The sequence below is a fragment of the Aeromonas sp. FDAARGOS 1402 genome, from assembly GCF_019046925.1.
In the GTDB taxonomy this organism is placed as follows: Bacteria; Pseudomonadota; Gammaproteobacteria; order Enterobacterales; family Aeromonadaceae; genus Aeromonas; species Aeromonas caviae.
The window spans coordinates 1162501-1220171 of record NZ_CP077201.1 but is presented as its reverse complement, the minus strand read 5'-3'; the positions used below and the strand labels follow the sequence as shown (position 1 = coordinate 1220171).

Here is a 57671-nt window from a genome sequence, read left to right as displayed (position 1 = left end):
AATGGTGGACAGCATGAAGCCGGGCTCCGTCATCGTGGACATGGCGGCCCAGGCCGGCGGCAACTGCGAATACACGGTACCGGGTGAACTGCATGTCACCGACAACGGCGTCAAGGTGATCGGTTACACCGATCTGCCGGGCCGCCTGCCTGCCCAATCCTCCCAGCTCTACGGCACCAATCTGGTGAACCTGATGAAGCTGATGTGCAAGGAGAAGGACGGCAACGTCGCCATCGACTTCGAAGACGTGGTGCAGCGCAACATGACGGTGGTCCAGGCCGGTGAAGTGACCTTCCCGCCCCCCGCCATCTCCGTCTCTGCCGCCCCGCAGAAACCCGCTGCCGCCAAACCGGCCGCCAAGAAGGAAGAGGCCAAGCCCTCCAACAAGAAGTTCGTGTTCGGTGCCCTCGGCATCGCCGCCTTCGGTTGGGTGGCCGCCGTGGCGCCTGCCGCCTTCCTCTCCCACTTCACCGTCTTCATCCTGGCCTGCGTGGTCGGTTACTACGTGGTGTGGAACGTCTCTCACGCCCTGCACACGCCGCTGATGTCGGTCACCAATGCCATCTCCGGCATCATCGTGGTCGGTGCGCTGTTGCAGATTGGACAAGGGTCGACCCTGGTCACCGTGCTGGCCTTTGTCGCCGTGCTGATTGCCAGTATCAACATCTTCGGTGGCTTCACCGTCACTCAGCGCATGCTGAAGATGTTCCGTAAGGATTAAGGGGGTTTAACGTGTCTCAAGGACTGGTAACAGCATCCTATATCGTTGCCGCCGTGCTCTTCATCCTCAGTCTCGCGGGACTGTCGAAGCAAGAAACGGCCAAGCATGGCAACCTGTTCGGTATCGCGGGGATGGCCATCGCCCTGCTCGCCACCGTCTTCAACCCGGAAACCAGTGGCGTCCACTGGATCATCCTGGCCATGGCCATCGGTGGCGCCATCGGCGTGCGTCTGGCCCTCAAGGTCGAGATGACCGAGATGCCCGAGCTGGTGGCCGTGCTGCACAGCTTCGTGGGCATGGCAGCGGTGCTGGTGGGCTTCAACAGCTTCATCGATCTGCACCCCTCCGCCCCCGCTGAAGTGGTGGTCTCCGTCGGTTCCAACCTGGATGCGACCCTGGCAGCCGCCCGGGCGGCGTTCGAGCAGGCGGCAAGCGTCGCCCAGGTCGAGCACCTCTCCGGCGCCATGCTGAACATCCACCTGGTGGAAGTGTTCCTGGGCGTCTTCATCGGTGCCGTGACCTTCACCGGTTCCGTGGTGGCGTTCGGCAAGCTGCGTGGCCTCATCTCTTCCAAGCCGCTGATGCTGCCGCACCGCCACAAGCTGAACCTGCTGGCCGTGGTGGTCTCCATCGCGCTGATGATCCACTTCGTCAACGCCGGTGGCTCCACCTTCGCCCTGCTGGTAATGACCCTGATCGCCTTCGCCTTCGGCTGGCACCTGGTCGCCTCCATCGGCGGTGCGGACATGCCGGTGGTGGTCTCCATGCTGAACTCCTACTCCGGTTGGGCGGCAGCGGCGGCGGGCTTCATGCTCTCCAATGACCTGCTGATCGTCACCGGTGCCCTGGTGGGTTCCTCCGGTGCCATCCTCTCCTACATCATGTGCAAGGCGATGAACCGCTCCTTCATCTCCGTGATCGCCGGTGGCTTCGGCTCCGACGGCGTGGCCTCCACCGCCGAGCAGGAGCTGGGCGAATACCGCGAGACCAACGCCGAAGACGTGGCCGACATGCTGAAGAACGCCAGCTCCGTCATCATCACCCCGGGCTACGGCATGGCGGTGGCGCAGGCCCAGTACCCGGTGGCCGAGATCACCCAGAAGCTGCGTGATCGCGGCGTCAAGGTGCGCTTCGGCATCCACCCGGTGGCCGGTCGTCTGCCTGGTCACATGAACGTGCTGCTGGCGGAAGCGAAAGTCCCCTATGACATCGTGCTGGAAATGGACGAGATCAATGATGACTTCGCCGACACCGACGTGGTGCTGGTGATCGGTGCCAACGACACCGTCAACCCGGCCGCCATGGAAGATCCGGGCAGCCCCATCGCCGGCATGCCGGTGCTGGAAGTGTGGAAGGCGCAGAACGTCATCGGCTTCAAGCGCTCCATGAACACTGGCTACGCCGGTGTCCAGAACCCGCTGTTCTTCAAGGAGAACACCCAGATGCTGTTTGGCGATGCCAAGGCCAGCGTCGAGGCCATCCTGAAGGCGCTGTAAGCGTTGACCGGATGAGACAAAAAGGGGGCTTCGGCCCCCTTTTTTTATGACCAGAGTGGATGACCGTGGCAGGGAACAGACAGGCTGTGGTGCCTGCCTGCCTGCCTGCCTGCCTGTCCGGACTGACTGACGAGCCCTGGCTCAATTAAAGTTGAGTAAAAAAACCAAAAAACCACCTTAAAGGCCTCTCATGGGGCCTTTTTGTCATTTCAGTCGTGATTTTGCTCACATTTTGTGGTGTTGTCTCACCAGTCGGGCATAATGCCCGCGCAAATAGCGGATTTGCTCAATTTTATTTGAGTCCGCTTTGAATATTCTTACCCAACGTTGACCGGATGACCCCATGACCGAGGTAGCTCCCTTGCGCGACGCCAGCACACTGACCGATGAAGAGCGCCATCTGATCGCCAGCTTCGAGCCTGCGGTGGCGGCGCTGTCCGCCCTGTTTGGCCCGGGCTGCGAGGTGGTGCTGCACGCCTTTGACAGTCTGCACGCCTCCGTCATCAAGATTGCCAACGGCCACATCACCGGCCGCCAGGAGGGTGCGCCGGTCACCGATTTTGCGCTCGACAAGTTGCACAGTGCCGCCGGCAGCCAGTGGAGCAGCTATTTCTCCCGCTCCCGGGAGGGCACCCTGCTGAAGTCTTCGTCCATCACCATCAGCAACCGCGAGGGCAAACCCATCGGCATGCTGTGCGTGAATTTCAGCCTGGACACGCCCCTTGGCAGCCTGCTCGACACCTTTGCCCCGCCCGCAGTACCCCCTGCCCACGGCACCGAGACCTTCGCCAGCTCGGTGGATGATCTGGTGGCGCAGGTGATCGCCAAGGTGGACAGGGATCCCGGGCTGGGCAGCAGCGTGCGCAACAAGGCGATCGTGCACCGGCTCTACGACATGGGCATCTTCGAGATCAAGGATGCCGCCCAACTGGTGGCCGAGCTGCTCGGCATCTCCCGCCATACCGTTTACCTGCATATCCGCAATCACAAGGCGGAACTGGCCGAACAACAATGACGAGCCCGCACGCGGGCGTCATGAACATGAGACACATCGCAATGAACGCACAATGGACCGACTTTATTACCCTGCTCAAGCGTGAAGTGGTGCCGGCCCTCGGCTGCACCGAGCCCATGTCGGTCGCCCTGGCGGCGGCCAACTGCCGCAAGCTGCTGGGGCAGGTACCGACTCGCACCCGCGTCTGGGTCAGCGGCAATCTGTTCAAGAACGGCATGGGGGTCGGCGTGCCCGGCACCGGCATGATCGGCCTGCCGGTGGCCGCCGCCGTCGGCATCACCGGTGGCAACCCGGATGCCGGGCTGGAGGTGCTCAAGAGCCTCACGCCGGATCAGGTCGAGGCGGCCAAGGGGCTGCTGCCCACCATAGAGGTGGATGTGAAGGATGTGCCCGACGTGCTCTACGCCGAGGTGCTGGCCGAAGTGGAGGGGCACAGCGCCCGGGTGGTGATCTGTACCGACCATACCCGCATCGTGCTGATGGAGAAGGATGGCGAGGTGCTGATGGTGCAGGACAGCGCCCCCGGGGTGCAGATCCAGCCAGCCAAGGCCGGCAAGCCCGCCATGACCCTGAAGGAGATCGTGGCCTTCGCCCTGGAGGTGCCGCTGGTCGAGATCGACTTCATCCGCGAGGCGGCCACCATGAACCAGGCGCTGGCGGACGAAGGGCTGCAGGGCTATGGCCTGCGCATCGGCAAGATCCTCACCGATCAGGTGGAGCGCAAGCTGCTTTCCGACGATCTGATGACCCTGGCCATGCGCCTGTCGTCTGCCGCCTCCGATGCGCGGATGGATGGCGCCATGCTGCCCGCCATGTCCAACTCCGGTTCCGGCAACCAGGGCATTGCCGCCACCATGCCGGTGGTCGCCGCGGCCCGCTTCCTCAAGGCCGATGACGAGCAGCTGGCCCGTGCCCTGGTGATGAGCCATCTGGTGGCCATCTACATCAAGGCCTACCAGAACAAGCTCTCTGCCCTGTGTGCCGCCAGTACCGCCGCCATGGGATCGGGGGCCGCCATCACCTGGCTGCTGGGGGGCCAGTTCGAGCAGATCAGCCACTGCATCAACAACATGATTGGGGATGTTTCCGGCATCATCTGCGACGGCGCCGGCAGCGCCTGCTCCATGAAGGTCTCCACCTCCACCTCGGCGGCGGTGAAATCCTCGCTGATGGCCATCAACAACCTGCGCGTGCCCCAGAGCGAGGGGATCGTCTCGGACGATGTGGACCAGACCATCGCCAACCTGGGTCGCCTCTCCAGGGAGGGGATGCTGGATACCGACATCGAGATCATCAACATCATGCGGGCCAAGCAGCAGGGTAAGCACCAGTGACCCCGGAGTGCCGCCGTCGGCCATAAAAAAACCGGAGCCAGTGGCTCCGGTTTTTCATTGTCCGTTCGCTACTCAGCCGCGACCGAGACGGTTGTCCGGGTAGTTCTTGGCCAACACTTCGCGGGCATGCTGGGCCAGGGTCGGCATCTTCAGGGTGTCATAGGCGTTGACCATGATTTCCAGTGCCTTCTCGGTTTCCACCGTGTCGGGATAGGTCTCGACGATCAGCTTGGCGCGGTTGGCGGCGGCGATCAGGGCGTCACGCTTGACGTAGTACTCGGCTACCCCCAGGTCATAGCGGGCAAGACGGTTCTTCAGGCCGATCATGCGGGCACGGGCATCGGCTGCATAGCTGCTGTTGGGGTAGTTCTGCAGCAGGGTCTTGAAGTCCTGGAAGGCCTGACGGGCGTAGGAGGGGTCCTTGTCATCCCGATTGATGCCGAGGAAATCCTGGAAGAAGTTGTAATCCGCCGCCATGTTGGTCAGGCCGCGCATATAGAAGACGTAATCGATGTTCTTGTGCGCCGGGTTCAGGCGGATAAAACGGTCGATGTTGGCGATCGCCTGGGCGGTATCATCCTGCTTGTAGTAGGCATAGATGAGATCGAGCTGAACCTGGTTGGAGTAGGCACCGAACGGGTAACGAGAGTCCAGCGCTTCCAGCAGTTCGATGGCATTGAGGTAATTGCCGGTATCCAGTTTGATGCGGGCTTTCTGGTACAGAACTTCCGGCGGTTCGTCGGGAACCTTGGGTTTGGTGCTGGAACAGCCAGTGATCAGAGTAGCGACCAAGGCGAGCGACATCAGCAGGTGAGACTTCTTTCCCATCAACAACATCCGGTCCATTTCCACGAAATTGGCAAAGTATCCGTTATGCTTGGCTAAAAGAAAAGCTAGAATACCCGGATTATTTCGAATTGATACCCCCGCTCAAGAGACCATACATGAGCCAGCATATTGAACTGACAGGCGAATTTCAGGATCACCAATTCGGGCAACGACTCGACCAGGCCCTGGCCGAATTGTTTCCCGACTACTCCCGGACCCGCATCAAGGAGTGGATTTTACAGGACAGAGTGACCCTGGACGGTCAGGTTGCCAATACCCCGCGCGAGAAAGTGGTGGCCGGGCAGCAGGTACATGTAAACGTGGAACTGGCAGACGACACCCGCTGGGATGCCCAGAACATCGAGCTGAACATCGTTTATGAAGATGAACACATCCTGGTGATCGACAAGCCGGCCGGCCTGGTGGTTCACCCGGGCGCCGGTACGCCGGACGGCACCGTGCTCAACGCCCTGCTGCACCGCTACCCCGGTATCGCCGAGGTCCCCCGCGCCGGTATCGTGCACCGTCTGGACAAAGACACCACGGGGTTGATGGTGGTGGCCAAGACCATTCCCGCCCAGACCCACCTGGTGGAAGCCCTGCAGGCACGCCAGATCACTCGTGAGTACGAGGCGATTGCCATCGGCCACATGACCGCCGGCGGCACCGTCGATGCCCCCATCGGTCGTCATCCGACCCAGCGTACCCACATGGCCGTGGTGCCCAACGGGCGCGAGTCCGTCACCCACTACCGGGTGCACGAGAAGTTCCGTGGTCACACCCGTCTGCGGTTGCGGCTGGAGACCGGCCGTACGCACCAGATCCGTGTCCACATGGCCCACATCAAGCATCCGCTGGTGGGGGATCCCGCCTACGGCGGTCGTCTGCGTCTGCTGCGCAACGCCACCCCCGAACTGACCGAGGCCCTGCGCGGTTTTCACCGTCAGGCACTGCACGCCACCATGCTGAAGCTGGCGCACCCCATCACGGGTGAAGTGATGGAGTGGCACTCCCCCACGCCGCAGGATATGGTGGCGCTGATGGAAGTGCTGCGGGCGGATACCCTGACCAATCCTGACGATCTGGTCTGGAACTGATCCCGGGGGCGGCCTTGCGACGATTCCTGCCGTAATCTGCCCTCCATGATCTGACGCGGGGCCCCTTGACTGGTTGCAGCCAAGGGGCCCCGTTTTCATATGAACGAAAGGAGCCACAGATGAACTGGATCACACCCGACTGGCCCGCACCGGGCAATGTCAGGGCTCTCTCGACCACCCGGGACGGCGGCATCAGCGAAGGGGTCTTTGCTGGTCTGAACCTCGGGGCCCATGTGGGCGATGCACCGGCCAGGGTCGAGGCCAACCGCGCCCGACTGCAGCAGGTGGCGGGGATCCCCGGCACTCTCAACTGGCTCAACCAGGTACATGGCATCGCCGTCCATCCGGTGAGCGACCGTTATGAGCGCGTACCGGATGCCGATGCCGCCTGTGCCCGTGAGGCGGGGCAGGCCTGCATCGTGATGACTGCCGACTGCCTGCCAGTGCTGTTCTGCGATCGGGCAGGCACCGTAGTGGCGGCGGCCCATGCCGGTTGGCGCGGACTGCAGGGGGGCGTATTGGAGGCAAGCATCGCCGCCATGGGCTGCGAGTCTGGCGAGATCCTGGCCTGGTTGGGCCCGGCCATCGGTCCCGCCGCGTTCGAAGTGGGTGGCGAGGTGCGCGATGCCTTCATGGCGGAGCAGGCCGAGGCGGCGGCTGCGTTCGTGCCATCCCTCAACGAAGGGAAATGGCTGGCGGATATCTACCAGCTGGCCCGACTGCGCTTCGCCCGCGCCGGCGTCACCGCCATCTATGGCGGAGAATACTGCACCTTCAGCGACAGCGAGCGCTTCTACTCCTATCGCCGCGACGGGCAGACGGGTCGCATTGCCTCCCTTGTATGGCTGGAAAAATAGCCGAAGAGGCGCTCGCGAGTGGCCGCAAGCGCCTCTTCACTCCCTGGTGATGGCCCTTTGGCGGCCATGTCTTGCTGCCGAGCAGGCTCAGGGTGCAGGCTGCCATTGCGAGGTCGTTTTCCCTCGGTCACCGCTATTGAGGAAAAAACAAACAGTCACCCCTTGAAATTGCCCTTCAAGACCACATCTTCCTTGTCAGAAAGCGATGTTGTTGCCGCGCATGCGGCGTCTGTCTTGAAGGGGGAGTGCAATGCGCCTCGATCGCCTGACCAGCAAATTCCAGATTGCCATTTCCGATGCCCAGTCTCTTGCACTGGGTCGTGACCACCAATTCATCGAACCCGTCCATCTGATGAGCGCCTTGCTCAATCAGGACGGCGGATCCATTCGTCCGCTGCTCACCCTGACCGGTCTCGACATCAATACCCTGCGCTCGCGCCTCGGCGAGGAGCTGGACCGCCTGCCCCGCGTCAGCGGCGTGGAAGGGGACGTACAGCTCTCCAACGGCCTAGGCCGGCTGCTCAACGTCTGCGACAAGCTGGCCCAGCAGCGCAAGGATCAGTTCATCTCGTCCGAGCTGTTCGTGCTGGCGGCCCTGGACGAGAAGGGGACGCTGGGCGAGCTGCTGCGTGCCCAGGGGCTGACCAAGGAAAAACTCGAGGCAGCCATCGACAAGGTCCGTGGCGGCAAGAAGGTGGAGGATGCCAACGCCGAGGAGAATCGCCAGGCGCTGGAGAAGTACACCATCGATCTCACCGAGCGGGCAGAACTCGGCAAGCTCGACCCGGTGATCGGCCGGGATGACGAAATTCGCCGCACCATCCAGGTGCTGCAACGACGCACCAAGAACAACCCGGTGCTGATCGGCGCACCCGGCGTCGGCAAGACCGCCATCGTCGAGGGGCTGGCCCAGCGCATCATCAATGGCGAAGTGCCGGAAGGGCTCAAGAACAAGCGGGTTCTGTCGCTCGACATGGGGGCCCTGGTGGCCGGAGCCAAGTATCGCGGCGAGTTCGAGGAGCGGCTCAAGGCGGTTCTGAACGATCTGGCCAAGGAGGAGGGCAACGTCATCCTCTTCGTGGACGAGCTGCACACCATGGTCGGCGCCGGCAAGGGCGAGGGTGCCATGGATGCGGGCAACATGCTCAAGCCCGCCCTGGCCCGCGGCGAGCTGCACTGCGTCGGGGCCACCACCCTCGATGAGTACAGGCAGTACGTGGAGAAGGATGCCGCCCTGGAGCGCCGTTTCCAGAAGGTGCTGGTGGAGGAGCCCTCGGTGGAGGACACCATCGCCATCCTGCGTGGCCTGAAGGAGCGCTACGAGCTGCACCACCATGTGCAGATCACCGACCCCGCCATCGTCGCGGCGGCCCAGCTATCCCACCGCTACATCGCGGATCGCCAGCTGCCTGACAAGGCTATCGACCTCATCGACGAGGCGGCGGCCAGCATCCGGCTCCAGATCGACTCCAAGCCGGAATCCCTGGACCGGCTCGAGCGGCGCATCATCCAGCTCAAGCTGGAGCAGCAGGCGCTGATGAAGGAGGACGATGACGCCAGCCGCAAGCGCCTCGATCTGCTCAATCAGGAGCTGACGGAAAAAGAGCGGGAATACAACGAGCTGGAAGAGGTGTGGAAGGCCGAGAAGGCTGCCCTCGCCGGGACCCAGCACATCAAGGCGGCACTGGAGCAGGCCCGTCAGGATCTCGAGGTGGCGCGTCGCGCAGGGGACTTGGGCCGCATGTCCGAGTTGCAGTACGGCCGCATCCCGGAGCTGGAGAAACAGCTGGATCTCGCCACCCAGGCCGAGATGCAGGAGACCAGCCTGCTGCGCAACCGGGTCACCGACGTGGAGATCGCCGACGTCCTGGCCCGTTGGACCGGCATTCCGGTGGCCCGCATGCTGGAAGGAGAACGGGAGAAGCTGCTGCGGATGGAGGATCAGCTGCACAGCCGGGTGATCGGCCAGGAAGAGGCGGTGGACGCCGTCTCCAACGCCATTCGCCGCTCTCGTGCCGGGCTGTCCGACCCGAACCGCCCCATCGGCTCCTTCCTCTTCCTCGGCCCCACCGGGGTGGGCAAGACCGAGCTGTGCAAGGCGCTGGCGGAGTTCCTGTTCGATACCCAGGACGCCATGGTGCGGATCGACATGTCCGAGTTCATGGAGAAACACAGCGTGGCCCGTCTGGTGGGGGCGCCTCCGGGATACGTGGGTTACGAGGAAGGGGGGTATCTCACCGAGGCGGTGCGCCGTCGCCCCTACTCGGTGATCCTGCTGGACGAGGTGGAAAAAGCCCACCCGGATGTCTTCAACATTCTGTTGCAGGTGCTGGACGATGGCCGCCTGACCGACGGTCAGGGGCGTACCGTGGACTTCCGCAACACCGTGGTGATCATGACCTCCAACCTCGGGTCTGATCTCATCCAGGAGCACCACTCCGAGAAGGATTACGACGAGATGAAGGCCATGCTGATGGAGGTGCTGACCCGCAGCTTCCGGCCGGAGTTCATCAACCGGATCGACGAGACCGTGGTGTTCCACCCGCTCGGTGAGGAGCACATCAAGTCCATCGCCCGCATCCAGCTCAAGAGCCTGATGAGCCGTCTGGAGTCCCAGGGCTTCGAGGTGGAGGTGAGCGAGGAGCTGCTGACCAAGCTGGTTCATGCCGGGTTCGATCCCGTCTACGGGGCGCGTCCCCTCAAGCGGGCGATCCAGCAGAAGGTGGAGAACCCGCTGGCCCAGGCCCTGCTCAGCGGTCGGGTCATCCCGGGCAAGACACTGCGGCTGGGGGCCGACAGCAACGGCCTCACCATGACCCAGTAATGGGATTGTCGATGAAAAACGCAGGCCTCGTGCCTGCGTTTTGTTTTCTGAGGGATTGAGATGCTGACGTTTTCCGTGCTGGTGGATGACGACGTTCATCTGCCTGGCTGTCTGCCCGAGCGAGGGTTGGCGCTGCTGCTGGAGTGTGACGGCCTCCGGGTGCTGTTCGACAGCGGCCGTGGCCGGGCGCTGCGGCACAATGCCGAGGTGATGGGGGTAGATCTTGGCTCTCTCACCCATGTGGTGCTGTCCCACGGTCATTACGACCATGTGGGAGGCATCGGCTCCCTGCCCGTCTATTCCGATCCCATTCCATTGATCGCTTGTCCGGATGTGTTCAATGAGCGGGGCTACTTCCTGCCGTTGCTGCCCCGACGCTACAACCTCTACCGCCTCTCGGGCGACCTGGATCCGCGACAACTGACGACGAGAGGGCTGCTCCCTCACTGTTCAGCTGAGCCGGTCTGGCTGTCCGAGCGGCTGGTGTTCCTGGGATCCATACTGCGACGGGAGCAGGCCAAACCCTCCTTGCTTGGTTACATGGTGCGGGGCGGGCGAGTGGAGAAAGACCTTATCAGCGATGATTCGGCGCTGGTCTACAAGAGCGAGCAGGGGCTCATCGTCTTTATCGGCTGTGGTCACGCCGGGCCGAGAACATCATCGCGCGGGCCAAGGAGGTGTGTGGCGATGAGCGGATCCACGCCGTCATCGGCGGCCTGCATCTGAAGTTTTCCGGCCCGCAGCGGGCGGTGGCGCTCGGCACTTATCTGCAGGAGGAGGCGGTAGAGAAGCTGTTTGCCTGCCATTGCACCGGCAAACGGAAGGCGGTGCTGCCGCGGCAGCGCCAGATCGGGGCCGGTTTCGAGTACCGATTTCCTGCATAAAAAAACGGCAATCCGAAGATTGCCGGGAGGAATGTATTCGATGCGATCTGACGTGGGTTGAGCGGATCGCAGGGGCAAGCCCCAGGGTCGGCAGGCACAGTCAGCGACCATGCCCGCCTTACAGTCAGTCGGGATACGCTCTCCACCCCGGCTGACCAGCTTCGCTATCGCGTCTGTCCCGCGCCGTGTTGCCGCGATAGGAGGACAGATGCAATCAAATCAATTCGTTACAGCATGCCTGGGATGGCAGCCTTCATTTCAGATGGCCAGACGCCGACCTGGACCTGACCGATGTGCTCTTTTTGCAGCAGCAGCATGGCCAGACGGGATTGGCCGATGCCGCCGCCGATGGTTTGCGGCATCCGTGCTGCCAGCAGATCCTGATGCCAGTCGTACTGCAGGCGATCCTCGTCCCCGGTGATGGCGAGCTGGCGGCGCAGGGCCTCTGCGTCCACCCGGATCCCCATGGAGGAGATCTCGAAGCTGTCTTCCAGCACCGGGTTCCACACCAGGATGTCACCGTTCAGACCCGCCAGCCCCAGCTCGCTCTCGCTGCTCCAGTCGTCGTAGTCCGGGGCACGGACGTCGTGGCGTTCGCCGTGAGAGAGGGCGCCACCGATACCGATGAGGAAGACCGCTCCCAGCTCTTTGGCGATGGCGCGCTCGCGTCCCTTGGCATCGAGGTCCGGGTAGCGGGTCAGCAGCTCTTCACTGTGCAGGAACTGAATATCCGCCGGCAGGAAGGGGGTCAGGTCGTGCTCGGCACAGACCGCGCGCTCGGTGGCCTTGATGGCGGCCCAGATGCCGCGCACCGTCTCCTGCAGATAGGCCAGATCCCGGCGCTCGCCCGGCATCACCTTCTCCCAGTCCCACTGGTCGACGTAGACGGAGTGAATGGGGCTGAGACGTTCCTCGTCCGGACGCAGTGCCTTCATGTGGGTGTAGATGCCTTCACCCGGGCCGAAACCGAAGCGACCCAGAGTCTGGCGCTTCCACTTGGCCAGGGAGTGGACCACTTCATAGCTGTGCTCCGGCAGGGTTTTCACCTTGACCTGCACTGCATGCTCGCAGCCGGAGAGGTTGTCCTGGGTGCCGTCACCGACCCGGCTCAGAATGGGGGCTTGTACCTCCATCAGGCCGAGTTGCAGTGCGAGTTGGCGGGAGAACATCTCTTTGACGAAGCTGATCTGCTGTTGGCTGCGGATGTAGTGCTGTTTCATGCTGAATTACCTGTCGTGAATCCGTTGAATGCGGTGATTCTTCAACAGAATGCCAACTAAATTCAATATTCGATAATTGAAATAGGCTTTGTGTGTTTTTTTCTTCAAAATAAGCCATCAATTAATGATGAATCATTAAAAGGAGCGCAAAAAAGTGTCAGAAAATTATCGGATCGATAATCTCGATCAGGCCATCCTCTCCGCCCTGATGGAGAATGCGCGCCTGCCTTACGCCGAGCTGGCCAAACAACTGCTGGTGAGCCCGGGCACCATCCACGTGCGGGTAGAGAAGATGAAGCAGGCGGGCATCATCGAGGGAACGCGGGTGCAGGTGAACCCCAAGAAGCTGGGCTACGACGTCTGCTGCTTCATCGGGATCAACCTCAAGAGCGCCAAGGATTACCCGTCGGCCCTGGCCAAACTGCAGGCGCTGGACGAGGTGGTGGAGGCCTACTACACCACGGGCCACTACAGCATCTTCATGAAGGTGATGACCCGTTCCATCGACGAGTTGCAGACGGTACTGATCCACAAGATCCAGACCATCGACGAGATCCAGTCCACCGAGACGCTGATTTCGCTGCAAAACCCGATCCTGCGGGATGTGAAGCCTTGAGTCGGGTGGTCTGAGGGGGGCGTAGAGACCCCTCTCCCGTGATAGACCCTGTCCGCGCTGCAGAATTCGACCCTGTGGGAGATGACACCCTGACTGGTGGGTCAGGGTTCGATATAGGGGATGCCGTATTTGTCGTAGAGGGCCTTGAGCCGGCCGTCCCGCTTCATGTGCAGCAATTCGGCATCATAGGCGGCCATCAGGGCCGGGGTGTCGGCATCGGCCCGGGAACGGGTCCAGGCATTGAAGTAGGGGCTGGTCTTGAGGGGTTTTGGCAGGTAGTCGAGCTTGCCTTCCAGTCCCTCCTCTCTTATCTGGGTGAAGGCGGTGACCAGGGACATGGGCACCACGTCGATACGACCGGCAATGAGTTTTCGCAGTTGCAGCTGGTTGATGGGGATCTCCTGGAAGTGATAGCTCGGGTCTGTCATGGCTGCCGCGAGCTCGGGGGTATAGGAGAAATCCCGGGTGACACCGATACGCCAGGGTTTGAGATCCGTCAGATGGTCATAGTGGATCAGGCCTGCGGACTCCTTGCGTATGAAGAAGTGCCAGCTATGGAGCATATGGGCCTGTTTGGGGTAGAGCAGATAGGCCTCCCGCTCCGGTTTGTAGGAGTGGGCCAGCAGCAGATCATAGAAGCCGCTTTCGGCATTGCGGGTGAGCCTGGCTCCCGAATCGATGAGCTCAATCCTGATGGGGGTATGGAGCGTGCCGAAGATGGCGGTGACGAGATCCACATCCAGCCCGCGAGGGTGTCCCTGTGCATCCAGCCACTTGAGAGGGGGCTCCTGGATGCCACCAATGACCAACTCCCTGGCTGACAGCCAGCAGGGCAGCAGAAAGCAGAATACGAGCAAGCGTCGCACGTTACATCTCCTGAGCATTGGGGACGGGGTCGCATCCGGCAGGGACTGTGACCGATACCTATCTAACTAGAGACGACCACGGATGGCAAACCCTGAAATGGGGAGGGGACAAACGAACGGTGCCGGTGGGAGGGGGGCGGGCTGCCTCGACAGGCCGCCCTGTGGCAGAGTCGGGCGGGATGGACCAGCCACTCGCCGGCTGTGGGCGGGAGGGTAGTCGGCATGAAACGTGTGCGAGGTGGCCTGCCTCAGGTTGCCTGACACTGTTTCATCTGGGTGTTGAGGGCCTGCATCACCTGACGACGGCTGATGATGCCCGTCACCTTGCCTCCCTCCATTACCGGATAGACCTTGGGTCTGGCCCCGGCCATCTGGCGGGCGAGATCCACGATGTTGTCATCAGGAGAGACGAACAGCGGGGTCCGGCTCATCAGATCTTCGACCAGAGTACGGGTGTCGCAGTGATAGCTGCCCGTGAGCAGGGCGGGAATGCAATCCTGCTCGGAGAGAAATCCGACGAGGTGCTGATGGTCATCCAGTACCGGCAGGCCCCCCAGGTTTGCCCGATGGAGTCTGTCCAGCGCCTCGGCCAGACCGAGGCCGGGGTGCAGTGAGTGGGTCAATGGCTGCATATGATCGCGAATTTGTAGCATGATGGTGGCTCCATGGGGGTCGATGGGGCCACTATGCCCGGTGGCTGTGACACGGGGCCAATGGGTTTTGCCTCGGACATCGATAGGTCATGGCCGATGAATGGGCCCTCCGTGCGATCCTGCATGGATCGGGGAGGGCGACAACCACAAGGAGAGTGTATGCGTGCATTGGTAACGGGCTGTGGCCGTCGCCTGGGATTCTATCTGTGCGAGCAGCTGGTGGCCGCTGGCTGGCAGGTGACGGGCAGCTATCGCAGCGAACGGCCCGAGCTGGATCGTCTGCGAGACGTGGGCGTCGAACTGGTACAGGCGGACTTTACCCGGGAAGAGGAGGTTGGCGCCGTGGTGACGGCGCTGGCGGCCCATGAGGATCTTGCCCTGATCATCCACAATGCCTCCGCCTTCGAGCCCCAGGCGGCGGATCCTGCGGTGCAGCTGGCCCAGTTTGATCAGTTCTACCGGGTACACATGGCGGCTCCCTTCCAGCTCAACCGGGCGCTGGCCCCCGCCCTTGCCCGCCAGCCCAACGGGGGCATCATCCACATCACCGATATCTACATCCATGCCCCGGCGCCCCAGTTTGCCGCCTACGTGGCCACCAAGGCGGGAGCCCATTCCCTGGCCATGAGCTTTGCCCGCGAACTGGCGCCTGCCGTGCGGGTCAACACCATAGAGCCTGGCCCCATCCTGTTTCTCGACGAGCACGGGGATGACTGGCGCCAGCAGGTGCTGGCGAAGACGCCGCTGGCGCGGGAAGGGGGTCTGGAGCCCATCTGGCAGGCGGTACAGATGCTGATGAAGAACGACTACATGACCGGGGCCAGCATCCGGGTGGACGGGGGGCGCGCCCTCGCCGTCATCTAGGGCAAGGCGGGCCGCCATGACATGAGGCGCCTTTGGGCGCCTCATGTGTGTGAACGGCTCAAGGGGGCCGGATGGCGGCGTGCCGGGAAGGGGGGCCGGGGTGGCCATTGCCGGGAAGCAGGGCCTCGTCTTGCTGGCAGAGATGGATGGGGGCCTGGCCGATGCGCTGCTTCGCAAACACCTTGCTGCCCGGCAGGCCGAGGGTCACCTTGCCGGAGTCCACACTGCCGCCCTGATACATCTCCGCCAGCAGATCCCCCAGGTAGGCATCCACCCCGGCCTCGGCGAAGTCATCCCGTTCGCCGCAGGCCAGTATGTCGATGTCCAGTGGCCTGTCCGCCACCTTGCACAGGGGGTTGCTGCGATCCCGGCCATGGGCCAGCTCCATGGTGACAAACTCGGCCTTGAGCTGGACGGGGGAGAGGTCGCTCTGGACGACGAACAGGCAGTTGAGGAAGTCGTGGCGCGAATGCATGCCCACGGGTTTGGTCTGGATGACGGAACTCAGGTGAAGGCGACCAAAGCGGGCCAGCAATTCGGCGACGACCTGACTGACGTGCAGGGCGGGGTCGAGATTGGATCCAATGCTACAGAGGTAAAACATGCTTTCCATTCCTTGGGTTGGGCTCGTCTGAAATATATACGCAGCTCACGGTTATGGGATTCACTATGAATTAACATGTCGTTATCTGTTGTGATCCAACGCTGATTGGCAGAAAGGAGGTTTGCATGAGCGTAGAAATGAAATGGGCACTGTTGGCCGCGTCAGGGGCCCTTGCCATGATCATTGTCATCTGTGTGGCGTCCGTCGGCCTGGCGTGAATCCGGCCTCGGTGAGCAATCAAACCGGCTTTATGGCCGGTTTTGCTTTTTGGGGCAGTGCGGATATGCTGGCTCCCCCATGACGAATCGAGACCGCAGAAGATGACCAAGGTTCGGCCCCGCTCCCTGCTCCAGGTAGTACTGATGGGCTTCGTGCTGGTGCTGATGCCCCTGGGGGGCATGATCTGGCACGACAGTCAGGCTCTCTCCCACCTGGGCCAGCTCACCAGCGACGAGATGGAACGTGCGGTGCGGGACACTCGCCGGGCGACGCTGCTCTCCACCCAGGCCATCGATCTGGAGCGCACCCTGCGCCGCTATGCGGTCCTGGGTGATGACCGCATCCTGGCCAGTTATCGGCAGCAGCTGGTGCGCTACCGGGAACTGCTCGCGACCCATCAGGACTCCATTCCTGATGCCGAGGTCTACGGAGATCTCGAGGCGACGCTGGTCTGGCTCGACGGCCTGCAGGATCTGCGCAAGGCCAGGCAGGAGGCGACCAGCCCCCGTTTCACCGACTTCAACGAACTGAACCAGCAACTGGAAGTGGTCACCCGCAGCCAGGTGGATGATCACGTGACCCGCATGCGGGGCGCCATCGTGGAGCTGAAACAGCAGATCTGGTGGGTCAGCGGCTTCGTGGTCGGGCTCAGCCTGCTGCTGGTGTTGCTCTTTACCTACCTCATCATCCACCCGGTACGTCAGATTGAGTCGCGGATCCTGAGTCTGGGCGCAGGTGTCGAGCCGGATCAGCGCCCGGTGGATGGCCCGGCCGAACTGGTGCTGCTGGGGGAGCGGATCAGCTGGCTGCACGACAAGCTCAAGGAGCTGGAACAGCAGAAATACCAGTTCCTGCGCCACGTATCCCACGAGCTGAAAACCCCCCTTGCCGTGCTGCGGGAGGGGGCTGATCTGCTCTCGGAGCAGCTGGTGGGGCCCCTCAACGGGGATCAGCAGGAGATCTGCCAGATGCTGGAGGAGAACAGCCGCCGTCTGCAGACCCTGATCGAGCGGCTGCTCGACTTCAATCGCCTCAGCCAGCAGGAGGTGTTTACCCTGTCCGAGGTGCCCCTGGCGCCCTTGTTGTCAGACTTGTCCGAAGAGTACCGGCTCGCGCTGGAATCCAAGCAAATCAGTGTACACTTGCCGCCCGAGCCCATCAGCCTGCGGGCAGAGCCCTACCGCCTGCGACTCATCCTCGACAATCTCTTTTCCAACGCAGTCAGCTATGGCGCCAGGGGCGGACAGATCTGGATCCGCGCCGGGGCGGGAGCGGGTGGCGGCTGGCTGGAGGTGGCCAACGAAGGGCCTGTCATCCCTCCAGACGAGCGGGAGCGCATCTTCGAGCCCTTTGAACAGGGCAGCATAGTGCGCCAGGGATTGCTGAAAGGCTCCGGCATGGGCCTCTCCATTGCCCGTGAGTCTGCCATGAGTCTGGGCGGCGAGCTCAGGCTGATCGAGGATGCCCAGGCGGATGTCTGTTTCCGGCTGGATTTGAACGTGTGCCCGAACTGACGGGCGTGGCGGCGACCCCGCAGGTGCGGGTGGCGCCTTGACACCGAATATTGAGAGGAGCGGGCAGGTGCCTGTTCCCCACCAGGATCTGAAGTGACATTCAAGATGAAACGATTTGTGATTCCCGTATTGATGATAGGCCTGCTCGCTGGCTGTTCCCTGCTGCCTTCTACCAGCCTCACCGAGCCTTCCCAGGAGGCGATCGCCAGGCGGATGGAGTTTGCCAACAAGGAGATGCAGGTGCGCCTGCAATACTCGGACTGGCTGCTGGCCAGCCATCCCCAGCAGCGGATGCAGGAGCGCCAGCGACTGGCCGGCGCCACCGACCTCGAGAGCCGGGTCAGCCTGGCCATGGTCAACACCCACCCGTCCGAATCGGTGGCCAGCCGCCGGGCCGGGCTGGATCAGCTGAAGGCTCTGTTGCCGGAGCTCGGTCTCGATGCCCAGGCCTTCCTGCGCAGCTGGATCGCCCTCGGGGAGGAGCTGCTGGTGCGAGACAGCCGCCGCGACGATCAGAGTCAGGAGGTGAAGCGTCTGCGCCAGCAGATAGAGCAGCTCTCCGCCATCGACGAGCAGCTCAACCAGCGTAAGCTCAATGGGGGAGGTCAGCCATGACAGCTCCGGACCGCGCCGCAATGATCGCGTTTTTCGCCAAGAGGGGGTGAGAGCATGAGCCGTATTCTGCTGGTGGACGATGATGCCAGCCTGCTCAAGCTGATGAGCATGCGCCTGCGCAGCCAGGGTTACGAGGTAGATACCGCCGACAGCGCCGAAGGAGCGCTGGACAGGCTGCGCCAGCAACGGGCCGACCTGGTGCTGAGCGATCTGCGCATGGGGGGCATGGACGGGCTGGCGCTGTTCGAGCGGATCCAGTCCCAGTGGCTCGGCATGCCGGTGATCATCATGACCGCCCACGGCACCATTCCCGACGCCATCCAGGCGACCCGCTCCGGGGTGTTCAGCTTCCTCACCAAGCCCATCGACAAGGACGAGCTGCTGGTCACCATAGAACATGCTCTCAGCCTGACCCGTCCGAAGCAGCAGCAGGAGTGGCAGTCCCTCATCCAGACCCGCAACCCGCAGATGGAGCAGTTGCTGATCCAGGCGAGCAGCATCGCCACCATGGACGTGCCCGTGCTGATCCTGGGCCCCTCCGGCGCCGGCAAGGGGGTGATGACCCAGGCGCTGCACCAAGCCAGCCACCGCCGTGACAAGCCGCTGCATACCATCAACTGTGCGGCCCTGCCCTGGCCCGCGCTGGACTTGCAGCTGTTTGGCGAGGATGGCCAGTCCGGCCTGTTTGCCGAGGCCAAAGGCGGCACCCTCTTCCTCGACGAGATAGGGGATCTGTCGGAGTCACTCCAGGCCAAGTTGCTCCAGGTGCTGGCGGAGTATGGTCAGGGTACCCCCGAGGTGCGGGTCATCAGCTCCAGCCATCAGGATCTGGTGACCGCCATGGAAGAGGGGCGTTTTCGCGAGGATCTCTTCTACCGCCTCAACGTGGCCAACATCACCCTGCCGCCTCTGAGCGCCCGCAGCGAGGACATCCCCCTGCTGGCCCGTCAGGCGCTGGACGATTACCGCAACCGTCACCCCGATTGCGCCGCCCTCGGCTTCTCGCCGGAGGCGCTGGCCCTGCTGGCCGCCGCGGCCTGGCCGGGCAACGTGCGCCAGCTCTGCGGGGTGGTGGAGCAGCTCGCGAGCCTCTGCTGCAGCCCGGTGATCGGCGCGGCCATGGTGGAGTCGGCCCTGAGTGGCGGCGGTGGCGGCATTCCCTCGTTCAACGAGGCGCGGGCCGAGTTTGAAAAGGAGTACCTGATCCGGCTGCTGCGCACCACGGAAGGCAATGTGACCCTGGCGGCCAACATGGCGGGGAGAAACCGCACCGACTTCTACAAGCTGCTGAATCGGCACGGCATCGAGGCGGCCAACTTCAAGTCGAAGGGATAAATGACAGAGGGGCGGCCCGTCGATGACGGGCCGCCCCTCTGGTTTCCGACCGAATCGGTTACCTTGTCAGCCTCAGGCCGGGTCGCTGACACCGTCGGTGGAGAGAGTCTTCTGGGAGAGCCAGAGGCCGCTCGCCTTCATCAGATAGCCAAACAGGGCGCCGATGATGAGGGAGGGCAGAATGAGCCGCCACTCGCCTGCGGCGCCGAAGGTGGCACAGCAACCGGCGAAGGTGCCGGGAATGTAGGCGAGCCACTGCTGCCTGGCCTGCACGCACATCAGGGTGGCCACCACCCCTGTCATCAGATAACCCGCCATGCCGGCCCCCCACCAGGTCTCCCCGTGGATCAGCAGGAGTGCCCACAGCATGCCGGTGGTGTTGCACAGCAGGGTCTGCAACAGCGCCTTGTAACCGCCACTCGAGGCGAAGTAGCTGGTGCAGCCGAGGAAGCCGACCCAGGAGATGAGACCGAGTGCGGCGGCCAGTCCACCCCAGACGGCGGAGAGGATCCCGGTCGTGATGGCGATGGCGAACAGTGGGCTCATGGCGTGACTCTCAGTGGTTGAATCCGGAAAAGGAGGCAGCCTACTCCGCGGTGGAGCGGCAGCAAGCGGGGGCCGGATTGTGTGTGATCCCGATCACTCTTTGCAACTCTGGAATACGCTTGCGCTCGCGAAAAAAATTCATTGGAGGCGCCGCAGACCTTGTTCCATAGTTAGAGGCCCTGTCCTGCTCATGGAGTGAGTCTGATGGTGCCAAACGTGATCGTTCCTCTGCTGGTGTTCGTAGTGCTCTTTCTGGCCGGTACCATGGCCAAGGCACTGCCCCTTTACCAACTCATGTAATTCTGTGTGAAATAAAACTCGGCCGGGGCGGGTCTTATGGTTGTCAACCTCATCGTCCCGGGAGTTTTTTCATGTTGATCAAGCGCCGTACTTCTCATCACCCCACCGAACAGGATGTCACGCCGGAAACCGTCTATCAGGATCGTCGCCGCATCCTGAAAGGGCTGGGCCTGGGCGTCGGTGCCGTCACCCTGGCGTTTCCGGTGAAGGCCAGCCTGCTAGATCTCTTCGCACCGGACAAGCCGGCCACCGTGGCCCCCACCAGACCCCTCGACATCCGTGCCGCGACCCGGCCAGAGGGATTGATCCTCACCCCGGAGGAGAAGGCCACCACCCACAACAATTTCTACGAGCTGGGGACCGACAAGGGGGACCCGGCCCGCAACGGCCATTACCTCAGGCCCGAGCCCTGGACCCTGAAGGTGGAAGGGGAGGTAGCCAAACCCTTCACCCTGGATGTGTGGGATCTCATCAACAAGAGCACGCTGGAGGAGCGCATCTATCGGCTGCGCTGCGTGGAGGCCTGGTCCATGGTGCTGCCCTGGAGCGGCATTGCGCTGGCGGATCTGATCCGCCGTGCCGAGCCCACCAGTCGCGCCAAGTTCGTGGCCTTCGAGACGCTCTATGATCCGGAACAGTTGCCGGGGCAGGCCTCCCGTGCCCTGGGGGGCGGCATCGATTATCCCTATGTGGAGGGCTTGCGCCTCGATGAGGCCATGCACCCCCTCTCCTTCCTCGCCATGGGGCTCTATGGCAAGACCCTGCCCACCCAGAACGGGGCTCCCATCCGGCTGGTGGTGCCCTGGAAGTACGGCTTCAAGAGCATCAAGAGCATCGTCTCCATCCGCCTGGTGGAGGAGATGCCCCCCACCACCTGGAACCTGCTGGCCCCCAACGAATATGGCTTCTACGCCAACGTCAACCCGAGCGTGGATCACCCGCGCTGGAGCCAGGCGAGCGAGCGTTTCATCGGCGAGGGGGGTATCTTCGGGGCCAAGCGCCAGCCGACCCTGATGTTCAATGGCTACGGCGACGAGGTGGCGTCCCTCTATCAGGGGATGGATCTGCGTAAATGGTATTGAGACTGACGCGCTGCCCGACTGATCTCTTGCCTCCTTCTCCCCTGGTGGGCGAGGGGATGAGAAGCGGGAAAAACATGACGGGAACTGCAATATGACGCCGAGACTGAAAACAGCCCATATCAACGGCTTGCGGGCGCTGGTGCACCTTGGTTCGCTTGGCTTTCTGCTCTGGCTGGGCTATGCCGTGCCAGCCGGGCTGCTGGGGGGGGATCCGGTCCAGGGGCTGACCCATTACCTTGGCAAGGGGGCCCTTCACCTGCTGTTGCTGACCCTGCTGGTGTCGCCGCTCGCCAAGCGCTGGCGCCAGGGGCAGCTCATCAAGTTGCGCCGCCCCCTCGGGCTCTGGTGCGCCGCTTGGGCGTCCCTGCACTTCATGGTCTGGCTGGGGCTGGATCTGCAGTTCGACTGGGGGCTGATTGGCGGCGAGCTGGTGAAGCGCAGCTACATAGTGGTGGGCATGGTGGCGCTGCTGCTGTTGCTGGCGCTCGGCATCACCTCGATCCCGGCCCTGTTGCGTCGCATGGGGCCGGCATGGCAGAAGCTGCACAACTGGATCTACGGGGTGGCTCTGCTGGTGCCGGTACACTACTGGTGGTCGGTCAAGAGCGGGTGGCAGGAACCCCTCATCTATCTGGTGCTGGCCTGCGCCCTGCTGTGGCCCCGTCGGGAAAAGCTGCTGCGCCCCTGGCGCAGGCGAGCACAAGTGGCCGGGAGGGGGGCGGCGCAACAGCCGTCACGCCCATAGCAAAAGAGGCCTATTCGGCCTCTTTTTTGGTGATCTCGCCGGTGTTGGCATCGACCTGCAACTGGACGCGCTGATCGTCGGCATTCAGGGTATCGACCTCGAATTTGTCCCCTTCCAGCTCCACTTCCCGAATGTCGTGATACCCTTGTGCCAGCAACAACTTGACCAGTCCGGCCATGTCGAGACGTGTCTGCGCCGCCCAGCCAAAGGTGGAAAAGAGGCACAAGATCAGCAGGATACTGCGTGGGATCATATTCATTCCGGATTCATGGCTGGCACACTATAAACGGCATTATGTTAGGTTTTGAGAGATGAATCACCCATGAATAGCGCGCTGCCCCTGCTTGGATTGCTGCTGCCGATGCTGGTTCAGGCGGCCCAGCCGAACGAGGCCTTGCTGCAACAGGCGGTCAGCGAAGGGCGGGTCCGCCCGTTTCATGAGTTGATGGAGGTGGCCTCCCGCCTGCCGGTGCGCGTGCTGCGCGTCGATCTGGGTGAGGAGGATGGCGTCTGGCTCTACGAGCTCAGGCTCATCGACGAGGAGAACAGCGTCATCAAGGTGGGCTACCGGGCTGACAATCTGGAGATGGTGTGGCTCAAGGGTCACCATCTGGAGCGCCTGTTCGCTCCGCGCCCGCCCCCGGAAGAGGAGTAACGGCGTGAGTCCGCGAACCTGCCGCCGTCCGGTTCGTCCCCCCAACCGTTGCCGGTGCCGGCACAACCCTGTTTTGGATACCCATGTATGCGCATTCTGATAGTTGAAGATGAAAAGATCCTCGCGGGCCAGCTGGCGGAACAGCTGCGTCTGTCCGGTTTCGTCACCGATCTCTGCCACGATGGCAACGAGGCGGGCTTTCTCGGCGAGACCGAACCCTATGACGCCATCATCCTGGACCTCGGTCTGCCCGGTCGCGACGGCCTGAGCGTACTGAAGGAGTGGCGCAGCAAGGGGATGGACACCCCGGTGCTGGTGCTGACCGCCCGTGGCCAGTTGCACGAGAAGATTGAAGGGCTCAACGCCGGGGCGGACGACTACCTCACCAAGCCCTTCCAGGTGGCGGAGCTGGTGGCGAGGGTGCAGGCGCTGGTGCGCCGGGCGGCGGGGAACGCCAGCTCCATCCTCGAGATCGGTGGCGTGCGTCTCGACATGGCGGCCTCCCAGGTGTGGTACGAAGGGACCCCCATCAAGCTCACCGCCCACGAGTTCCGGGTGCTGGGCTACCTGATGCAGCACAGGGGCAAGGTGGTGTCCCGCAGCGAGCTGATCGACCACATCTATGCCCAGGATTTCGATCGCGACTCCAACACCGTGGAGGTGTTCATCGGCCGCATCCGCAAGAAGACCCACGCCGATCTCATCGAGACGGTGCGCGGCCTCGGCTACCGGATCAACGAATGACACCCTCGCAACCGATGGCGGGGTGGGTTGAATGAGGCTGGTACGCACCCTGCGAGGTCGGCTGGTGGTGATCGCCATGGTCTGGTGCGGTCTCTTCCTGTTCGCCACCGGCTTCAGCCTGCAGACCATGATGCGCAACTACTGGCAGGAGGCGGAGGCCGATGGCCTGCGCCTGCAGCTCTACGATCTGCTCTCCCGCCTCGAGATCCAGCCGGACGGCATGCCGGTGGTCACCGAGCCCATGGCCGACCCCCGTTATCGCCAGCCCTATTCCGGCTACTACTGGCAACTGGAGCTGGGGGAGACGGTGGTCAGTCGCTCCCGCTCCCTGTGGGATGCCCATCTGAGCGCCCACGGCCTGAAGTCGGCCTTCGGCGATCCGGATCTCTTTGTCGGCAAGGGGCCCAACAAGGAGCCCCTGCTCATCATGACCCGTACCGTGCTGCTGCCGGGGTCTGATCGGGTCTTCACCCTGGTGATGGCCAAGGACAGCAGCGCCCTGACCCAGACCCTGAAGAAGACGCGTATCAGCCTGTTCCTTGGCCTCGGCTTCGCCGCCACCGGCCTGGTGCTCGGCTTCATGTTCCAGATCCTCTACGGCCTGCGCCCGCTGCACCTGCTACGCCGCGAGCTGAGCCGCGTCCATCAGGGTCATCAGGAGGGGTTCCGGCTGCGTTACCCCCTGGAGATTCAGCCGCTGGTGGAGGATATCAACCGCCTGCTGCACCACTATGGCGAGCTGCTGCAACGAGCCCGTTCCCACACCGGCAACCTGGCCCACGCCCTCAAGACGCCGCTCAGCATCATGCGCAACCAGGTGACCCAGTTGCCGCCGGAGGATCAGGCCGCCCTCGGCGAGCAGCTCGACCAGATCCAGCGCCACATCGACTACCACCTCGGCAAGGCGCGGGTGACCGGCGCCGCCAAGATCCTCGGGGTGTCGACCCCGGTGCGGGCCCGGGTGGAGTACATCTGCCGCGCCTTCTCCCGCCTCTATCCCGGCAAGACGGTGGACTTGCAGGTGCCGGTCAATCTGGCGGTCGGGGTGGAGGAGCAGGACTTCGACGAGATGGTGGGCAACCTGCTGGAGAACGCCTTCAAGTGGTCCGCCAGCGAGCTGCGCATCTCCAGCGCCGAGCTGGGGGGCTGGATCACCCTGCGCATCGAGGACGACGGTCCCGGCATGAGCGAGGATCAGATCGCCAAGGCGGTGCTGCGGGGGGTGCGCCTCGACGAGAAGGTGCCGGGTTCCGGGCTCGGTCTCAACATAGTGTCAGACCTGGCGGAGGCTTACCGTGGCAGCCTCATCATGGGGCGGGCCGAGCTGGGGGGGCTCGCCGCTTCCCTCTCCCTGCCCAAGGTGGCCAGGGTCGAGTGACGGGGGGCCCCGTCGGGGGGGCCCCTTTTGTGCCGCCGTGCTGGCAAGGGTGCGGCACCCGGCATAAGATACGTCTCTTGTTTCAGGTGTAGGAAGGGTAGCAATGACTGACGATCCTTGGGCTTTGTGCCATCTCGATGATTCGTTCGATGCCTCGGTGCTGGGCACCAAGGGGGCCCAGATCCAGTGGTTCGAGGACAGGGATGCCCTGATCCAGTTCCTGCTGGAGGATTTTGTCGACCTGCTGGCCGACGTGGGCGAGCTGGACGAGGATCAGACCGAGAGCGCCCGCGAGCGCTTCACCCTGCTGGTGGAGCAGAGCCTGGATGATCGCACCCTGATGGATGCCATCAACGATCTCGCCTCCGGCCTGCGCCGCATTGCCTGGCTGGGGCCCCTCTCCGAACTGGCGGAGTTGAGCGACGACTTCGCAAGCGGGCTGCGTGCCTTCTTCTGGAGCCAGTATGACGGTGACGAGGATGACCCCGAGGCCTGGGTGCCGGAAGATCTCTGGCCCCAGCTGGTGGAGTGTGCCGAAGAGTACATGGTGGAAGGAGACTTCTGAGCCACCTTGTCCGCGCTCTGGCTGCAAGGCGGGTGGAGTGTGCCGAAGAGTACATGGTGGAAGGAGACTTCTGAGCCACCTTGTCCGCGCTCTGGCTGCAAGGCGGGTGGAGTGTGCCGAAGAGTACAGGGTGGAAGGAGACTTCTGAGCCACCTTGTCCGCGCTCTGGCTGCAAGGCGGGTGGAGTGTGCCGAAGAGTACAGGGTGGAAGGAGACTTCTGAGCCACCTTGTCCGCGCTCTGGCTGCAAGGCGGGTGGAGTATGCGGAAGAGTATATGGTTGAGGGTGACTTCTGATTCTGAGCCACACCACAAACTGCGATAAGAAAACGGCGCCTTGATGGCGCCGTTTTTGTTGCTCAGTCCTCTACTCAGCCGTTGGCCGGTACCTCGTGCGCCGTGTTGGCGAGCACTGGCCCGATATACTTCTCTATCTGCAATTGGGCCATGTGGCCGCAGTTGCCCTGGGCCAGACTGGACGAGCCTTCGTCGAAGGTGAGGCAGTTGACGTTGCCGTTCTTGCAGATGCTGCCCGCTTCGCCCGGCTTGGCCGGATCGTACCAGGCCCCTTCACACACCCGCACTACCCCGGGCCGGATATCGGCGGAGATCAGGGCCCCCACCAGGATCTGGCCGCGCTCGTTGAAGGCCCGCACCAGATCCCCCTGAGCGATGCCGCGCGCTTTGGCGTCGTCCGGATGGATCAGGATCGCCTCGCGGTCGGCGATGGCGAACTTGTCCCGCAGCGGGGTGTTGTCGAGCTGGGAGTGCAGCCGCTGGGTCGGGTGGGAGGTGTTGAGCGACAGCGGATAGCGCGCTGCCACCTCGCTCTTCACCCACTCCTTGGGCTCATACCACTTGGGATGGCCGGCGCAGTCGGCATAACCCATCCCGGCTACCGTGTTGGAGAAGATCTCGATCTTGCCGGACGGGGTACCGAGCGGGTTGAGCAGCGGGTTCTCGCGAAAATCGGCGTGACGGATCCACTGGCGGTTGGCCTCGGGGATCGGGAAGCGGATGTAGTTGTTGGACTCCCAGAACATATTGAACGGCGGTAGCGCGACGCGGGCGCCGCGGGCCTGGGCCGCCATGCCGTCGTACATCTGCTTGAGCCACAGCATCTCGTCCTTCCCTTCGGTGTACTGCTCCTGCACGCCCAGCTTGGCGGCGATGGCGCTGAAGATGTCGAAGTCGTTGCGGGCTTCAAACTGGGGCGGCACGCACTGGTGCATCGGGAACACATAGCGCTGGGAGTAGTCGCCACCCATCTCCAGATCGTTGCGCTCGTAGCTGGTGGTGACCGGCAGCACGATATCGGCGTGCTTGGCAGTCGCCGTCCAGTAGGGCTCGTGGACGATCACGGTCTGCGGCTTGCGCCAGGCCTGCAGCAGGTTGTTGGTGTCCTGATGGTGGTGGAAGGGGTTGCCGCCCGCCACGTAGACCAGCTTGATGTCCGGATAGGTCACCTTGCGGCCGTTGAAGTCGATGGTCTTGCCCGGGTTGGCGAGGCAGTCGGCGATGCGGGCCACCGGGATGGGGGCCGGGCTGTTCTTTGGTGCGCTGCCAGCGGAGATGCCCGCCAGAATGCCGCCCTTGGCGGTGGGGCTGCCACCGGAGGAGTAGTGGTAACTGAAGCCGTAGCCGCCCCCCGGCAGGCCGATCTGGCCCAGCATGGCGGCCAGAGTGACCAGCATCCAGTTGGGCTGTTCACCGTGGTGCTGACGCTGCATGCCCCAGCCCGCCATGATCATGGTGCGCTTGGCGGCCATGTCGAGGGCCAGCTGGCGGATCACCTTGGCATCGACGCCGCAGATGGCGCTCGCCCACTCGGCGCTCTTGGGCTGACCGTCATCCTTGCCGAGCAGATAGTCCAGGAACTTGTCAAAGCCGACTGTGTAGCGATCGAGGAAGGCCTGATCGTGCTTCTTCTCGCTGTAGAGGGTGTGGGCCACACCCAGCATCATGGCCACGTCGGTGTAGGCGTTCGGGGCAATCCACTCGGCATTGGCCTGCTTGGCGGTCTCGTTGTAGACGGGATCGATGCTGATGACCCGGGTGCCTTTCTCTTTCAGCGCCTTGAAGCCGGCCTGCCCCTCGTGATCCGGCATGTTCCAGCTGTTCTTCAGGGTCACCTGGGCGTTGACCCCCCAGAGCACCACCAGTTCGGCGTGCTCCACCACGTTGGGCCAGGCGGTCTGCTGCTCGTACACCTCGATGGAGCCCATCACGTGGGACATGATCACCTGGGCCGCGCCGGTGGAGTAGTCACCGGCATAACCGGTGAAGCCGCCCGAGAGGTTCATCAGGCGGTGCAGCAGGGTGCGGCTGTTGTGGAACATGCCCACGCTCTTCCAGCCGTAGGATCCGGCGTGGATCGCCTGGGGGCCGAAATCAGACTGGACGCGCTGGATCTCGCCGGCCACCAGTTCGATGGCCTTCTCCCAGCTCACTCGCACCCACTCGTCGGCACCGCGCAGCTCCGGTCTGGCACCCGGGCCGTGCTCCAGCCAGCTCTTGCGCACCATGGGGTACTTGATGCGGTTCTTGGCGTGGACCTGGAACGGCGCCATGTCGATGAGATCGTTCGGCGCCGGGTCATCGGCCACCGGCTGGACCCGCACCATACGGCCCTCGGAGACGATGGCCTCGAAGGCTCCCCAGTGGGCGCCGGTCAGGATGCCCTTCTGGGCGGGCACCAGGGTGGGGAACTGCTCAAGGGCCGTGCTGACGGCCTTGGCCAGGGCGCTTTTCGGGAAGAGACCGGCCAGCAGGGGCAGGGCGGCACAGGCCCCCAGCCCCTTGAGCAGAGTACGGCGGGAGAGGTTGGTCTGTTGGTCATTGAAAAAAGTCATGGGAGAGTCCTCTGTTCCAGCCTTAATGGGCCGCGCTCATGTCGCTGGCATGTTTCTGCACGTATTGGGTGAGCATGCGCGCCTGCTCCGGGGTGAGGGAGGTGCGAGACTCCATCCCCTTGATGACGCCGATCCACTGGTTGGCGTTGAAGTGATCCAGCGCGGTGAGGCCGTGACAGCCGGTGCAGTTGTTGGACATCAGGGTGGAGGCGTATTGCCACAGCTTGCCCTGGTCGCCGATGAGCTGGCTCTGGTCGACCCAGGCGGTCAGGCTGACCTGATGCCAGGTGAGGTTGGTGGCGCTGTCGGTCTCGCTCTTGCCGGTCACGAGGGCTTTTCTGGCGGCTTCGCCGACCAGCACGCTCAGGATCCGTTTGCCGGGGGCGGCGTAGAACACCTCGTTCACCCCGTCCTGCTGCCAGCCGTCGATGCGCACCTGGGCGCGGCCGTTGTCGTTGGCCAGCACTTCCACCTGGGTGGAGGGCATCAGGGTGCCTTCATCAGTCTTGGCGCCGGCATCCAGATAGAGCGGGGTGGTGGCAATGGCATAGCGGGTGGTGACGGTGGCCGGGGTCTGGGCGGCGGCTTGCGCCAGCTCGCTGGCACCGGCGGCAGCCAGGCCGCTCATGTCCGGCATGATGTGGGCGACGCCGCGGTGGCAGTCGATGCAGGTCTGACCCTCCTTGATGGCGACCGGGTGCTCGGCGCGGGCATTGGGGCGCTGGGCCAGGATGTCCATGGCGGCGTAGCTGTGGCAGCTGCGACAGGTGGCGGAGTCATTGGCCTTGAGCTGATCCCACACGGTCTGGGCCATGCGCAGCTTGTGGGCCTCGAATTTTTCCGGGGTGTCGAGGGTGCCGATCGCCTCGTGATAGATGTCTTTCACGGCGCGGATCTTGGTCCAGAGATAGGCGGCGGGTTCACTGGGGATGTGGCAGTCGGCGCACTCGGCGCGGATCCCCTTCACGTTCTGGAAGTGGACACTGCCCTGATATTCGGCGAGGGGGGTCTGCATGGAGTGGCAGGAGACGCAGAACTCGGTGGAGCTGGTCTTGTGCAGCACGGTGACGGTGACGCCCAGTGCAGCGACCCCCAGCAGGGCCCCGAGCAGCAGAAGCCAGAACCAGGTCTTTCTCAACAGTTTTCCAAGCATGGTGACGGTGTCCTTCGAATTCGGGTATTACCAATATAGTAGTAGTCCCAAGATTCGATGGGTTGACCTCGGTCATGATTTTTATTTCGACATGTAAGTAATTTTTGGTTTTTTTTTTGTTTGGGCATGCTTTTTTGAATTTTAATCGCACTTTTACCCTTCAACGGGAGCGGGATGTCCTGTGATGGGGGCGATGCCCAAGCCGGGGCGGGGAGGCCGCGCACCACCCCGGGGCTTGGGGTTTGCGGTGAGAGGATTGTATACTGTTCACATATACAGTATTCAGGTGTATCCATCATGCGACTCTTTATCGCCGAGAAACCCAGCCTTGGCCGTGCCATCGCCGATGTCCTCCCCAAACCGCACAAGAAGGGGGAGGGTTTCATCGAGACGGCGCAGGGAGACGTGGTGACCTGGTGCATCGGCCACCTGCTGGAGCAGGCCGAGCCCGATGCCTACGATGCCGCCTACAAGCAGTGGCGCATGGAATCCCTTCCCATTGTCCCGACCCAGTGGCAGCTGGTGGCCAAACCCAAGACCAAGGCCCAGCTGGCCGTCATCAAGGGGCTCATCAAGCAGGCGGACTGCGTGGTCAACGCCGGTGACCCGGACAGGGAAGGGCAACTGCTGGTGGACGAGGTGATCGACTTTCTCGGTTATCCCAAGACCAAACCGGTTCAGCGCTGCCTCATCAGCGATCTCAACCCGCCCGCCGTGCGCCGCGCCCTCGACAAGCTCAGGGACAACAAGGAGTTCGTGCCGCTGGCGGTGTCGGCGCTGGCCCGTAGCCGTGCCGACTGGCTCTATGGCATCAACATGACCCGGGCCTATACCCTGCTTGGCCGCAAGGGGGGTTGCAGCGAACTGCTGTCGGTGGGCCGGGTACAGACCCCCTTGCTCGGTCTGGTGGTGCGCCGGGATCTCGAGATCGAGGCCTTCGTTCCCAAGCCGTTCTACGAGGTGATGGCCCATCTGCTGACCCAGGGCAACGAACGCTTCACCGCCAGGTGGCTGCCATCGGAGGCCTGCCTGCCCTGGCAGGATGAGGAGGGACGGGTGCTCAACCGGGCGCTGGCCGCCAAGGTGGTGGAGCGGATCCAGGGGCAGCCCGCCCGGGTGGAAGCGGTGGAGGAGCAGGCGCGCAAGCAGGCGGCGCCGCTCCCCTACAACCTCTCCAGCCTGCAAATCGATGCGGCCAAGCGCTTTGGCATGGATGCCAAGCGGGTGCTGGATATCTGCCAGAGTCTCTACGAGCGGCACAAGCTCATCACCTATCCCAGATCCGACAGCCGCCATCTGCCGAGCGAGCACTTCAACCGGGCCGGCCAGGTGCGGGAGGCCATCGCCAGCACGGCCCCTGCGCTGGCCAGGGCGGTAGCCGAAGCGGATGGCAGGATCCGCAGCAAGGCGTGGAACGACAGCAAGGTGGATGCCCACCACGCCATCATTCCCACCGAGAAGAGGGGGAGCGAGGGGAGCCTGGGGGCCGACGAGGCGAAGCTGTACGGCCTGATTGCCCGCCAGTATCTGCTGCAGTTCTACCCGCCGTTCGAGTACAACGACAGCAAGGTGTTGCTGCGCATCGCCGGAGGGCTGTTCCAGGCCAAGGCGCGCCGCATCCTCAAGGCGGGCTGGAAGGCGCTGCTCGGGGTGGAAGAGGATGACGAGGAGGAGGCGGGAACCCTGCCTGCCCTGAAAGAGGGAGAGGAGCTGCTGTGCGAGCGGGGGGAGCTGCTGGAGAAGATGACCCAGCCCCCCAAGCCGTTTACCGATGCCACCCTGCTGGCCGCCATGACCGGCATCGCCCGTTATGTGCAGGATCCCGAGATCCGCAAGACCCTGCGGGAGACCGACGGTCTGGGCACCGAGGCGACCCGGGCCGGGATCATCGATCTGCTGTTCAAGCGCCGCTTCCTGGTGCGCCAGGGCAAGAGCATCAAGGCCACCCCGACCGGGCGAGCCCTGGTCCAGGCGCTGCCTGCGACCGCAACGACACCGGACATGACGGCACTGTGGGAGCAGAGTCTGGGGCAGATCGCCGAACGTCACGGCAGCTACCAGCAGTTCATGGGGCCGCTCACCGAGCAGCTCAACGGCCTGATCGAGGGGGCCCGGCAGGATTCCGGCGCCAGCTTCAGCGCGCTGCCCAAGGCGGCGCCCGGTGACAGCAAGCACCGCTTTGTCCGCCGCAAGCGGACTGCGTCCACCGCCGCACGCCCCCGCACGAGCAAGAGTGCTGGCAAGAGTACGGGAAAGAGCTCTGGCAAGGGGACGACCAGGGGCAAGGCGGCCTGAGGCTGGCGCGCGCCGTGATCACATAGAAAAGAAAGAGGGGCCGGAGGCCCCTCTTTGTATGGATGGGATGGCTTACCCCGTGTAGACGCTCTCTTCCGGATAACGGATGCGGGTCTCCACCGGACGGGCCAGCATGATGGCCAGGGTGAGGGGCCCCAGACGGCCACAGATCATCACCAGCACCAGGATCAGCTTGCCCGGCTCGCTCAGTGAGGCGGTGATGCCGGTGGACAGACCCACAGTGGCAAAGGCAGAGATGGTCTCGAACATGATCTTGTCGAAGGGTTGCGACTCCGTGAGCATCAGCAGGAACATCGCCAGCATCAGCACCATGGTACTGACGATGATGATGGCCAGGGAACGGGTCACTATCTGGGGTGACAGGGTGCGGCCGAAGGCGGTGACATGGGGGCGCTTGGTCAGAAACGCCCGGGTCGCCAGCAGGACGACGGCAAAGGTGGTGACCTTGATACCGCCCCCGGTGGAGGTTGCCCCGGCACCGATGAACATCAGCATCATCATGAACAGCAAGGAGGCCGGCACCATCTGGCCGATATCCACCGTGTTGAAGCCCGCCGTGCGCGCGGTGGCCGACTGGAAGAAGGCTGCCAGCCACTGGCTCCCGAAGGAGGCGTTGCCCAGGGTGCCCGGGTTGTTGTGCTCCAGCAGCCAGAACATCAGGGTCCCCAGCAGCAGCAGGGCAGGGGTCATCAGCAGCATCAGCTTGCTGTGCAGTTTCAGCTTGCGCCAGCGGCGGTTGCGCACCAGGTCGACGATGACGGTGAAGCCTACCCCCCCCAGGATCAGCAGGGCCGGTATGGTCAGGCTGATGATGGGGTCATCCCGGTAGTCCATGAGGTTGTTGGCAAACAGCGAGAAGCCGGCGTTGTTGAAAGCTGACACCGCGTGGAAGAAGCTGACGTAGAGGCCGTGGCCCCAGCCCATGTCGGGCACCCAGCGAATGGCCATGATGGCGGTGCCGATCAGCTGGGCAATCAGGGCGAACAGGACGATGCGCTTCACCAGCTGGACGATGTTGACGGATCCCTCCTGGCCCAGTGCCTCCTTGGCCAGCACCTGCTGGCGCAGCCCGACCCGCTTGCTGAACATGGCGATGAGCAGCAGTGTCATGGTCATCTGGCCGAGACCGCCAATCTCCATCAATATCAACAGGATGATCTGCCCCTGCAGGGTGAAGGCGGTGCCGGTATCCACCACCCCGAGGCCGGTCACGCTGATGGCCGACGTGGCGGTGAACAGGGCGTTGATGACGGTGACCTCACCCTTGTGGCTGGAGGGCTGGACCAGAAACAGGGTGCCGACCAGCAGGATGATGAGGAAACTGCCCAGGATGAGTTTGGCCTCGCTCCAGCGGGAGTTGTCTTCCCGGTGCAGGGTGAAGGCGTAGTTGCTGCGCCAGTTGATCATAGGGTGTCGAGCCAGTGATCGATGGCGTGCTTGTTGCCGGCCAGGATCAGGATGTCACCGAGTTGCAGCTCCATCTTGCCGGTCAGGACGTTGTGGAGCACCTCGCCACGCTTGATGGCCAGCAGCTGGAAATCGCTTTGCTGCAGCAGGTGCAAATCTGCCAGGGTGCGGGTGTTTTGCTGCAGGCCGATCACGAACTCGGTCAGCACCATGTCGTGACCCAGCTCCAGGTAGTCGAACAGCCGGTTGTCCAGCATGCTCTGGGCTACCCGGCGGCCCATGTCCCACTCCGGGTTGATCACCTTGTCCGCGCCCACCTTCTGCAAGATCTTGGCGTGGAACTTGTCGCGGGCCTTGACCCAGACCTTCTTCACGCCCGCCTCTTTCAGCACCAGCGTGGTCAGGATGCTGGTCTCCAGGTTGTCGCCGATGGCGACAAAGACGATGTCGAAATTCGCCAGGCCCAGTTCGGCGACCGTGGCCTCGTCGGTGGCATCGGCCACGATGACGTGGTTGCAGAGGGTGGCTATCTGGCGGGTCTTGCTCTCGTCGATGTCGATGGCCAGTACCTCGGCATTCTGGCGCTGCAACTCTTCGCACAAGGCGCTGCCAAACAGGCCCAGGCCGATGACGGCGAATTGATTGTTCATACATGCTTCCTCAGCGGGATGAAGGGGTTACTCTACTCCAGAGCCCTGAGTCCGAAAAGTGTCCGGGTTTTTTGTCCCGGGGGATCTGGGGTAAACTGCGCCCTTGTCCTTGTCGGAACACACAGATGAAACTCACCCCCCACGCCTCCCTGTCAACCCTCAATACTCTGGGCCTGGACGCACACTGCCTCTGGCTGGCCGATGTGACCCGGCCGGATGATCTCGCGCAACTGCGGACCAACCCGGAGTTGGCCACCTTGCCGCGCCTGGTGCTGGGAGGAGGAAGCAACATCCTGTTCTGCGATGACTTTGCCGGTCTGGTGGTCCACAACGGCCTGAAAGGGATCACGCTGCACGAGGAGGCCGAGCACTGGCTGCTGCACGTGGCGGCAGGTGAGAACTGGCACGAGCTGGTATGCCACGCCCTGCAACAGGGCTGGCACGGGCTGGAGAACCTGGCACTCATTCCCGGGACGGTCGGGGCGGCCCCGGTACAGAACATCGGTGCCTACGGGGTCGAGCTGGCCAGCGTCTGTGCCTACGTGGAGGCGTTCAACTGGCAGAGTGGCGAGGTTGAGTGCATCGCGGCGGCCGACTGCCGGTTCGGTTACCGTGACAGCATCTTCAAGCACAACTATCAGGACTCCCACTTCATCACCGCCGTCGGTCTGCGCCTGCCCAAGGCATGGCGCCCGGTCGCCGGTTATGGCCCGCTGGCGGCGCTGGGAGATGCCCCTTCGCCACAGGCCATCTTCGACACCGTCTGTGCCACCCGCATGGCCAAGCTGCCGGATCCGGCGGTGCTGGGCAACGCGGGCAGTTTCTTCAAAAACCCTGTGGTGCCCGCCGCCCTGGCCGAGACCCTGAAACAGCAATACCCGCAGATGCCCTGCTACCCCGCGGCAGAAGGGCAGGCCAAGCTGGCGGCTGGCTGGCTCATCGATCAGTGCGGTCTCAAGGGGTTTGCCATCGGTCGTGCCGCCGTCCATCAGGAGCAGGCGCTGGTGCTGGTCAATCTGGGGGGCGCCAGCGCCATGGAACTCATCGCGCTGGCGGCCCATGTCCGCGACAGCGTAGAGCACCAGTTCGGTGTGGTGCTGGAACATGAAGTGCGCTTCATGGGGCGCAGCGGTGAAACCTGGCTCGACGAGGTACTGGCATGACCCTGACCCCCGTCAGACAGACCCTGATCACCCTGCTCAGCGATGGTCAGTTCCATTCCGGCGAGCAGCTGGGCGAGCGCCTTGGCATCAGCCGGGCGGCGGTGAGCAAGCACATGGCCGCGCTCAAGGATCTGGGGCTGGATCTCTTCAGCCTGACCGGCAAGGGCTATCGGCTGGCGGTGCCCATGGCCCTCTATGACGAGGGGCGGCTGCAGGCAGAGGCACCGATGGCGCCGGTGCACTGCTTCCCTGTCATCGACTCCACCAACCAGTACCTGCTGGAGCGGGTCAACACCCTGAGCTCCGGGGAGAGCTGTCTGGCCGAGTGCCAGACCGCCGGGCGGGGACGTCGTGGCAAACCCTGGGTTTCCCCCTTCGGTTGCCAGCTGATCCTGAGCATGTACTGGCGGCTTGAGCAGGGCATGGCGGCCGCCATGGGACTGAGTCTCGCGGTCGGCGTGGCGGTGGTCGAGGCGCTGGAGTCACTCGGTTATCCCGGGGTGGCGCTCAAGTGGCCGAACGACCTCTATTACCAGGGCCGCAAGCTGGCGGGCATCCTGGTGGAGATGAGCGGCAGTGCGGGTGCCAGCTGCCATCTGGTGATCGGGGTCGGCCTCAATCTGGCGATGCCGAGTCGGGAGGGGGAGAAGATCGATCAGGCCTGGTCCGAGCTGCGCCATATCCAGCCCGAGCTGGTGGATCGCAACGAGCTGGCCGCCTGCGTGCTGCTGCACCTGCAGCAGGCCATGCAGACCTTCGAACAGACGGGACTGGCGAGTTTCGTCGAGAGCTGGAACCGGCTCGACCACTTCGCCGGCCAGCCGGTGAAGCTGCTGATGGGAGAGCAGGTGAGCCGCGGGATTGCCCGGGGGATCGACGAACGCGGAGCCCTGCGTCTGGAGACGGAAGAGGGGCTCAAGCTCTATCTGGGAGGGGAACTCTCCCTGCGGCGGGGGGACTGAACCCATACGCTCATGACGACTGAATGAAAGAGGGGGCCTGCGGGCCCCCTCTTTCATGTATGCACTGCGACAGTGGTCACTTGCGCAGCTTGATCTGCTCGATGGCGTGCTCGTTGCCCTTGGTGAGGATGAGGTTGGCCCGCTCCCGGGTCGGCAAGATGTTCTCTTGCAGATTCAGGTAGTTGATATCCTGCCAGATGTTGTTGGCGATCTCGGTCGCCTCGCTCTCGGCCAGCTTGGCGTAGTGGTGGAAATAGGAGTCGGGATCCGAGAAGGCGCCGCTGCGGAATTTGAGAAAACGATCGATGTACCAGGTGCGCAGCAGCTCGGCATCGGCATCCACATAGATGGAAAAGTCGACGAAGTCCGACACGAACACGCGATGAGGGTCCTGGGGATAGTCCATGCCGCTTTGCAGCACATTGAGCCCTTCCAGGATCAGGATGTCCGGCTGCTCCACCACCTTCTTCTCGTCGGGCAGGATGTCATAGATGAGGTGGGAGTAAACGGGGGCCTCGACCTTCTCGTGGCCGGCGCGGATATTGGCGACAAACTCCACCAGATGGCGGATGTCATAAGACTCGGGGAACCCCTTGCGGCGCATCAGGCCACGGGCTTCCAGCTCCTTGTTGGGAAACAGGAAGCCGTCGGTGGTGACCAGCTCCACCCTGGGGTGCTCCGGCCAGCGCTCCAGCAGTGCCTGAAGGATACGGGCCGTGGTGCTCTTTCCCCCCGCCACGCTGCCGGCGATACTGATGATATAGGTGCCCTTGCCGCGGGACTGACCGAGAAACTGTTCCAACACCCGGCTGCGGCGCTGCTTGGCCTTGACGTAGAGATTGAGGAGACGGGAGAGGGGCAGATAGATCTCTTCCACTTCCCGCAATGACACCTTCTCGTTGATCCCGCGCAGGGTCTGCAGATCGTGCTCGGTCAGGGTCAGGGGGACCGCATCGCGCAATAACGCCCATTGTTCGCGGGTGAATTGCAAATAGGGGTTATGCTCTGTCGTCATGGTGTCATCACTGTTTCTTGGGCAGGGCGACCATACACCAAGGGATCGGGAGCGACAAGGGACGCGTCCGGTCGGGACGGAGAAGGAGCGTTTTTTTGCCTGGATCCCGGCATAAATGCACATTTTGCAAGGTGCAATGGTTGCATCCCCAAAATCCTTACCATAAAATGCGCGACGCTTGGATGTCTGTCGTCTATTTGCCCAGCAAAAGCGACAAAAACAACGGGTGCAAGCAGAATTACCGTTGTGGCATTTATGCAACTGGAGGGGTTCCCGAGCGGCCAAAGGGATCAGACTGTAAATCTGACGGCTCTGCCTTCGAAGGTTCGAATCCTTCTCCCTCCACCATATTTCTCTGCGGTTTGAGTTCTTTGGGTTAGAGAAATGCGGGCATCGTATAATGGCTATTACCTCAGCCTTCCAAGCTGATGATGCGGGTTCGATTCCCGCTGCCCGCTCCAAGATGCTGATATGGCTCAGGTAATTCTGAGAGCCACACCTTAGGGTGAGTTCGGCAATCGAACCAGCCTGTCAGCACCAACCTCTCTACTCCCCTTGATTCAAATCCATCATATAAACTGTTCTGTGGTTAGCTTGCCACCGCGTACTCAGCGTTAGTTTAGAGGGACGATCATGTCTAAAGAAAAATTTGAGCGTAATAAACCGCACGTTAACGTGGGTACCATCGGCCACGTTGACCACGGTAAAACCACCCTGACCGCCGCCATCACCAACGTGCTGGCCAAGCACTTCGGTGGTAAAGCTTTCGCCTTCGACCAGATCGACAAGGCACCGGAAGAGCGTGAGCGTGGTATCACCATCAACACCTCCCACGTAGAATACGACACTGCTACCCGCCACTACGCTCACGTAGATTGCCCGGGTCACGCCGACTACGTTAAAAACATGATCACCGGTGCTGCCCAGATGGACGGCGCAATCCTGGTAGTAGCAGCGACTGACGGCCCGATGCCGCAGACTCGTGAGCACATCCTGCTGGGTCGTCAGGTAGGCGTTCCGTACATCATCGTGTTCATGAACAAGTGCGACATGGTAGATGACGAAGAGCTGCTGGAACTGGTCGAGATGGAAGTTCGCGAACTGCTGTCCGAGTACGACTTCCCGGGTGATGACCTGCCGGTAGTACGTGGTTCCGCACTGAAAGCGCTGGAAGGCGAAGCTCAGTGGGAAGAGAAGATCCTGGAACTGGCTGGCCACCTGGACACCTACATTCCGGAGCCGGAGCGTGCCATTGACCAGCCGTTCCTGATGCCTATCGAAGACGTATTCTCCATCGCAGGCCGTGGTACCGTAGTTACCGGTCGTGTAGAGCGCGGTATCGTCAAGGTTGGTGAAGAAGTGGAAATCGTTGGTATCAAAGATACCACCAAGACCACCTGTACCGGCGTTGAAATGTTCCGCAAACTGCTGGACGAAGGTCGTGCAGGTGAGAACGTTGGCGCACTGCTGCGTGGCGTGAAGCGTGAAGACGTAGAGCGTGGTCAGGTACTGGCCAAGCCGGGCACCATCAAGCCGCACACCAAGTTCGAATCCGAAGTGTATGTGCTGTCCAAGGAAGAAGGTGGTCGTCACACTCCGTTCTTCAAGGGCTACCGTCCGCAGTTCTACTTCCGTACTACCGACGTGACCGGTACCATCGAACTGCCGGAAGGCGTAGAGATGGTAATGCCGGGCGACAACATCAAGATGGTTGTTACCCTGATTGCCCCGATCGCGATGGACGACGGCCTGCGTTTCGCCATCCGTGAAGGTGGCCGTACCGTAGGTGCTGGTGTTGTAGCCAAAGTTATCGCTTAATCTTGGCTTACATAAATAAAGCAAAGCCCCTATAATAGGGGCTTTCTTATGCAGGGGCGTAGTTCGAATTGGTAGAACAGCGGTCTCCAAAACCGATGGTTGCGGGTTCGAGTCCTGCCGCCCCTGCCATATACCTCGTCTCGTACGGGGCTTTTGTGTCTTTGGTTACGTCAGATACAGGTGGGTTGTATGAGTGTTAGTTCTGAGGGTCAGGGCGGAAGCAAGGATACCCTGCTTTGGGGCCTGGTTTTCATCATCCTTGCGGCCGCTGTAGTGGGCAATTACCTGCTGAGCGACGTTATTGCTGCCGTCCGCGCCCTGGGTGTGGTCGTTGTCATCGCTGCTGCCGGTGCAGTGGCCCTGCAAACCACCAAGGGCAAGGCAACACTGGCGTTTGCCCGTGAGTCTCGCCTGGAAGTCCGCAAGGTCGTATGGCCGACCCGTCAGGAAGCCATTCAGACAACCCTGATTGTGCTGGCGGTGACTGCCGTGATGGGGCTGCTGCTGTTCGTGTTGGACGGCGCCTTGGTCTGGTTGGTCAACCTGATTACCGGTGTGTAAGGATAAGCCATGACTGAACAACGTGAACAGCGTATGAGATGGTATGTTGTGCAGGCATTTTCCGGCTACGAAGGCCGTGTTGCCAAATCCCTGCGTGAACATATCAAGATGCATGGCATGGAAGAGCTGTTTGGTGAAGTGCTGGTCCCGACCGAAGAAGTGGTCGAGATGCGTGCTGGCCAGAAGCGCAAGAGTGAGCGCAAATTTTTCCCGGGATACGTCCTGGTCCAGATGGTGATGGATGAAACCACATGGCACCTGGTACGCAATGTACCACGTGTAATGGGTTTCATCGGTGGTACCTCCGATCGCCCTGCTCCTATCTCCGATAAGGAAGCGGACGCCATCCTCAATCGTCTGCAAGATGCCCACGACAAGCCGCGTCCTAAAACCCTGTTTGAACCGGGTGAGATGGTCCGGGTTGCCGATGGTCCGTTCGCCGACTTCAACGGTACCGTTGAAGAGGTGGACTACGAAAAGAGCCGCGTGAAGGTCTCCGTACTGATCTTCGGCCGCTCAACGCCGGTAGAACTGGATTTTGGTCAGGTCGAAAAAGGCTGATTAATCTCTGTACGTTTAACGGTTGTCAGGGGCAGCGATTATCTCTATAATTCGCTGCCCCTTTATTTGTTGGGGAGCCGTTTGCAGGAGCATGTCTCCGAGGCGTTAGAACCCATTTTTGAGGTATTTTTGTAATGGCTAAGAAAGTCACAGCTTATATCAAGCTGCAAGTTAAGGCTGGCAGTGCTAACCCCAGCCCTCCCGTTGGTCCTGCTCTGGGTCAGCACGGTGTGAACATCATGGAATTCTGTAAGGCATTCAACGCCCGTACAGAAAAGCTGGAAAAAGGTTCTCCGACTCCGGTCGTGATCACCGTTTACAGCGACCGTTCCTTCACCTTCGAAACCAAGACTCCGCCCGCTTCCTTCCTGCTGAAGAAAGCCGCTGGTATCCAGTCTGGTTCCGCCAAGCCGAACAAAGACAAGGTTGGTAAGGTGACTGTGGCTCAGCTGCAAGAAATCGCCAAGACCAAAGAGCCGGATATGACTGGTGCCGATCTGGATGCAAAAGTACGTTGCATCGCCGGTTCCGCTCGTTCCATGGGCCTGGTAGTGGAGGAGTAAGACAATGGCTAAACTGTCCAAGCGTATGCGCGTTATTCGCGAAAAAGTTGACGGTACCAAAGAGTACTCCATCAACGAAGCCATTGCCCTGCTGAAAGAACTGGCTACCGCCAAGTTCGTTGAAAGCGTTGACGTTGCCGTTAACCTGGGTATCGATGCTCGTAAATCCGACCAGAACGTACGTGGTGCAACTGTACTGCCGCACGGTACCGGTCGTGACATCCGTGTCGCCGTGTTCACCCAGGGTGCCAATGCCGAAGCCGCCAAGGCTGCCGGTGCTGAACTGGTTGGTATGGACGACCTGGCCGAGCTGGTCAAGAAAGGCGAGATGAACTTCGACGTCGTCATCGCATCCCCGGATGCCATGCGTGTTGTTGGTCAACTGGGTCAAATCCTGGGCCCGCGCGGTCTGATGCCGAACCCGAAAGTGGGTACCGTCACTCCGAACGTAGCCGAAGCCGTCAAGAACGCCAAAGCTGGTCAGGTTCGTTACCGTAACGATAAGAACGGTATCATTCATACCACTCTGGGCAAGGTCTCTTTCAACGAAGTTCAGCTGAAAGAAAACCTGGAAGCGCTGCTGGTTGCCTTGAAGAAGGCCAAGCCGTCCTCCGCCAAGGGTGTATTCATCAAGAAAGTCAGCATCTCCACCACCATGGGTGCCGGTGTTGCCGTAGACCAAGCTTCCCTGGAAGCTCAGGCCTAATTGATGGGTTTTACAAGGCGCAAAATTTAATCTATAATTTTGCGCCTTGATTGGTTGGGGGTTTCGACCTCCGTCCAAGACCGCAGGAGGCCGCAAAGCCTTAATTCTTCCTGCGTAGACGGTGCCGGAAACCCAGCGAGAAAGATTCTTTCTCTTCTGGAATCCTGCTACCGCATCGTTCCCCTCTGTTGTAAAGGTAGGGGGGATGTGTCAGTACTGGGTCAACAGACCCGGATTCAATCCAGGAGTTAAGCCAATGGCATTGGGACTCGAAGACAAAAAGGCAATTGTTGCTGAAGTCAACGAAGCTGCCAAAGGCGCTCTTTCTGCAGTTGTAGCCGATTCTCGCGGCGTCACTGTAGAGAAGATGACCGTCCTGCGTAAGACCGCTCGTGAAGCTGGTGTGTACATGCGCGTTGTGCGTAACACCCTGCTGCGTCGCGCGGTAGAAGGTACCGAATACGAGTGCCTGAACGACGCATTTACCGGTCCTACCTTGATTGCTTTCTCTAACGAACACCCGGGCGCTGCCGCTCGTCTGTTCAAAGAGTTTGCCAAAGCGAACCAAAAGTTCGAAATCAAGGCTGGCGCTTTTAACGGTGAGTTTATCGCCGCAGCACAAATTGATCGTCTGGCCACGCTGCCGACTTACGAAGAAGCAATTGCGAAGTTGATGGCTACCATGAAGGAAGCCTCTGCTGGCAAGCTGGTTCGTACTATCGCTGCTGTTCGCGACCAGAAACAAGCTGCTGCTTGATTCTCGCCTATCTAGGCTGTTTGAGTTTATTCAACATCAGGAATTTTTGTCATGTCTATCACTAAAGACCAAATCATCGAAGCCGTTGCTTCCATGTCCGTAATGGAAGTTGTTGAGCTGATCGAAGCTATGGAAGAGAAGTTCGGTGTTTCTGCCGCTGCTGCCGTCATGGCCGGCCCGGCTGCTGCTGAAGCAGTAGAAGAGAAGACCGAGTTCGACGTAGTTCTGACTGCTGCTGGCGCCAACAAAGTTGCCGTCATCAAGGCCGTTCGTGGCGCTACCGGTCTGGGCCTGAAAGAAGCCAAGGACCTGGTAGAAGCTGCTCCGACCAATCTGAAAGAAGCCGTGTCCAAGGACGAAGCTGAAGCTCTGAAGAAAGAGCTGGAAGCTGCCGGTGCTTCTGTTGAGATCAAATAATCTGCATTTATGTAGATTAGCCTGATAAAACAGGCTAAGGCTGGTGAATCTTTATTCACCAGCCTTTTTGCGCTGTAGACTGAGAGTATTTCACACCGTTCACGACTCTCGGTGCACCAGCAATCCGGACCGCCTCATCGTCCGGGCCAACACAAAACGGTGTTGAGACAGAGCTGTCCCGTGGGGACAGAGTGGGTCACTTATCAGCGAGCTGAGGAACCCTATGGTTTACTCTTATACCGAAAAAAAACGCATACGTAAGGACTTCGGTAAGCGAGACCAGGTACTGGACACGCCTTATCTGTTGTCCATTCAGCTGGACTCCTTCAAGCAGTTCATCGAGGCTGACCCGGAAGGTGAGTACGGCCTAGAAGCCGCCTTCCGTAGCGTTTTCCCGATCACCAGTTACTCCGGTAGTGCTGAGCTTCAGTATGTCAGCTATCGCCTGGGTGAGCCGGTATTTGACGTAAAAGAATGCCAGATCCGTGGAGTGACCTACTCCGCGCCGCTGCGTGTCAAGCTTCGTATGGTTCTGTACGACCGTGAAGCAGCTGCCGGCACCGTCAAAGACATCAAGGAACAAGAAGTTTACATGGGCGAAATTCCGCTCATGACCGAAAACGGCACCTTTGTCATCAATGGTACCGAGCGGGTCATCGTCTCCCAGCTGCACCGCAGCCCGGGCGTTTTCTTCGACCACGATAAAGGCAAAACACATTCATCCGGTAAGGTGCTTTATAACGCTCGCGTTATCCCCTACCGTGGCTCCTGGCTGGACTTCGAGTTCGATGCGAAAGACAACCTGTTTGTCCGTATCGACCGTCGTCGTAAACTGCCAGCCTCCATTATTCTGCGCGCCCTGGACTTCAGCTCCGAAGAAATCCTGGCCACCTTCTTCGAGACCATCGGTTTCGAAGTGAAAGATGGCAAGTTGATGATGGATCTGGTGCCCGAGCGCCTGCGTGGCGAGACCGCGACCTTCGACATCATTGCCAATGGCGCCGTGGTGGTCGAGACCGGTCGTCGTGTCACTGCCCGTCACATCCGTCAGCTGGAAAAAGACGGCATCACTCAGATCGAGGTGCCGGTAGAGTATGTTGTTGGCAAAGTTGCAGCCAAGAACTATGCACATCCGCAGACTGGTGAAATGGTCGTGACTGCCAACCAGGCCCTGAGCCTGGAAGCAGTTGCCAACCTGTCCCAAGCCGGCTTCAAGCACTTCGAGGTTCTGTTCACCAACGAACTGGACCACGGTGCCTACATGTCCGAGACCCTGCGTATCGACTCCAGCTCCAGCCGCCTGGAAGCTCTGGTCGAGATCTATCGCATGATGCGTCCGGGCGAGCCGCCCACTCGCGAAGCGGCCGAACAGCTGTTCGAGAACCTGTTCTTCTCGTCCGAGCGTTACGACCTGTCTACCGTAGGTCGGATGAAGTTCAACCGCCGTCTGGGTCGTGAAGACGAGACTGGCGTTGGCGTGCTGACCAAGGACGATATCGTCGAGGTCATGAAGCGCCTGATCGACATCCGTAACGGTAACGACGAAGTGGACGATATCGACCACCTGGGTAACCGTCGTATTCGTTCCGTCGGTGAAATGGCCGAGAACCAGTTCCGTGTCGGTCTGGTCCGTGTCGAGCGTGCGGTGAAGGAGCGCCTGTCTCTGGGCGATCTGGACACCCTGATGCCGCAGGATCTGATCAACGCCAAGCCGATCTCCGCAGCGGTCAAAGAGTTCTTTGGTTCCAGCCAGCTGTCCCAGTTCATGGACCAGAACAACCCGCTGTCCGAAGTGACCCACAAGCGCCGTATCTCCGCGCTGGGCCCGGGCGGTTTGACCCGTGAGCGTGCCGGTTTCGAAGTTCGAGACGTACACCCGACCCACTACGGTCGTCTGTGTCCCATCGAAACGCCGGAAGGTCCGAACATCGGTCTGATCAACTCGCTGTCCGTGTATTCCCGCACCAACGAGTACGGTTTCCTCGAGACCCCGTACCGCAAGGTGATCGACGGTGTGATCACCGACGAAGTGGATTACCTGTCTGCGATTGAAGAAGGCAAGTACGTGATCGCACAGGCCAACGCCGCGACCACCGAAGATGGCCGTCTGAAAGATGAATTGATCCCGTGCCGTCACAAAGGTGAATCCACCTTTATGAACGCCGACCAGATCCAGTACATGGACGTGAGCCCGCAGCAGATCGTCTCTGTGGCAGCGGCCCTGATCCCGTTCCTGGAACACGATGACGCGAACCGCGCATTGATGGGTTCAAACATGCAACGTCAGGCTGTACCGACCCTGCGCGCTGACAAGCCGCTGGTAGGTACCGGTATGGAACGCGCAGTGGCCGTTGACTCCGGTGTGACCGTAGTGGCCAAGCGTGGCGGCATGATCGACTACGTCGATGCCTCCCGTATCGTTATCAAGGTCAACGAAGATGAGCTGCTGCCTGGCGAAGCCGGCATCGACATCTACAGCCTGACCAAATACACCCGTTCCAACCAGAACACCTGTATCAACCAGCGTCCGTGCGTGATGTTGGGTGAGCCGGTGATGGCGGGCGACGTGCTGGCTGACGGCCCGTCCACCGATCTTGGTGAACTGGCGCTGGGTCAGAACCTGCGCGTCGCGTTCATGCCGTGGAACGGTTACAACTTCGAAGACTCGATCCTGGTGAACGAGCGTGTTGTTCAGGAAGATCGCCTGACCACCATTCACATCCAGGAACTGGCCTGTATCTCCCGTGACACCAAGCTGGGTCCGGAAGAGATCACTGCTGACATCCCGAACGTGGGTGAAGCCGCTCTGTCCAAGCTGGACGAGTCCGGTATCGTCTACGTGGGTGCCGAAGTGAAGGGTGGCGACATTCTGGTCGGTAAGGTAACGCCGAAAGGTGAAACCCAGCTGACTCCGGAAGAGAAGCTGCTGCGCGCCATCTTCGGTGAGAAGGCGTCCGACGTGAAGGACTCTTCCCTGCGTGTACCGAACGGTGTGTACGGTACCGTGGTTGACGTGCAGGTCTTTACCCGCGATGGCGTGGAAAAAGACAAGCGCGCCAAAGAAATCGAAGAGATGCAGTTGAAGGAAGCGAAGAAGGACTTGACCGAAGAGTTCAAGATCCTGGAAGACGGCATTTTCGGCCGTTCCCGCAACCTGCTGCTGGCCGCCGGTTACAGCGAAGATCGTCTGAACAAGCTCGATCGTTCCAAGTGGTTTGAGCTGGCCATCGAAGATGAAGCCAAGCAAATCGAGCTGGAGCAGATCGCTGAACAGCACGTTGAGCTGAAGGCCGAGTTCGACAAGAAATTCGAGAACAAGCGTCGCAAGATCATCCAGGGCGATGACCTGGCGCCGGGCGTACTGAAGATCGTCAAGGTCTATCTGGCCGTCAAGCGTCGCATCCAGCCGGGTGACAAGATGGCGGGCCGTCACGGTAACAAGGGTGTTATCTCCAAGATCTGTCCGGTCGAGGATATGCCCCATGACGAGTACGGCCGTCCGGTCGACATCGTACTGAACCCGCTGGGTGTACCGTCTCGTATGAACATCGGTCAGATCCTCGAAGTGCACCTGGGCCTCGCGGCCAAGGGCATCGGCGAGAAGATCGACCGCATGATCAAAGAACAGCGCGAGCTGCACGAGATGCGCGAGTTCCTGCAACAGGTCTATGACCTGGGCGAGAAGGACTCCCAGCAAGTGAACATTGCCGAACTGTCTGACGACGACGTGCGTACCCTGGTGGGTAACCTGCGTAAGGGTCTGCCGGTGGCTACACCTGTCTTTGATGGTGCCAAAGAGCGCGAAATCAAAGCCTTGCTGAAGCTGGCCGATCTGCCGGAATCCGGTCAGATCTCCCTGTTCGACGGTCGTACCGGTAACGCCTTCGAGCGCAAGGTCACCGTGGGTTACATGTACATGCTGAAGCTGAACCACCTGGTAGACGACAAGATGCACGCGCGTTCTACCGGTTCCTACAGCCTGGTTACCCAGCAGCCGCTGGGTGGTAAGGCGCAGTTCGGTGGTCAGCGGTTCGGTGAGATGGAAGTGTGGGCCCTGGAGGCTTACGGTGCGGCATATACCCTGCAGGAAATGCTGACCGTCAAGTCTGACGATGTGAACGGCCGTACCAAGATGTACAAGAACATCGTGGATGGCGACCACCGTATGGAGCCGGGCATGCCCGAATCCTTCAACGTATTGCTGAAGGAAATCCGCTCTCTGGGTATCAACATCGAGCTGGACGAAGAGTAAGAGCTCGCTCTTATTGTTCGAGAATTGACGTGGGCGCCCCGCTGTTTCGGCAGCCGGGGCGCCGAGGTTAGACTCCTGACAGGGGAAACACGTGAAAGACTTACTCAAGTTTTTGAAGGCTCAGACCAAGACCGAAGAGTTTGACAGTATCAAGATCGGTCTGGCCTCTCCTGACATGATCCGCTCCTGGTCATTCGGTGAGGTCAAAAAGCCTGAGACCATCAACTACCGGACTTTCAAGCCGGAGCGTGATGGTCTGTTCTGCGCCCGTATCTTCGGACCGGTGAAGGACTACGAGTGTCTGTGCGGCAAGTACAAGCGCCTGAAACACCGTGGTGTGATCTGCGAGAAGTGCGGTGTAGAAGTGACCCAGACCAAGGTCCGTCGTGAGCGCATGGGCCACATCGAGCTGGCCAGCCCGACTGCCCACATCTGGTTCCTGAAGTCCCTGCCGTCCCGTATCGGTCTGCTGCTGGACATGACCCTGCGTGACATCGAGCGCGTGCTGTATTTCGAATCCTATGTAGTGATCGAACCCGGCATGACCAACCTCGAGCGCAGCCAGATGCTGTCCGAAGAGAACTATCTGGACGCACTGGAAGAGTGGGGCGACGAATTCGACGCCAAGATGGGTGCCGAGGCCATTCTGGCCCTGCTGCGCGCCATCGATCTGGAAGGTGAAGTCAAAGCCATGCGTGAGGAGCTGGATCAGACCAACTCCGAGACCAAGCGCAAGAAGACCACCAAGCGTCTGAAGCTGATGGAAGCCTTCCTGCAATCCGGCAACAAGCCGGAGTGGATGATCATGACAGTGCTGCCCGTGCTGCCGCCGGACCTGCGTCCGCTGGTACCGCTGGACGGCGGCCGTTTCGCGACCTCCGATCTGAACGATCTGTACCGTCGCGTGATCAACCGTAACAACCGCTTGAAGCGTCTGCTGGATCTGGCTGCGCCGGACATCATCGTGCGCAACGAAAAGCGCATGCTGCAAGAGTCCGTGGATGCCCTGCTGGACAACGGCCGTCGTGGTCGTGCCATCACCGGTTCCAACAAGCGCCCGCTGAAATCCCTGGCCGACATGATCAAGGGTAAGCAAGGTCGTTTCCGTCAGAACCTGCTGGGTAAGCGTGTCGACTACTCCGGTCGTTCCGTTATCACCGTAGGTCCGACCCTGCGTCTGCATCAGTGCGGTCTGCCGAAGAAGATGGCACTGGAACTGTTCAAGCCCTTCATCTACGGCAAGCTGGAATCCCGCGGTCTGGCGACCACGATCAAGGCCGCCAAGAAGATGGTGGAGCGCGAAGAAGCCGTCGTTTGGGACATCCTGGACGAAGTGATCCGCGAACACCCGGTTCTGCTGAACCGTGCACCGACCCTGCACCGTCTGGGTATCCAGGCGTTTGAACCGACCCTGATCGAAGGGAAGGCCATCCAGCTGCACCCGCTGGTTTGTGCTGCGTATAACGCGGACTTCGACGGTGACCAGATGGCGGTCCACGTACCGCTGACCCTGGAAGCCCAGCTGGAAGCGCGCGCCCTGATGATGTCCACCAACAACATCCTGTCGCCTGCCTCCGGTGAGCCGATCATCGTTCCTTCCCAGGACGTGGTCTTGGGTCTGTACTACATGACCCGTGCCCGTATCAACGCCAAGGGCGAAGGTATGGTGCTGTCCGGTCCGAAAGAGGCCGAGAAGGTCTACCGTGCCGGTCTGGCCGACCTGCATGCTCGCGTCAAGTGCCGCATCACCGAGTACGTGAAGAACGAAGCCGGTGAGCTGGTTGCCAAGACCGAGATGAAGAACACCACCGTTGGTCGTGCGATCCTGAGCCTGATCCTGCCCAAAGGCATGGAGTACGCGCTGATTGACGAGCCCAAGGTACTGACTGCTGCAGAGCAGGCTGATCTGGACGCCAACCCGCAGAACTGGATCAAGTGCGTCTCCAACAAGGCGCTGGGCAAAAAGCTCATCTCCCGTCTGCTGAACACCTGCTATCGCAAGCAGGGCCTGAAGGATACCGTCATCTTCGCTGACCAGCTGATGTATACCGGTTTCCACTACGCGGCCCTGTCCGGTGCCTCTGTTGGTATCGATGACATGGTCATCCCGGATGCCAAGAAAGACATCATCGCTGCTGCAGAAGCCGAAGTCGCCGAGATCCAGGACCAGTTCCTGTCCGGTCTGGTGACCGCGGGCGAACGTTACAACAAGGTTATCGATATCTGGGCCAGCGCGAACGATCGCGTCTCCAAGGCCATGATGGACAACCTTTCCAAGGAGCGTAACGTCAACTCCCTGGGCGATGAGGAAGAGCAAGCCTCCTTCAACAGCATCTTCATGATGGCCGACTCTGGTGCGCGGGGCTCCGCCGCCCAGATTCGTCAGTTGGCCGGTATGCGTGGCCTGATGGCGAAGCCGGATGGCTCCATCATCGAAACGCCGATCGTGGCGAACTTCCGTGAAGGTCTGAACGTACTGCAGTACTTCATCTCCACTCACGGTGCTCGTAAAGGTCTGGCGGATACCGCACTGAAGACAGCGAACTCCGGTTACCTGACCCGTCGTCTGGTTGACGTGGCCCAGGACATGGTGATCACCGAGGACGATTGCGGCACTACCGACGGTCTGTGGATGACTCCGCTGATCGAGGGTGGCGACGTGGTCGAGCCGCTGCGTGAGCGCGTGCTGGGTCGTGTGGTGGCCGAAGACGTGATCAAGCCGGGTACCGAGGATGAAGTGCTGGTAGCACGCAACACCCTGCTCGACGAGCAGCTGTGTGACCTGCTGGAGCGCAACTCCGTCGACCGCGTGAAGGTGCGTTCTGCCATCACCTGTGAGACCGACTTCGGTAACTGTGCTCACTGCTACGGCCGTGATCTGGCCCGTGGTCACCTGGTTAACAAGGGTGAGGCTGTCGGTGTTATCGCCGCTCAGTCCATCGGTGAACCGGGTACCCAGCTGACGATGCGTACCTTCCACATCGGTGGCGCCGCATCCCGAGCGGCTGCCGAGAGCAGCATCCAGGTGAAGAACACCGGTAGCATCAAGTTGCAGAACGCCAAGTTCGTTCTGAACAACTCTGACAAGCTGGTTATCACCTCCCGTTCTACCGAGCTGACCATCATGGACGAGATGGGCCGTACCAAGGAAAGCCACAAGCTGCCTTACGGTTCCGTGCTGGAAGTGAAGGATGGCGAAGCGGTGAACGCCGGTGATACCGTCGCGAACTGGGACCCGCACACCCACCCGATCATCACCGAAGTGGCGGGTCGCCTGCACTTCGAACACATGATCGACGGTGTGACCATCACTCGTCAGACCGACGAGCTGACCGGTCTCTCTTCCATCGTCGTGCTGGATGTCAACGAACGTCCGAGCGCCGGTAAAGAGATGCGTCCGACCGTGAAACTGGTCGACCTGAATGGCAAGGATGTGATGATCCCGGGCACCGACGTTCCCGCCCAGTACTTCCTGCCGGGCAAGGCGATCGTGAACCTGGAAGATGGTGCCAACGTGGGCGTGGGTGACGCGGTTGCGCGTATCCCCCAAGAGTCCAGTGGTACCAAGGACATCACCGGTGGTCTGCCGCGCGTTGCGGATCTGTTCGAAGCACGTCAGCCGAAAGAGCCGGCCATCCTGGCCGAGATCTCCGGTACCATCTCCTTCGGGAAAGAGACCAAGGGCAAACGTCGTCTGGTCATCACCCCGACCGATGGTGGCGAGATTTATGAAGAGATGATTCCGAAATGGCGTCACCTCAACGTGTTCGAAGGTGAAAAAGTTGAGAAGGGTGAAGTGCTGGCGGACGGTCCCGAGTCTGCTCATGACATCCTGCGTCTGCGCGGTATCAGCCCGGTCGCCAACTACATCGCCAACGAAGTGCAGGACGTTTACCGTCTGCAAGGCGTTAAGATCAACGACAAGCACATCGAAGTCATCGTGCGTCAGATGCTTCGCAAGTGCGAGATCCTGAGCGCTGGCGACACCGACCTGATCGAAGGTGAACAGGTTGAAGTGGCCCGTGTGAAGATCGCCAACCGTAAACTGGTTGCCGAAGGGAAGACCCCGGCTACCTACCGTCATATCCTGATGGGTATTACCAAGGCATCTCTGAGCACCGAGTCCTTCATCTCCGCGGCTTCCTTCCAGGAGACCACCCGCGTGCTGACCGAAGCAGCCGTTGGTGGCAAGCGTGATGAACTGCGCGGCCTGAAAGAGAACGTGATCGTGGGTCGTCTGATCCCGGCTGGTACCGGCTTTGCCTACCACCACAGCCGCATCAACCAGCGTGCCGCCGCAGCTCGTGCTGTCGGTGTGCCGCAGGTGACTGCCGATGAAGCTCAGCAAAACCTGGCGGATCTGCTCAACGCAGCCGGCAGTTTTGACGAAGAGTAATCTTCCGCAGCAGTGATCGAAAAGGGCCCCTTCTAGGGGCCCTTTTTTTATTTCCCATCCGGCGCCCAGCGTGCACTGGGCTGGGGCAGGGGGATGATCCAGTGCAAGGTTATAGAGCAAAAAATCAAAAAAAGTTGACATTGCCCCGTCGCAACTGAAAACTCGGGAAAGTTGAATGGGTATTACAGGGGTAGAACATGGCTGTCGGTATCGAGGAAGTACTGCTTCCCGAAGAGCAACTGAGCGGTCGCGCTTTTACAGACGAAGACAGGGAGCTGTTGCGTTCATATGGGGGCCTTATCGAAGGCCTGGCCGATCTGTTCGGCAAGCACTGCGAGGTGGTGCTCCACTCCCTGGAAAATCTGCATGAGTCCGTGATCCAAATCGCGAATGGTTTCAATACGGGTCGAACTCTGGGGGCGCCGATCACCGATCTCGCCCTGAGGATGCTCAAGGACATCGAGAGCACGGGTCAGGATCACACCCAGAGTTATTTTGCCCGCAGTCGGACCGGTGCCTTGATGAAGTCGAGCACCATCGCCATCCGTAACCGCGACAAGCAGGTGATCGGCCTTATCTGCATCAACCTGCACATCAATGCACCTTTCCACGAGTTCGTGGCCGAATTCTTCCCGACGCCACAGCAGGTGGAGCGGCAATCACCGGAGACCTTCGCCAACAGCGTCGAAGAGCTGGTTGCCCAGACGGTGGACAACACCATCGACGAGATCAATCGTGATCCCTCCGTGGCCAACAATGCCAAGAACCGTTTTATCGTGACCCAGTTGTTCGAGAAGGGCATATTTGATATCAAGGACTCGATCAACCTGGTCGCCGACAAGCTGAATATTTCCAAACATACCGTGTATCTCTACATCCGACAGCGCAAGCAGGGTGAAGAAGAGAGCGAGTAAGCGCCATAGATAGGGGATAGATAACAATGGCTAAAGAAGTGATTGCAACCGACAAGGCGCCTGCCGCAATTGGCCCTTATGTCCAGGCTACCAAGCTGGGTGAGCTGGTCTTTACCTCCGGGCAGATCCCGCTCGATCCGGCCACCATGGACATCGTTGCCGGTGGCATCGAGGCTCAGGCAGAGCAGGTGATGAAGAATCTGGTTGCCGTCTTGAAAGCCGCAGGGGCCGATACCAGCAAGGTGCTGAAGACCACCTGCTTCCTGAGTGACATGAACAACTTTGTGGCCTTCAACCAGGTGTATGCCCGCTACTTTGGCGAGTCCGCCCCGGCACGTTCCTGCGTGGAAGTTGCTCGTCTGCCCAAGGATGTACTGGTCGAAGTCGAAGCCATCGCTTACGTCTGAGCCTGTTTCATTGGAAAAGCCCCTCCCAGGAGGGGCTTTTGCGTCTGTGAGGTAGAATGGATACACCGCTGTGCAGGAGTGCGATCATGAGTCTGAATTTTGCTCTGCTGGTCACCGGGCCCGCCTATGGCACCCAGACGGCCAGCACGGCCTATCGTTTTGCCCTGAGTCTGGTCGAGCAGGGACACCGCTTGTCCCACCTCTTCTTCTATCAGGAGGGGGTGTGCAATGCCAATGGCCTCCATGCGCCAGCCAGCGATGAGACCGACCTGGTGGCATTGTGGCGCGAGTTGGCCATCCAGCAGGGTATCCGCATCGATGTGTGTGTGGCTGCGGCCATGCGCCGTGGCGTGCTGGATGAGCAGGAGGCCAAGGGAATGGGACGGGAACATTTCAATCTGGAAGCGCCATTCTGCCTGAGCGGGCTCGGTCAGTTGGCGGAAGCCGCACTGACCGCTGATCGCTTCGTTCAGTTCTAGGGGGACAAAATGACCAGAATAGCGTTTATCTCACGGCGTGGTCCCCATGGTTCGGCGAGTGGTCGGGAGGGGCTGGATGCTCTGCTGGCCACCTCTGCATTGACGGAGTCCCTGGCACTCTTTCTGGTGGGGGATGGCGTGATGCAACTGGTGAGGGAGCAATCACCACACGCCATATTGCAGCGTCACTACGCCCCGACCTTCAAGATGCTGGAACTGTATGACATCGAAGAGATCTATGTCTGTGCGGTGTCACTGGCTGAGCGAGGACTGACGGCGGCGGATCTGCTAATCCCAGTGATTCCGCTCTCTCCTGCGGAAATTCGCCGTAGCTGGGCGGGTTTCACCACCCACATCTGCTTCTGAGGTGCCCGTGATACAGCTGATATTGAACTCTCCCTTCATGAGCCAGGATCTCGAGTTGGCGTTGCGTTACCGCATGGAAGGGGATCTGGTGGTGTTGATGCAGGATGCCGTGATGGCGGCGGCTGCCCCCGGGTGGTGCGAGCGCTTGGCAGAGGTCCCCCTGTACGTCATGAAGGAAGATCTGCAAGCGAGAGGCTTGTCATCCGGGATCGGGATGGAACTCGATATGCCGGGTTTGATCAGGTTGATCGCCGAGCACGGATCACCGCAGACCTGGGGCGGTTAGGCTTGGTTTTCCTTTTTATCTCAGTTGCTTAGCATAATGTCATTCGACTGTCATTTGCCATTTCGGTGTGCAAATTGTATAAATCTTGACTCCCCAGACAACAGGGCATAAAATTTCGCGTCCCCGTATCTGCGGGGAGGATTTTTCACACGTTTATGAAGTCATTATCAGGAGCCTTTTGATGGCAACTATTAACCAGTTGGTTCGCAAGCCACGCATCAAGCTCGTTGTGAAAAGCAACGTGCCGGCGCTGGAAGCGTGCCCTCAGAAGCGTGGCGTATGCACCCGTGTATACACCACCACCCCGAAGAAGCCTAACTCTGCACTGCGTAAAGTATGCCGTGTACGTCTGACCAACGGCTTCGAAGTCACCTCCTACATCGGTGGTGAAGGTCACAACCTGCAAGAGCACTCTGTTGTTCTGATCCGTGGCGGTCGTGTAAAAGACTTGCCAGGTGTTCGTTATCACACCGTTCGTGGTGCGTTGGACTGTGCCGGTGTTAAAGACCGTAAGCAGGCTCGCTCCAAGTACGGCGTGAAGCGTCCGAAAGCTTAATGGTTCTCCGTTAAGTAAGGCCAAACGTTAATTCGTTTCTAGTTAGATAACTTTCTAGTTTTGGGTAACCCCTGAAGTTACGGAGAATTTGAAATGCCAAGACGTCGTGTTGTTGGTCAGCGTAAAATCCTGCCGGATCCCAAGTTCGGATCTGAGCTGCTGGCTAAATTTGTCAACGTAGTAATGGTTGACGGTAAGAAATCTGTTGCAGAAGCCATCGTTTATGGCGCCCTGGACATCATTGCCACCAAATCTGGCAAAGAGCACCTGGCCCTGTTCGAAGTCGCTCTGGACAACATTCGTCCGGCGGTCGAGGTTAAATCTCGTCGCGTCGGTGGTGCAACCTATCAGGTGCCGGTAGAAGTTCGTCCGGTACGTCGCAATGCTCTGGCAATGCGCTGGTTGGTTGATGCCGCTCGTAAACGTGGTGAAAAATCAATGGCTCAGCGTTTGGCTGGCGAGCTGCTGGATGCCGCTGACAATAAGGGTTCGTCTGTCAAGAAACGTGAAGACGTTCACCGTATGGCTGAAGCGAACAAGGCCTTCGCTCACTTCCGCTGGTAATCCGCTTGCGCAGGGTCTTATGACTCTGCGCACCTTTAATTATCTGGGGACAAGCGCCCTAGTAAGAGGATGACAATGGCTCGTACAACCCCCATTGAGCGTTATCGTAATATCGGTATCTCCGCTCACATCGACGCCGGTAAGACTACTACTACCGAGCGCGTTCTGTTTTACACCGGTGTAAGTCACAAGATCGGTGAAGTTCACGATGGCGCCGCCACCATGGACTGGATGGAACAGGAACAAGAGCGTGGTATCACCATCACCTCCGCCGCGACCACCGCTTTCTGGTCCGGTATGGGTAAACAGTTCCAACCGCACCGTATCAACATCATCGATACCCCGGGCCACGTTGACTTTACTATCGAAGTAGAGCGTTCCATGCGTGTTCTGGATGGCGCCGTGATGGTGTACTGTGCCGTAGGTGGCGTACAGCCCCAGTCTGAAACCGTATGGCGTCAGGCTAACAAGTACAAGGTTCCCCGTATCGCGTTCGTCAACAAGATGGACCGTACCGGTGCCAACTTCCTGCGCTGCGTTGAGCACATCAAGACCCGTCTGAAAGGTAACCCGGTTCCTCTGCAACTGAACATCGGTTCCGAAGAGAACTTCAAGGGCGTTATCGACCTGGTCAAGATGAAAGCCATCAACTGGAGCGAAGCTGACCAGGGCGTATCCTTCGACTACGAAGACGTCCCGGCTGAGTTGCTGGAACAGGCGCAAGAAATGCGCATGAACCTGGTTGAAGCCGCTGCTGAAGCGTCTGAAGACCTGATGGAAAAATACCTGGGTGGTGAAGAACTGACTGAAGAAGAGATCAAGAAAGCTCTGCGTCAGCGTGTTCTGAACAACGAAATCATCCTGGTTACCTGTGGCTCCGCGTTCAAGAACAAGGGCGTACAGGCCATGCTGGATGCCGTGGTCGAGTACCTGCCGGCTCCGACCGACGTTGCTGCTATCGACGGTCTGAAGCTGGATGGCGAGACCAAGGACGAGCGTCACGCTTCCGATGACGAGCCGTTCTCTGCTCTGGCATTCAAGATTGCTACCGACCCGTTCGTGGGCAACCTGACCTTCTTCCGTGTTTACTCCGGTGTGGTCAACTCCGGTGACTCCGTGCTGAACTCCGTTAAAGAGAAGCGCGAGCGTTTCGGCCGTATCGTTCAGATGCACGCCAACAAGCGTGAAGAGATCAAAGAAGTTCGCGCAGGCGACATCGCTGCTGCCATCGGCCTGAAGGACGTCACCACCGGTGACACCCTGTGTGACGAAAGCGCACCGATCATCCTGGAGCGTATGGAATTCCCGGAACCGGTAATCTCCATCGCCGTTGAGCCGAAATCCAAGGCTGACCAAGAGAAGATGGGCCTGGCTCTGGGCCGTCTGGCTCAGGAAGATCCGTCCTTCCGCGTATGGACCGACGAAGAATCTGGCCAAACCATCATCGCCGGTATGGGTGAGCTGCACCTGGACATCATCGTTGACCGTATGCGTCGCGAGTTCAAGGTAGAAGCCAACGTAGGTAAGCCGCAGGTTGCCTACCGTGAAACCATCCGCAACACCGTCAAGGATATTGAAGGCAAGCATGCCAAGCAGTCCGGTGGTCGTGGTCAGTACGGTCACGTCGTTATCGACATGTACCCGCTGGAAGAAGGCAAAGCCTACGAATTCGTCAACGACATCAAGGGTGGCGTGATTCCGGGCGAATTCATCCCGGGTGTTGACAAGGGTATCCGCGAGCAGCTGAAGTCCGGCCCGCTGGCAGGCTATCCGGTAATGGATCTGGGTGTACGTCTGCACTTCGGTTCCTACCACGATGTCGACTCTTCCGAGCTGGCGTTCAAGATCGCTGCTTCTCTGGCGTTCAAGGCTGGCTTCATGAAGGCCAACCCGGTACTGCTCGAACCGATCATGAAGGTCGAAGTCGAGACTCCGGAAGACTACATGGGCGACGTGATCGGTGACCTGAACCGTCGTCGCGGCCTGATCGAAGGCATGGAAGATGGCCCGTCCGGCAAGATCGTACGTGCGCTGGTGCCGCTGGCCGAAATGTTCGGTTACGCCACCTCCCTGCGTTCTGCTACCCAGGGTCGTGCTTCCTACGCCATGGAATTCGCCAAGTATCACGATGCCCCGACCAACGTCGCCCAGGCCGTGATCGAAGAGCGCAAATCCAAGTAATTTAAGATTCCCCGCCTACGACGGTAGGCGGGTTTAACCTAGAAGGACTACGTCGTGTCTAAAGAAAAATTTGAGCGTAATAAACCGCACGTAAACGTCGGCACCATCGGCCACGTTGACCACGGTAAAACCACCCTGACCGCCGCCATCACCAACGTGCTGGCCAAGCACTTCGGTGGTAAAGCTTTCGCCTTCGACCAGATCGACAAGGCACCGGAAGAGCGTGAGCGTGGTATCACCATCAACACCTCCCACGTAGAATACGACACTGCTACCCGCCACTACGCTCACGTAGATTGCCCGGGTCACGCCGACTACGTTAAAAACATGATCACCGGTGCTGCCCAGATGGACGGCGCAATCCTGGTAGTAGCAGCGACTGACGGCCCGATGCCGCAGACTCGTGAGCACATCCTGCTGGGTCGTCAGGTAGGCGTTCCGTACATCATCGTGTTCATGAACAAGTGCGACATGGTAGATGACGAAGAGCTGCTGGAACTGGTCGAGATGGAAGTTCGCGAACTGCTGTCCGAGTACGACTTCCCGGGTGATGACCTGCCGGTAGTACGTGGTTCCGCACTGAAAGCGCTGGAAGGCGAAGCTCAGTGGGAAGAGAAGATCCTGGAACTGGCTGGCCACCTGGACACCTACATTCCGGAGCCGGAGCGTGCCATTGACCAGCCGTTCCTGATGCCTATCGAAGACGTATTCTCCATCGCAGGCCGTGGTACCGTAGTTACCGGTCGTGTAGAGCGCGGTATCGTCAAGGTTGGTGAAGAAGTGGAAATCGTTG

The 57671-nt window shown here is 60.7% G+C and carries 52 protein-coding genes, 3 tRNA genes and 1 pseudogene (2 of these 56 only partly in view); 44 read left to right on the top strand and 12 right to left on the bottom strand.

Annotated elements, in window-relative coordinates; translation table 11 throughout:
• The 4 genes from I6L32_RS05860 to I6L32_RS05845 all read left to right on the top strand — a co-directional run.
• On the top strand, positions 1–721 hold the end of the coding sequence (locus I6L32_RS05860) for a Re/Si-specific NAD(P)(+) transhydrogenase subunit alpha (protein ID WP_010675996.1). Its footprint begins 806 nt before the window's first position; only the last 721 of its 1527 coding nucleotides appear in the window; the start codon falls outside the window, past its left edge; its stop codon occupies positions 719–721.
• An 11-nt stretch (positions 722–732) separates the two neighbouring features.
• Positions 733–2217 (top strand): Re/Si-specific NAD(P)(+) transhydrogenase subunit beta, encoded by a 1485-nt coding sequence (gene pntB / locus I6L32_RS05855; protein WP_010675995.1) that lies wholly within the window; start codon positions 733–735, stop codon positions 2215–2217.
• A 343-nt stretch (positions 2218–2560) separates the two neighbouring features.
• Positions 2561–3232 (top strand): transcriptional regulator, encoded by a 672-nt coding sequence (locus I6L32_RS05850; protein ID WP_025202524.1) that lies wholly within the window; start codon positions 2561–2563, stop codon positions 3230–3232.
• A 26-nt stretch (positions 3233–3258) separates the two neighbouring features.
• On the top strand, positions 3259–4566 hold the full coding sequence (locus I6L32_RS05845; protein ID WP_216944807.1) for a serine dehydratase subunit alpha family protein: 1308 nt from the start codon (positions 3259–3261) through the stop codon (positions 4564–4566).
• Between the two features lie 72 nt (positions 4567–4638).
• On the opposite strand, the gene I6L32_RS05840 is transcribed toward I6L32_RS05845, so the two are convergent.
• Entirely contained in the window at positions 4639–5394 is a 756-nt protein-coding gene (locus tag I6L32_RS05840) for an outer membrane protein assembly factor BamD (RefSeq protein WP_039039695.1), read from the bottom strand.
• A gap of 116 nt (positions 5395–5510) precedes the next feature.
• On the opposite strand from I6L32_RS05840, the gene rluD reads away from it, so the two are divergent.
• From rluD to I6L32_RS05820, 4 genes and pseudogenes are all read left to right on the top strand, one after another.
• Positions 5511–6491, top strand: coding sequence for a 23S rRNA pseudouridine(1911/1915/1917) synthase RluD (gene rluD, locus I6L32_RS05835; protein ID WP_216944806.1), 981 nt, complete (start codon positions 5511–5513; stop codon positions 6489–6491).
• Between the two features lie 119 nt (positions 6492–6610).
• A complete protein-coding gene (pgeF, locus tag I6L32_RS05830) occupies positions 6611–7348 on the top strand; it encodes a peptidoglycan editing factor PgeF (protein ID WP_216944805.1) in 738 nt (245 codons plus the stop codon).
• Between the two features lie 250 nt (positions 7349–7598).
• Entirely contained in the window at positions 7599–10172 is a 2574-nt protein-coding gene (clpB, locus tag I6L32_RS05825) for an ATP-dependent chaperone ClpB (RefSeq protein WP_052816170.1), read from the top strand.
• A 60-nt stretch (positions 10173–10232) separates the two neighbouring features.
• Positions 10233–11056: pseudogene (locus I6L32_RS05820) on the top strand (MBL fold metallo-hydrolase).
• Positions 11057–11283: 227 nt separating this feature from the next.
• On the opposite strand, the gene asnA reads toward I6L32_RS05820, so the two are convergent.
• Positions 11284–12276, bottom strand: a complete 993-nt coding sequence (asnA, locus tag I6L32_RS05815) for an aspartate--ammonia ligase (RefSeq protein ID WP_182956349.1) — start codon at positions 12274–12276, stop codon at positions 11284–11286.
• Positions 12277–12430: 154 nt separating this feature from the next.
• Here asnA and asnC point away from each other — a divergent pair, with 154 nt between their 5' ends.
• Complete coding sequence (gene asnC / locus I6L32_RS05810; RefSeq protein WP_041214272.1) at positions 12431–12892, top strand: transcriptional regulator AsnC; 462 nt, start codon at positions 12431–12433, stop codon at positions 12890–12892.
• A 101-nt stretch (positions 12893–12993) separates the two neighbouring features.
• Here asnC and I6L32_RS05805 read toward each other — a convergent pair whose 3' ends face one another.
• Positions 12994–13758 carry an ABC transporter substrate-binding protein gene (locus tag I6L32_RS05805; protein WP_043153932.1) on the bottom strand — a complete coding sequence of 255 codons (765 nt, stop codon included), beginning with the start codon at positions 13756–13758 and terminating at the stop codon, positions 12994–12996.
• A 248-nt stretch (positions 13759–14006) separates the two neighbouring features.
• Entirely contained in the window at positions 14007–14411 is a 405-nt protein-coding gene (locus tag I6L32_RS05800) for a CBS domain-containing protein (RefSeq protein WP_029314862.1), read from the bottom strand.
• Between the two features lie 159 nt (positions 14412–14570).
• Between I6L32_RS05800 and I6L32_RS05795 the strand changes: the two genes are divergently transcribed.
• Positions 14571–15275, top strand: a complete 705-nt coding sequence (locus tag I6L32_RS05795) for an SDR family oxidoreductase (RefSeq protein ID WP_039039618.1) — start codon at positions 14571–14573, stop codon at positions 15273–15275.
• A 58-nt stretch (positions 15276–15333) separates the two neighbouring features.
• On the opposite strand, the gene folK is transcribed toward I6L32_RS05795, so the two are convergent.
• Positions 15334–15879: a 2-amino-4-hydroxy-6-hydroxymethyldihydropteridine diphosphokinase gene (gene folK / locus I6L32_RS05790; protein WP_216944804.1), complete on the bottom strand. Its 546-nt coding sequence runs from the start codon at positions 15877–15879 to the stop codon at positions 15334–15336.
• A 125-nt stretch (positions 15880–16004) separates the two neighbouring features.
• On the opposite strand from folK, the gene I6L32_RS05785 reads away from it, so the two are divergent.
• From I6L32_RS05785 to I6L32_RS05770, 4 genes are all read left to right on the top strand, one after another.
• Positions 16005–16097: a YnhF family membrane protein gene (locus I6L32_RS05785; RefSeq protein WP_010675981.1), complete on the top strand. Its 93-nt coding sequence runs from the start codon at positions 16005–16007 to the stop codon at positions 16095–16097.
• A gap of 102 nt (positions 16098–16199) precedes the next feature.
• On the top strand, positions 16200–17612 hold the full coding sequence (locus tag I6L32_RS05780) for a sensor histidine kinase KdpD (RefSeq protein ID WP_216944803.1): 1413 nt from the start codon (positions 16200–16202) through the stop codon (positions 17610–17612).
• A gap of 105 nt (positions 17613–17717) precedes the next feature.
• Positions 17718–18227 carry a hypothetical protein gene (locus I6L32_RS05775; protein WP_039039694.1) on the top strand — a complete coding sequence of 170 codons (510 nt, stop codon included), beginning with the start codon at positions 17718–17720 and terminating at the stop codon, positions 18225–18227.
• Between the two features lie 54 nt (positions 18228–18281).
• A complete protein-coding gene (locus tag I6L32_RS05770; protein WP_010675978.1) occupies positions 18282–19562 on the top strand; it encodes a sigma 54-interacting transcriptional regulator in 1281 nt (426 codons plus the stop codon).
• A 72-nt stretch (positions 19563–19634) separates the two neighbouring features.
• On the opposite strand, the gene I6L32_RS05765 is transcribed toward I6L32_RS05770, so the two are convergent.
• Positions 19635–20108, bottom strand: a complete 474-nt coding sequence (locus tag I6L32_RS05765; RefSeq protein ID WP_039039614.1) for a DUF1097 domain-containing protein — start codon at positions 20106–20108, stop codon at positions 19635–19637.
• A 371-nt stretch (positions 20109–20479) separates the two neighbouring features.
• Between I6L32_RS05765 and msrP the strand changes: the two genes are divergently transcribed.
• On the top strand, positions 20480–21490 hold the full coding sequence (gene msrP / locus I6L32_RS05760) for a protein-methionine-sulfoxide reductase catalytic subunit MsrP (RefSeq protein ID WP_216944802.1): 1011 nt from the start codon (positions 20480–20482) through the stop codon (positions 21488–21490).
• Between the two features lie 91 nt (positions 21491–21581).
• Complete coding sequence (gene msrQ, locus I6L32_RS05755) at positions 21582–22235, top strand: protein-methionine-sulfoxide reductase heme-binding subunit MsrQ (RefSeq protein WP_041214275.1); 654 nt, start codon at positions 21582–21584, stop codon at positions 22233–22235.
• Between the two features lie 10 nt (positions 22236–22245).
• Here msrQ and I6L32_RS05750 read toward each other — a convergent pair whose 3' ends face one another.
• Positions 22246–22494: a PepSY domain-containing protein gene (locus I6L32_RS05750; RefSeq protein WP_010675973.1), complete on the bottom strand. Its 249-nt coding sequence runs from the start codon at positions 22492–22494 to the stop codon at positions 22246–22248.
• A gap of 63 nt (positions 22495–22557) precedes the next feature.
• Here I6L32_RS05750 and I6L32_RS05745 point away from each other — a divergent pair, with 63 nt between their 5' ends.
• The 4 genes from I6L32_RS05745 to I6L32_RS05730 all read left to right on the top strand — a co-directional run bounded on the left by I6L32_RS05745 (position 22558) and on the right by I6L32_RS05730 (position 25577).
• The gene (locus I6L32_RS05745; RefSeq protein ID WP_010675972.1) at positions 22558–22890 is read left to right on the top strand and encodes a PepSY domain-containing protein; all 333 of its coding nucleotides are present in this window, start codon (positions 22558–22560) and stop codon (positions 22888–22890) included.
• Positions 22891–22977: 87 nt separating this feature from the next.
• The gene (locus tag I6L32_RS05740) at positions 22978–23634 is read left to right on the top strand and encodes a response regulator transcription factor (protein ID WP_005332666.1); all 657 of its coding nucleotides are present in this window, start codon (positions 22978–22980) and stop codon (positions 23632–23634) included.
• Between the two features lie 31 nt (positions 23635–23665).
• Positions 23666–25012, top strand: a complete 1347-nt coding sequence (locus I6L32_RS05735) for a sensor histidine kinase (RefSeq protein WP_010675971.1) — start codon at positions 23666–23668, stop codon at positions 25010–25012.
• 103 nt (positions 25013–25115) lie between these two features.
• Positions 25116–25577 (top strand): hypothetical protein, encoded by a 462-nt coding sequence (locus I6L32_RS05730; protein WP_010675970.1) that lies wholly within the window; start codon positions 25116–25118, stop codon positions 25575–25577.
• Between the two features lie 370 nt (positions 25578–25947).
• On the opposite strand, the gene torA is transcribed toward I6L32_RS05730, so the two are convergent.
• Both torA and I6L32_RS05720 read right to left on the bottom strand, forming a co-directional pair.
• A complete protein-coding gene (gene torA, locus I6L32_RS05725; RefSeq protein WP_216944801.1) occupies positions 25948–28428 on the bottom strand; it encodes a trimethylamine-N-oxide reductase TorA in 2481 nt (826 codons plus the stop codon).
• 22 nt (positions 28429–28450) lie between these two features.
• Entirely contained in the window at positions 28451–29581 is a 1131-nt protein-coding gene (locus I6L32_RS05720) for a NapC/NirT family cytochrome c (protein ID WP_216944800.1), read from the bottom strand.
• Between the two features lie 297 nt (positions 29582–29878).
• On the opposite strand from I6L32_RS05720, the gene I6L32_RS05715 reads away from it, so the two are divergent.
• A complete protein-coding gene (locus I6L32_RS05715) occupies positions 29879–31876 on the top strand; it encodes a DNA topoisomerase III (protein WP_113069128.1) in 1998 nt (665 codons plus the stop codon).
• A 72-nt stretch (positions 31877–31948) separates the two neighbouring features.
• Here I6L32_RS05715 and I6L32_RS05710 read toward each other — a convergent pair whose 3' ends face one another.
• On the bottom strand, positions 31949–33304 hold the full coding sequence (locus tag I6L32_RS05710; protein WP_010675966.1) for a TrkH family potassium uptake protein: 1356 nt from the start codon (positions 33302–33304) through the stop codon (positions 31949–31951).
• Positions 33301–33954: a TrkA family potassium uptake protein gene (locus I6L32_RS05705; protein ID WP_041211920.1), complete on the bottom strand. Its 654-nt coding sequence runs from the start codon at positions 33952–33954 to the stop codon at positions 33301–33303. The genes I6L32_RS05710 and I6L32_RS05705 overlap by 4 nt, the downstream gene beginning before the upstream one ends.
• Positions 33955–34079: 125 nt before the next feature.
• Here I6L32_RS05705 and murB point away from each other — a divergent pair, with 125 nt between their 5' ends.
• Together murB and birA are read left to right on the top strand one after the other, a co-directional pair.
• Positions 34080–35117 (top strand): UDP-N-acetylmuramate dehydrogenase, encoded by a 1038-nt coding sequence (gene murB, locus I6L32_RS05700; RefSeq protein ID WP_216944799.1) that lies wholly within the window; start codon positions 34080–34082, stop codon positions 35115–35117.
• Positions 35114–36079: a bifunctional biotin--[acetyl-CoA-carboxylase] ligase/biotin operon repressor BirA gene (gene birA, locus I6L32_RS05695; RefSeq protein ID WP_216944798.1), complete on the top strand. Its 966-nt coding sequence runs from the start codon at positions 35114–35116 to the stop codon at positions 36077–36079. Before murB ends, birA begins: the two co-directional genes overlap by 4 nt.
• 76 nt (positions 36080–36155) lie before the next feature.
• Here birA and coaA read toward each other — a convergent pair whose 3' ends face one another.
• Entirely contained in the window at positions 36156–37094 is a 939-nt protein-coding gene (coaA, locus tag I6L32_RS05690) for a type I pantothenate kinase (protein ID WP_029314861.1), read from the bottom strand.
• Between the two features lie 263 nt (positions 37095–37357).
• On the opposite strand from coaA, the gene I6L32_RS05685 reads away from it, so the two are divergent.
• From I6L32_RS05685 to tuf (I6L32_RS05585), 21 genes are all read left to right on the top strand, one after another.
• Positions 37358–37442 (top strand) — tRNA-Tyr (locus tag I6L32_RS05685).
• Positions 37443–37480: 38 nt separating this feature from the next.
• Positions 37481–37555, top strand: a tRNA-Gly gene (locus I6L32_RS05680).
• A 172-nt stretch (positions 37556–37727) separates the two neighbouring features.
• The gene (tuf, locus tag I6L32_RS05675; RefSeq protein WP_005306325.1) at positions 37728–38912 is read left to right on the top strand and encodes an elongation factor Tu; all 1185 of its coding nucleotides are present in this window, start codon (positions 37728–37730) and stop codon (positions 38910–38912) included.
• Positions 38913–38964: 52 nt separating this feature from the next.
• Positions 38965–39041: transfer RNA gene (locus tag I6L32_RS05670), tRNA-Trp, on the top strand.
• A 60-nt stretch (positions 39042–39101) separates the two neighbouring features.
• Positions 39102–39473, top strand: a complete 372-nt coding sequence (gene secE, locus I6L32_RS05665) for a preprotein translocase subunit SecE (RefSeq protein ID WP_010675960.1) — start codon at positions 39102–39104, stop codon at positions 39471–39473.
• Between the two features lie 9 nt (positions 39474–39482).
• Positions 39483–40034 (top strand): transcription termination/antitermination protein NusG, encoded by a 552-nt coding sequence (gene nusG / locus I6L32_RS05660; protein WP_010675959.1) that lies wholly within the window; start codon positions 39483–39485, stop codon positions 40032–40034.
• 134 nt (positions 40035–40168) lie between these two features.
• On the top strand, positions 40169–40597 hold the full coding sequence (gene rplK, locus I6L32_RS05655; RefSeq protein ID WP_005306313.1) for a 50S ribosomal protein L11: 429 nt from the start codon (positions 40169–40171) through the stop codon (positions 40595–40597).
• A 4-nt stretch (positions 40598–40601) separates the two neighbouring features.
• Positions 40602–41303 carry a 50S ribosomal protein L1 gene (gene rplA, locus I6L32_RS05650; protein ID WP_010675958.1) on the top strand — a complete coding sequence of 234 codons (702 nt, stop codon included), beginning with the start codon at positions 40602–40604 and terminating at the stop codon, positions 41301–41303.
• A gap of 256 nt (positions 41304–41559) precedes the next feature.
• Positions 41560–42060, top strand: coding sequence for a 50S ribosomal protein L10 (gene rplJ, locus I6L32_RS05645; RefSeq protein ID WP_042016252.1), 501 nt, complete (start codon positions 41560–41562; stop codon positions 42058–42060).
• Positions 42061–42111: 51 nt separating this feature from the next.
• Complete coding sequence (gene rplL / locus I6L32_RS05640; RefSeq protein WP_010675957.1) at positions 42112–42477, top strand: 50S ribosomal protein L7/L12; 366 nt, start codon at positions 42112–42114, stop codon at positions 42475–42477.
• A 223-nt stretch (positions 42478–42700) separates the two neighbouring features.
• Positions 42701–46729 carry a DNA-directed RNA polymerase subunit beta gene (rpoB, locus tag I6L32_RS05635; protein WP_010675956.1) on the top strand — a complete coding sequence of 1343 codons (4029 nt, stop codon included), beginning with the start codon at positions 42701–42703 and terminating at the stop codon, positions 46727–46729.
• A gap of 91 nt (positions 46730–46820) precedes the next feature.
• Positions 46821–51125, top strand: coding sequence for a DNA-directed RNA polymerase subunit beta' (rpoC, locus tag I6L32_RS05630; RefSeq protein WP_010675955.1), 4305 nt, complete (start codon positions 46821–46823; stop codon positions 51123–51125).
• Positions 51126–51322: 197 nt separating this feature from the next.
• A complete protein-coding gene (locus I6L32_RS05625) occupies positions 51323–52039 on the top strand; it encodes a transcriptional regulator (protein ID WP_010675954.1) in 717 nt (238 codons plus the stop codon).
• A gap of 26 nt (positions 52040–52065) precedes the next feature.
• A complete protein-coding gene (locus tag I6L32_RS05620; RefSeq protein WP_010675953.1) occupies positions 52066–52446 on the top strand; it encodes a RidA family protein in 381 nt (126 codons plus the stop codon).
• Between the two features lie 86 nt (positions 52447–52532).
• Complete coding sequence (gene tusD, locus I6L32_RS05615) at positions 52533–52925, top strand: sulfurtransferase complex subunit TusD (protein ID WP_010675952.1); 393 nt, start codon at positions 52533–52535, stop codon at positions 52923–52925.
• 9 nt (positions 52926–52934) lie between these two features.
• A complete protein-coding gene (gene tusC, locus I6L32_RS05610) occupies positions 52935–53291 on the top strand; it encodes a sulfurtransferase complex subunit TusC (RefSeq protein ID WP_029314860.1) in 357 nt (118 codons plus the stop codon).
• A 7-nt stretch (positions 53292–53298) separates the two neighbouring features.
• Positions 53299–53577: a sulfurtransferase complex subunit TusB gene (gene tusB, locus I6L32_RS05605; RefSeq protein ID WP_128273695.1), complete on the top strand. Its 279-nt coding sequence runs from the start codon at positions 53299–53301 to the stop codon at positions 53575–53577.
• A 181-nt stretch (positions 53578–53758) separates the two neighbouring features.
• A complete protein-coding gene (gene rpsL, locus I6L32_RS05600) occupies positions 53759–54133 on the top strand; it encodes a 30S ribosomal protein S12 (protein WP_005306278.1) in 375 nt (124 codons plus the stop codon).
• Positions 54134–54226: 93 nt separating this feature from the next.
• A complete protein-coding gene (gene rpsG, locus I6L32_RS05595) occupies positions 54227–54697 on the top strand; it encodes a 30S ribosomal protein S7 (RefSeq protein ID WP_010675949.1) in 471 nt (156 codons plus the stop codon).
• A gap of 75 nt (positions 54698–54772) precedes the next feature.
• Complete coding sequence (gene fusA / locus I6L32_RS05590; RefSeq protein ID WP_010675948.1) at positions 54773–56878, top strand: elongation factor G; 2106 nt, start codon at positions 54773–54775, stop codon at positions 56876–56878.
• 54 nt (positions 56879–56932) lie between these two features.
• On the top strand, positions 56933–57671 hold the 5' portion of the coding sequence (gene tuf, locus I6L32_RS05585; RefSeq protein WP_005306325.1) for an elongation factor Tu. The gene runs 446 nt beyond the window's last position; the window shows 739 of its 1185 coding nt (coding positions 1–739); it begins with the start codon at positions 56933–56935; its stop codon lies beyond the right edge, outside the window.

Coding starts and splice junctions, on each gene's coding strand:
- I6L32_RS05850 (WP_025202524.1), top strand. CDS start 2,561: ATGACCGAGGTAGCTCCCTTGCGCGACGCCAGCACACTGACCGATGAA.
- I6L32_RS05845 (WP_216944807.1), top strand. CDS start 3,259: ATGAGACACATCGCAATGAACGCACAATGGACCGACTTTATTACCCTG.
- I6L32_RS05840 (WP_039039695.1), bottom strand. CDS start 5,394: ATGGGAAAGAAGTCTCACCTGCTGATGTCGCTCGCCTTGGTCGCTACT.
- rluD (WP_216944806.1), top strand. CDS start 5,511: ATGAGCCAGCATATTGAACTGACAGGCGAATTTCAGGATCACCAATTC.
- pgeF (WP_216944805.1), top strand. CDS start 6,611: ATGAACTGGATCACACCCGACTGGCCCGCACCGGGCAATGTCAGGGCT.
- clpB (WP_052816170.1), top strand. CDS start 7,599: ATGCGCCTCGATCGCCTGACCAGCAAATTCCAGATTGCCATTTCCGAT.
- asnA (WP_182956349.1), bottom strand. CDS start 12,276: ATGAAACAGCACTACATCCGCAGCCAACAGCAGATCAGCTTCGTCAAA.
- I6L32_RS05800 (WP_029314862.1), bottom strand. CDS start 14,411: ATGCTACAAATTCGCGATCATATGCAGCCATTGACCCACTCACTGCAC.
- I6L32_RS05795 (WP_039039618.1), top strand. CDS start 14,571: ATGCGTGCATTGGTAACGGGCTGTGGCCGTCGCCTGGGATTCTATCTG.
- folK (WP_216944804.1), bottom strand. CDS start 15,879: ATGTTTTACCTCTGTAGCATTGGATCCAATCTCGACCCCGCCCTGCAC.
- I6L32_RS05785 (WP_010675981.1), top strand. CDS start 16,005: ATGAGCGTAGAAATGAAATGGGCACTGTTGGCCGCGTCAGGGGCCCTT.
- I6L32_RS05780 (WP_216944803.1), top strand. CDS start 16,200: ATGACCAAGGTTCGGCCCCGCTCCCTGCTCCAGGTAGTACTGATGGGC.
- I6L32_RS05775 (WP_039039694.1), top strand. CDS start 17,718: ATGAAACGATTTGTGATTCCCGTATTGATGATAGGCCTGCTCGCTGGC.
- I6L32_RS05770 (WP_010675978.1), top strand. CDS start 18,282: ATGAGCCGTATTCTGCTGGTGGACGATGATGCCAGCCTGCTCAAGCTG.
- I6L32_RS05765 (WP_039039614.1), bottom strand. CDS start 20,108: ATGAGCCCACTGTTCGCCATCGCCATCACGACCGGGATCCTCTCCGCC.
- msrP (WP_216944802.1), top strand. CDS start 20,480: ATGTTGATCAAGCGCCGTACTTCTCATCACCCCACCGAACAGGATGTC.
- msrQ (WP_041214275.1), top strand. CDS start 21,582: ATGACGCCGAGACTGAAAACAGCCCATATCAACGGCTTGCGGGCGCTG.
- I6L32_RS05750 (WP_010675973.1), bottom strand. CDS start 22,494: ATGAATATGATCCCACGCAGTATCCTGCTGATCTTGTGCCTCTTTTCC.
- I6L32_RS05745 (WP_010675972.1), top strand. CDS start 22,558: ATGAATAGCGCGCTGCCCCTGCTTGGATTGCTGCTGCCGATGCTGGTT.
- I6L32_RS05740 (WP_005332666.1), top strand. CDS start 22,978: ATGCGCATTCTGATAGTTGAAGATGAAAAGATCCTCGCGGGCCAGCTG.
- I6L32_RS05735 (WP_010675971.1), top strand. CDS start 23,666: ATGAGGCTGGTACGCACCCTGCGAGGTCGGCTGGTGGTGATCGCCATG.
- I6L32_RS05730 (WP_010675970.1), top strand. CDS start 25,116: ATGACTGACGATCCTTGGGCTTTGTGCCATCTCGATGATTCGTTCGAT.
- torA (WP_216944801.1), bottom strand. CDS start 28,428: ATGACTTTTTTCAATGACCAACAGACCAACCTCTCCCGCCGTACTCTG.
- I6L32_RS05720 (WP_216944800.1), bottom strand. CDS start 29,581: ATGCTTGGAAAACTGTTGAGAAAGACCTGGTTCTGGCTTCTGCTGCTC.
- I6L32_RS05715 (WP_113069128.1), top strand. CDS start 29,879: ATGCGACTCTTTATCGCCGAGAAACCCAGCCTTGGCCGTGCCATCGCC.
- I6L32_RS05710 (WP_010675966.1), bottom strand. CDS start 33,304: ATGATCAACTGGCGCAGCAACTACGCCTTCACCCTGCACCGGGAAGAC.
- I6L32_RS05705 (WP_041211920.1), bottom strand. CDS start 33,954: ATGAACAATCAATTCGCCGTCATCGGCCTGGGCCTGTTTGGCAGCGCC.
- murB (WP_216944799.1), top strand. CDS start 34,080: ATGAAACTCACCCCCCACGCCTCCCTGTCAACCCTCAATACTCTGGGC.
- birA (WP_216944798.1), top strand. CDS start 35,114: ATGACCCTGACCCCCGTCAGACAGACCCTGATCACCCTGCTCAGCGAT.
- coaA (WP_029314861.1), bottom strand. CDS start 37,094: ATGACGACAGAGCATAACCCCTATTTGCAATTCACCCGCGAACAATGG.
- tuf (WP_005306325.1), top strand. CDS start 37,728: ATGTCTAAAGAAAAATTTGAGCGTAATAAACCGCACGTTAACGTGGGT.
- secE (WP_010675960.1), top strand. CDS start 39,102: ATGAGTGTTAGTTCTGAGGGTCAGGGCGGAAGCAAGGATACCCTGCTT.
- nusG (WP_010675959.1), top strand. CDS start 39,483: ATGACTGAACAACGTGAACAGCGTATGAGATGGTATGTTGTGCAGGCA.
- rplK (WP_005306313.1), top strand. CDS start 40,169: ATGGCTAAGAAAGTCACAGCTTATATCAAGCTGCAAGTTAAGGCTGGC.
- rplA (WP_010675958.1), top strand. CDS start 40,602: ATGGCTAAACTGTCCAAGCGTATGCGCGTTATTCGCGAAAAAGTTGAC.
- rplJ (WP_042016252.1), top strand. CDS start 41,560: ATGGCATTGGGACTCGAAGACAAAAAGGCAATTGTTGCTGAAGTCAAC.
- rplL (WP_010675957.1), top strand. CDS start 42,112: ATGTCTATCACTAAAGACCAAATCATCGAAGCCGTTGCTTCCATGTCC.
- rpoB (WP_010675956.1), top strand. CDS start 42,701: ATGGTTTACTCTTATACCGAAAAAAAACGCATACGTAAGGACTTCGGT.
- I6L32_RS05625 (WP_010675954.1), top strand. CDS start 51,323: ATGGCTGTCGGTATCGAGGAAGTACTGCTTCCCGAAGAGCAACTGAGC.
- I6L32_RS05620 (WP_010675953.1), top strand. CDS start 52,066: ATGGCTAAAGAAGTGATTGCAACCGACAAGGCGCCTGCCGCAATTGGC.
- tusD (WP_010675952.1), top strand. CDS start 52,533: ATGAGTCTGAATTTTGCTCTGCTGGTCACCGGGCCCGCCTATGGCACC.
- tusC (WP_029314860.1), top strand. CDS start 52,935: ATGACCAGAATAGCGTTTATCTCACGGCGTGGTCCCCATGGTTCGGCG.
- rpsL (WP_005306278.1), top strand. CDS start 53,759: ATGGCAACTATTAACCAGTTGGTTCGCAAGCCACGCATCAAGCTCGTT.
- rpsG (WP_010675949.1), top strand. CDS start 54,227: ATGCCAAGACGTCGTGTTGTTGGTCAGCGTAAAATCCTGCCGGATCCC.
- fusA (WP_010675948.1), top strand. CDS start 54,773: ATGGCTCGTACAACCCCCATTGAGCGTTATCGTAATATCGGTATCTCC.